This window comes from Paenibacillus auburnensis, from assembly GCF_927798115.1.
GTDB lineage: Bacteria > Bacillota > Bacilli > Paenibacillales > Paenibacillaceae > Paenibacillus_AQ > Paenibacillus_AQ auburnensis.
In genome coordinates, this window is the sequence record NZ_CAKMMG010000001.1 from 1,786,480 (window position 1) to 1,844,150 (window position 57,671).

The 57,671-nt window shown below is 50.4% G+C and carries 52 protein-coding genes and 1 riboswitch (1 of these 53 running past the window's edge); of the genes, 6 read left to right on the plus strand and 46 right to left on the minus strand.

Annotated elements, in window-relative coordinates; all coding sequences use genetic code 11:
• Positions 1–63: 63 nt before the first annotated feature.
• The 9 genes from L6H70_RS08320 to L6H70_RS08360 form a co-directional block, all read right to left on the minus strand.
• Entirely contained in the window at positions 64–489 is a 426-nt protein-coding gene (locus tag L6H70_RS08320) for a stage V sporulation protein AB (protein ID WP_236331771.1), read from the minus strand.
• Complete coding sequence (locus L6H70_RS08325) at positions 486–1,145, minus strand: stage V sporulation protein AA (RefSeq protein ID WP_236331773.1); 660 nt, start codon at positions 1,143–1,145, stop codon at positions 486–488. The genes L6H70_RS08320 and L6H70_RS08325 overlap by 4 nt, the downstream gene beginning before the upstream one ends.
• Positions 1,146–1,344: 199 nt before the next feature.
• Entirely contained in the window at positions 1,345–2,388 is a 1,044-nt protein-coding gene (locus tag L6H70_RS08330; RefSeq protein ID WP_236331775.1) for a glycoside hydrolase family 53 protein, read from the minus strand.
• 6 nt (positions 2,389–2,394) lie between these two features.
• Complete coding sequence (locus L6H70_RS08335) at positions 2,395–3,273, minus strand: carbohydrate ABC transporter permease (protein ID WP_236331777.1); 879 nt, start codon at positions 3,271–3,273, stop codon at positions 2,395–2,397.
• 24 nt (positions 3,274–3,297) lie between these two features.
• On the minus strand, positions 3,298–4,188 hold the full coding sequence (locus L6H70_RS08340) for an ABC transporter permease (protein WP_236331779.1): 891 nt from the start codon (positions 4,186–4,188) through the stop codon (positions 3,298–3,300).
• A 247-nt stretch (positions 4,189–4,435) separates the two neighbouring features.
• The gene (locus L6H70_RS08345; RefSeq protein WP_236331781.1) at positions 4,436–6,130 is read right to left on the minus strand and encodes a type 2 periplasmic-binding domain-containing protein; all 1,695 of its coding nucleotides are present in this window, start codon (positions 6,128–6,130) and stop codon (positions 4,436–4,438) included.
• 112 nt (positions 6,131–6,242) lie between these two features.
• Positions 6,243–7,883: a response regulator transcription factor gene (locus L6H70_RS08350; RefSeq protein ID WP_236331783.1), complete on the minus strand. Its 1,641-nt coding sequence runs from the start codon at positions 7,881–7,883 to the stop codon at positions 6,243–6,245.
• The gene (locus tag L6H70_RS08355) at positions 7,876–9,648 is read right to left on the minus strand and encodes a sensor histidine kinase (protein ID WP_236331785.1); all 1,773 of its coding nucleotides are present in this window, start codon (positions 9,646–9,648) and stop codon (positions 7,876–7,878) included. Before L6H70_RS08355 ends, L6H70_RS08350 begins: the two co-directional genes overlap by 8 nt.
• Before the next feature lie 313 nt (positions 9,649–9,961).
• Positions 9,962–10,921: a DMT family transporter gene (locus L6H70_RS08360; RefSeq protein WP_236331787.1), complete on the minus strand. Its 960-nt coding sequence runs from the start codon at positions 10,919–10,921 to the stop codon at positions 9,962–9,964.
• Positions 10,922–11,052: 131 nt separating this feature from the next.
• Positions 11,053–11,202: riboswitch (FMN riboswitch) on the minus strand.
• Positions 11,203–11,407: 205 nt separating this feature from the next.
• On the opposite strand from L6H70_RS08360, the gene L6H70_RS08365 reads away from it, so the two are divergent.
• Positions 11,408–12,580 carry a PstS family phosphate ABC transporter substrate-binding protein gene (locus L6H70_RS08365; RefSeq protein WP_236331790.1) on the plus strand — a complete coding sequence of 391 codons (1,173 nt, stop codon included), beginning with the start codon at positions 11,408–11,410 and terminating at the stop codon, positions 12,578–12,580.
• 85 nt (positions 12,581–12,665) lie between these two features.
• On the opposite strand, the gene L6H70_RS08370 is transcribed toward L6H70_RS08365, so the two are convergent.
• The 5 genes from L6H70_RS08370 to L6H70_RS08390 form a co-directional block, all read right to left on the minus strand.
• The gene (locus L6H70_RS08370; protein ID WP_236331793.1) at positions 12,666–14,180 is read right to left on the minus strand and encodes a carboxylesterase/lipase family protein; all 1,515 of its coding nucleotides are present in this window, start codon (positions 14,178–14,180) and stop codon (positions 12,666–12,668) included.
• A gap of 6 nt (positions 14,181–14,186) precedes the next feature.
• Positions 14,187–15,362, minus strand: coding sequence for an AI-2E family transporter (locus tag L6H70_RS08375; RefSeq protein WP_236331795.1), 1,176 nt, complete (start codon positions 15,360–15,362; stop codon positions 14,187–14,189).
• Between the two features lie 135 nt (positions 15,363–15,497).
• Positions 15,498–16,316 carry a GNAT family N-acetyltransferase gene (locus tag L6H70_RS08380; RefSeq protein ID WP_236331797.1) on the minus strand — a complete coding sequence of 273 codons (819 nt, stop codon included), beginning with the start codon at positions 16,314–16,316 and terminating at the stop codon, positions 15,498–15,500.
• Between the two features lie 158 nt (positions 16,317–16,474).
• Positions 16,475–17,599 carry a hypothetical protein gene (locus L6H70_RS08385; RefSeq protein WP_236331799.1) on the minus strand — a complete coding sequence of 375 codons (1,125 nt, stop codon included), beginning with the start codon at positions 17,597–17,599 and terminating at the stop codon, positions 16,475–16,477.
• 279 nt (positions 17,600–17,878) lie between these two features.
• A complete protein-coding gene (locus tag L6H70_RS08390; RefSeq protein WP_236331801.1) occupies positions 17,879–18,238 on the minus strand; it encodes a (2Fe-2S) ferredoxin domain-containing protein in 360 nt (119 codons plus the stop codon).
• A 230-nt stretch (positions 18,239–18,468) separates the two neighbouring features.
• Here L6H70_RS08390 and L6H70_RS08395 point away from each other — a divergent pair, with 230 nt between their 5' ends.
• Positions 18,469–18,696: a YczF family membrane protein gene (locus L6H70_RS08395; protein WP_236331804.1), complete on the plus strand. Its 228-nt coding sequence runs from the start codon at positions 18,469–18,471 to the stop codon at positions 18,694–18,696.
• Between the two features lie 2 nt (positions 18,697–18,698).
• Here the strand turns inward: L6H70_RS08395 and L6H70_RS08400 are convergent, their stop codons facing one another.
• The 8 genes from L6H70_RS08400 to L6H70_RS08435 form a co-directional block, all read right to left on the minus strand.
• A complete protein-coding gene (locus L6H70_RS08400; protein WP_236331806.1) occupies positions 18,699–19,796 on the minus strand; it encodes a GerAB/ArcD/ProY family transporter in 1,098 nt (365 codons plus the stop codon).
• A gap of 29 nt (positions 19,797–19,825) precedes the next feature.
• Positions 19,826–21,037 (minus strand): Ger(x)C family spore germination protein, encoded by a 1,212-nt coding sequence (locus L6H70_RS08405; RefSeq protein WP_236331808.1) that lies wholly within the window; start codon positions 21,035–21,037, stop codon positions 19,826–19,828.
• Positions 21,027–22,598, minus strand: a complete 1,572-nt coding sequence (locus tag L6H70_RS08410; protein ID WP_236331810.1) for a spore germination protein — start codon at positions 22,596–22,598, stop codon at positions 21,027–21,029. The genes L6H70_RS08405 and L6H70_RS08410 overlap by 11 nt, the downstream gene beginning before the upstream one ends.
• 176 nt (positions 22,599–22,774) lie before the next feature.
• On the minus strand, positions 22,775–23,815 hold the full coding sequence (locus L6H70_RS08415; RefSeq protein WP_236331813.1) for an NAD(P)/FAD-dependent oxidoreductase: 1,041 nt from the start codon (positions 23,813–23,815) through the stop codon (positions 22,775–22,777).
• 41 nt (positions 23,816–23,856) lie between these two features.
• Positions 23,857–24,840, minus strand: a complete 984-nt coding sequence (locus L6H70_RS08420; protein WP_423802812.1) for a FecCD family ABC transporter permease — start codon at positions 24,838–24,840, stop codon at positions 23,857–23,859.
• Between the two features lie 53 nt (positions 24,841–24,893).
• Positions 24,894–25,952, minus strand: coding sequence for a FecCD family ABC transporter permease (locus L6H70_RS08425; RefSeq protein WP_236331817.1), 1,059 nt, complete (start codon positions 25,950–25,952; stop codon positions 24,894–24,896).
• 201 nt (positions 25,953–26,153) lie between these two features.
• Positions 26,154–26,465 (minus strand): hypothetical protein, encoded by a 312-nt coding sequence (locus L6H70_RS08430; RefSeq protein WP_236331819.1) that lies wholly within the window; start codon positions 26,463–26,465, stop codon positions 26,154–26,156.
• A 108-nt stretch (positions 26,466–26,573) separates the two neighbouring features.
• On the minus strand, positions 26,574–26,795 hold the full coding sequence (locus tag L6H70_RS08435) for a hypothetical protein (protein ID WP_236331821.1): 222 nt from the start codon (positions 26,793–26,795) through the stop codon (positions 26,574–26,576).
• 217 nt (positions 26,796–27,012) lie between these two features.
• Between L6H70_RS08435 and L6H70_RS08440 the strand changes: the two genes are divergently transcribed.
• On the plus strand, positions 27,013–27,570 hold the full coding sequence (locus L6H70_RS08440) for a GNAT family N-acetyltransferase (protein ID WP_236331823.1): 558 nt from the start codon (positions 27,013–27,015) through the stop codon (positions 27,568–27,570).
• 17 nt (positions 27,571–27,587) lie between these two features.
• Positions 27,588–28,523: an aldo/keto reductase gene (locus tag L6H70_RS08445; RefSeq protein ID WP_236331825.1), complete on the plus strand. Its 936-nt coding sequence runs from the start codon at positions 27,588–27,590 to the stop codon at positions 28,521–28,523.
• A gap of 268 nt (positions 28,524–28,791) precedes the next feature.
• Here L6H70_RS08445 and L6H70_RS08450 read toward each other — a convergent pair whose 3' ends face one another.
• The 3 genes from L6H70_RS08450 to L6H70_RS08460 all read right to left on the minus strand — a co-directional run bounded on the left by L6H70_RS08450 (position 28,792) and on the right by L6H70_RS08460 (position 31,460).
• Positions 28,792–29,061: a hypothetical protein gene (locus L6H70_RS08450; RefSeq protein ID WP_236331828.1), complete on the minus strand. Its 270-nt coding sequence runs from the start codon at positions 29,059–29,061 to the stop codon at positions 28,792–28,794.
• Between the two features lie 3 nt (positions 29,062–29,064).
• A complete protein-coding gene (locus tag L6H70_RS08455; protein WP_236331830.1) occupies positions 29,065–29,802 on the minus strand; it encodes a metallophosphoesterase family protein in 738 nt (245 codons plus the stop codon).
• Between the two features lie 74 nt (positions 29,803–29,876).
• Positions 29,877–31,460, minus strand: coding sequence for a sigma-70 family RNA polymerase sigma factor (locus L6H70_RS08460; protein WP_236331832.1), 1,584 nt, complete (start codon positions 31,458–31,460; stop codon positions 29,877–29,879).
• Between the two features lie 305 nt (positions 31,461–31,765).
• Here L6H70_RS08460 and L6H70_RS08465 point away from each other — a divergent pair, with 305 nt between their 5' ends.
• Complete coding sequence (locus L6H70_RS08465; RefSeq protein ID WP_236331835.1) at positions 31,766–33,394, plus strand: methyl-accepting chemotaxis protein; 1,629 nt, start codon at positions 31,766–31,768, stop codon at positions 33,392–33,394.
• Between the two features lie 104 nt (positions 33,395–33,498).
• Here L6H70_RS08465 and L6H70_RS08470 read toward each other — a convergent pair whose 3' ends face one another.
• Positions 33,499–33,912: a VOC family protein gene (locus tag L6H70_RS08470; protein WP_236331837.1), complete on the minus strand. Its 414-nt coding sequence runs from the start codon at positions 33,910–33,912 to the stop codon at positions 33,499–33,501.
• Between the two features lie 142 nt (positions 33,913–34,054).
• On the opposite strand from L6H70_RS08470, the gene L6H70_RS08475 reads away from it, so the two are divergent.
• Complete coding sequence (locus tag L6H70_RS08475) at positions 34,055–36,850, plus strand: O-antigen ligase family protein (RefSeq protein WP_236331839.1); 2,796 nt, start codon at positions 34,055–34,057, stop codon at positions 36,848–36,850.
• A 184-nt stretch (positions 36,851–37,034) separates the two neighbouring features.
• Here the strand turns inward: L6H70_RS08475 and L6H70_RS08480 are convergent, their stop codons facing one another.
• The 20 genes from L6H70_RS08480 to L6H70_RS08575 all read right to left on the minus strand — a co-directional run.
• Positions 37,035–38,630, minus strand: coding sequence for a response regulator (locus tag L6H70_RS08480; RefSeq protein WP_236331841.1), 1,596 nt, complete (start codon positions 38,628–38,630; stop codon positions 37,035–37,037).
• Positions 38,631–38,633: 3 nt separating this feature from the next.
• Positions 38,634–40,373 (minus strand): cache domain-containing sensor histidine kinase, encoded by a 1,740-nt coding sequence (locus L6H70_RS08485; protein WP_236331843.1) that lies wholly within the window; start codon positions 40,371–40,373, stop codon positions 38,634–38,636.
• A gap of 180 nt (positions 40,374–40,553) precedes the next feature.
• Positions 40,554–42,254 carry a type 2 periplasmic-binding domain-containing protein gene (locus tag L6H70_RS08490; RefSeq protein ID WP_236331845.1) on the minus strand — a complete coding sequence of 567 codons (1,701 nt, stop codon included), beginning with the start codon at positions 42,252–42,254 and terminating at the stop codon, positions 40,554–40,556.
• A gap of 59 nt (positions 42,255–42,313) precedes the next feature.
• On the minus strand, positions 42,314–43,207 hold the full coding sequence (locus L6H70_RS08495) for a carbohydrate ABC transporter permease (protein WP_236331847.1): 894 nt from the start codon (positions 43,205–43,207) through the stop codon (positions 42,314–42,316).
• A gap of 3 nt (positions 43,208–43,210) precedes the next feature.
• Positions 43,211–44,104: an ABC transporter permease gene (locus tag L6H70_RS08500; RefSeq protein WP_236331849.1), complete on the minus strand. Its 894-nt coding sequence runs from the start codon at positions 44,102–44,104 to the stop codon at positions 43,211–43,213.
• Between the two features lie 304 nt (positions 44,105–44,408).
• Positions 44,409–45,164, minus strand: a complete 756-nt coding sequence (gene sigF / locus L6H70_RS08505) for an RNA polymerase sporulation sigma factor SigF (protein ID WP_054941451.1) — start codon at positions 45,162–45,164, stop codon at positions 44,409–44,411.
• Positions 45,165–45,175: 11 nt separating this feature from the next.
• On the minus strand, positions 45,176–45,631 hold the full coding sequence (gene spoIIAB, locus L6H70_RS08510; protein ID WP_054941452.1) for an anti-sigma F factor: 456 nt from the start codon (positions 45,629–45,631) through the stop codon (positions 45,176–45,178).
• A complete protein-coding gene (gene spoIIAA / locus L6H70_RS08515; protein WP_054941453.1) occupies positions 45,628–45,981 on the minus strand; it encodes an anti-sigma F factor antagonist in 354 nt (117 codons plus the stop codon). The genes spoIIAB and spoIIAA overlap by 4 nt, the downstream gene beginning before the upstream one ends.
• 174 nt (positions 45,982–46,155) lie before the next feature.
• Complete coding sequence (locus L6H70_RS08520; RefSeq protein ID WP_423802780.1) at positions 46,156–47,373, minus strand: D-alanyl-D-alanine carboxypeptidase family protein; 1,218 nt, start codon at positions 47,371–47,373, stop codon at positions 46,156–46,158.
• Between the two features lie 182 nt (positions 47,374–47,555).
• Complete coding sequence (locus tag L6H70_RS08525) at positions 47,556–48,500, minus strand: aminopeptidase (protein ID WP_236331852.1); 945 nt, start codon at positions 48,498–48,500, stop codon at positions 47,556–47,558.
• A 180-nt stretch (positions 48,501–48,680) separates the two neighbouring features.
• Positions 48,681–50,012 (minus strand): pyrimidine-nucleoside phosphorylase, encoded by a 1,332-nt coding sequence (locus L6H70_RS08530; RefSeq protein WP_236331854.1) that lies wholly within the window; start codon positions 50,010–50,012, stop codon positions 48,681–48,683.
• Positions 50,012–50,872, minus strand: coding sequence for a purine-nucleoside phosphorylase (locus L6H70_RS08535; protein WP_206101210.1), 861 nt, complete (start codon positions 50,870–50,872; stop codon positions 50,012–50,014). Before L6H70_RS08535 ends, L6H70_RS08530 begins: the two co-directional genes overlap by 1 nt.
• 75 nt (positions 50,873–50,947) lie before the next feature.
• Positions 50,948–51,769 (minus strand): purine-nucleoside phosphorylase, encoded by an 822-nt coding sequence (locus L6H70_RS08540; protein WP_236331856.1) that lies wholly within the window; start codon positions 51,767–51,769, stop codon positions 50,948–50,950.
• Between the two features lie 48 nt (positions 51,770–51,817).
• Entirely contained in the window at positions 51,818–52,996 is a 1,179-nt protein-coding gene (gene deoB, locus L6H70_RS08545) for a phosphopentomutase (RefSeq protein WP_236331857.1), read from the minus strand.
• A gap of 277 nt (positions 52,997–53,273) precedes the next feature.
• Positions 53,274–54,167 (minus strand): site-specific tyrosine recombinase XerD, encoded by an 894-nt coding sequence (gene xerD / locus L6H70_RS08550; protein ID WP_236331859.1) that lies wholly within the window; start codon positions 54,165–54,167, stop codon positions 53,274–53,276.
• Between the two features lie 154 nt (positions 54,168–54,321).
• Complete coding sequence (locus L6H70_RS08555) at positions 54,322–54,555, minus strand: DUF4227 family protein (RefSeq protein WP_236331861.1); 234 nt, start codon at positions 54,553–54,555, stop codon at positions 54,322–54,324.
• Between the two features lie 204 nt (positions 54,556–54,759).
• Positions 54,760–55,227 (minus strand): ferric iron uptake transcriptional regulator, encoded by a 468-nt coding sequence (fur, locus tag L6H70_RS08560; protein WP_236331863.1) that lies wholly within the window; start codon positions 55,225–55,227, stop codon positions 54,760–54,762.
• A 249-nt stretch (positions 55,228–55,476) separates the two neighbouring features.
• On the minus strand, positions 55,477–56,100 hold the full coding sequence (gene spoIIM, locus L6H70_RS08565) for a stage II sporulation protein M (protein WP_236331865.1): 624 nt from the start codon (positions 56,098–56,100) through the stop codon (positions 55,477–55,479).
• Between the two features lie 102 nt (positions 56,101–56,202).
• Positions 56,203–57,402, minus strand: coding sequence for an endonuclease Q family protein (locus tag L6H70_RS08570; protein ID WP_236331867.1), 1,200 nt, complete (start codon positions 57,400–57,402; stop codon positions 56,203–56,205).
• Positions 57,393–57,671: the end of an NUDIX hydrolase gene (locus tag L6H70_RS08575; RefSeq protein ID WP_236331869.1), read on the minus strand. It continues 294 nt past the right edge of the window; the window shows 279 of its 573 coding nt (coding positions 295–573); the start codon falls outside the window, past its right edge — the gene reads right to left on this strand; the stop codon is at positions 57,393–57,395. Before L6H70_RS08575 ends, L6H70_RS08570 begins: the two co-directional genes overlap by 10 nt.

Consider the following 57,671-nt stretch of genomic DNA (forward strand, 5'->3'; position numbering starts at 1 on the left):
AGTTCAATGAGCTTTACCTCACAACAATTCACTCCCGGCATGGCCAGCTACGGAAGCCCTGGTTTACCGCTGGTATACAAACCAGTCAAACATAGAGCCCGCAACCTTCCCGCATACCATCGCCATCAAAAGGCCAAACAGATAATGGGTCATATACAGACGTTTAGCCAGAATAGGCAGCACGTTCAGCACTTCCGTCAAGGCGGCCGCCAGCATTCCGACAAAGATTCCGTCAAGCAGCCCTACACCCAGCTCAGCTATAGGACCGGCGTAAATTTTCCAATTCCAGAAATCACTCATGGTTCCAAGCAGCGAGCCGCCTACCATCGCACCTTCATACCAGTGCACCTTGTCATAGGAAGAAGTCAGCTGGGCCAGACGGGGCACCATATCCAGAACAATAAACAGGGCAATAACCCCTCCGCCTACCGCGATTCCTCCCGCAACCCCAAGCAGCAAATGCAGGCCAAGTGAGATTGGCGCTGTCATGATGAATCCTCCTTGGCCCCGGACGGTTCAGTACGGTTATTCATCTTGCTGTATTCTTCATGCACAACATAGTGATCGATATTTTTCTGATACAGGAACATTTCCACTTCCAGCGGGGTCGGCTCCTCATTCCATTTTTTCTTGAACAGATGATTGAAAAAAATCACCATCCCAAACCCGATCCCCAGTGAATAGGCAATCTGGAACATGTAGGGATGCTCATCCCGCCGTCCGGTCAGCATTTCGACTACCCGGATATGCACCTCCTGCATGTTGACGTCGGCATGGAAATTCATAATGGTCAGCGCCGATCCGAAGAACAGCAGAAGCCATACAAGCACAAACAGGGCAACAGATGGCTTGCGTGCTTCGACCGGCCCTTCAATCTGCACAATGGTCCGTCCCTCGCCAATCGGCTGAATATCGGCATCCGGCACAAGCTCTTGAATTCGGGGAATAATGGTCAGCAAATCGATCAGAATCAGATTCCCGTCGCTTTGCTCCGGCTGGAGCAGCAGAATTGAATACAGCGGCTCACGCAACTGCGGCTCCGCAATCAGATAAGCCACATCCCGCAGCATGACCCCCCGCCCCTTAGGCACCGACAAGCGGTTCTTAAGCTGTATGTAAATTACGGGCGCTGATTGGCTATTCATCTCCGTGCACCTCCTGCCAGAATAACGGTAGTATGGGAGAAAAGCCTTATTTTTACTCCCAGGCAGCGGATTTCATCTTGGATGTATATGGACACGGGGTGCTGATTCTCCTCTACGGCAAACCTGCGGAAGCGCAAAAAGACAGACCGGAGCATTTCCGGTCTGCCTTATCTTACGAATCTTTTACTTGTATATTCGTTTAAACATCCAGTGAAGCCAGTGCCCGTCCCTCGTAATCGAACAGGGTGAGGTTGGACCAGTTGTTCGCATGGCCGACGGACCACTCGTGCTGTGAGGGAATCCAGGCAGGTTCCCAGTAATAGCACCCTATGCCCCTATCATGCCGGGTACGGCGGATTACTTCGTGCAGATCCCGCAAGTATGCAGCTTGCCCCTCTACGGTAGCCGGATAACCTGCATGCAGTTGCTCTGCTTCCTTCACGATAAGCGGGAACCCTTCCGGGCCTGCAAGCGTCCACGGATAAGCGGTTTCCACCACAATAATATCTTTGTCATAACGCTGTGCCAGGTCGCCCAGATTCTGCTCCAGATCAGCCAGAGTACCGTGCCACCAAGGGTAGAAGGAGAGGCCGATGACGTCATACTCTACGCCGTGCTCCTCGAAGCGGTCGAAGAACCTACGGCTGGCGTCCTTGTCTCCGCCCCGGTCAATATGGATCATAACCGGCAGCTCCGGCGCAATCTCCTTGGCTCCGGCAATCCCGGCTTTCACCAGTTCGGTAAACCGGGTCCACTGCTCCTGGGTATCATATTGCCCGTCTACCCGGCCCTCTTCCCACAGGAAGCCCGGTGTGATCTCGTTTCCGATCTGCACCATATCCGGCAGTGTTCCCTGATACTGGAGGGCCTCCAGCACTTCCAGTGTATATTCATAGACAGATAAGCGCAGCGCCTCGAAGTCGAGTCCCGTCCAGATTTGCGGTTTCCACTGGTTCGCCGGGTCGGCCCACTTGTCCGAATAATGAAAATCGAGCAGGAAGCCCAGCCCGGCTGCTTTGATCCGTCTAGCCATGAAGAGCGTCCGTTCCAGATTACAGAAGCCGCCGGGCGGATCATTCCAGATCCGCAGCCGGATGGAATTCACACCGCTGTCCCCCAGAATCTCCAGAAGGTCTGCGGCTTGCCCGGCCTGCGGGCCGGAGCCGTACCTGAAGACCCCGCCTCCCTGTTCAATCTCATCCAGAAACGAAACATCCATTCCTTTGATATAAGCTCCTGTCATCACCCACTACTCCTTCACTGAGCCGAGTGTCATTCCTTTAACAAAATATTTCTGCAGGAACGGATAGACCAGCAGGATCGGAGCCGCTCCGATAAAGATCTGCGCTGCACGTACCGTGGTCTGCGAGATCAGTTCCATTTCCTTCGGATTAATACTCATGGAGCTCATATCCCGCTGGATAATGACGGTCTGCAGGAATGTGGCGAGCGGAAACTTATCGGAATTATTCATGTACAGCAGCCCGTCGAACCAGGAGTTCCAGTGGAACACCATACTGAACAGGGCAATCGTAGCAATGGAAGGTAGCGAGATCGGCAGATAAATGCTGAACAAGGTGCGGAAATGATTTGCCCCGTCGATCAGCGCTGCTTCCTCCAGCTCCTTCGGTACACCGCGGAAGAAGTTGAGCATCAGAATGATCAGGAAGGTGTTAACTGCTCCCGGCAGCACCAGGACCCAGAAGGAATTCATCAGGCCAAGCTTCTGAATAACGATATAGAACGGGATCATCCCGCCGTTGAATACCATGGTGAAGACAAACAGCCAGGAGTAAATCGTCCGGCCTTTAAAGGCCGAATTTTCTTTGGACAACGGATAAGCCGCAAGGAACGTAATAAGCAGCGTAAGCGCTGTTCCGAGAACCGTACGTTTCACCGAAATCCAAATGGAATGAAGAAACACAGGATTATCGATAGTCTTTTTATAGGCTTCCACCGAAAACTGCTTCGGCCACAAGCCGACCAGATTGGCATCCGCCGCTGATTTGGCGCTGAACGAAACCGCAAGCACATGAACGAGCGGAATGATACACATGACAGCGAGAATAATTAGAAAACAGGTATTTAGTACGCTGAATACGCGGTAGCCTCTTGTTTTGTAATACATAGGTTTCCCTCTTTCCCGGTTGATTTAGAAGATGCGGTAGCCCGCCCATTTTTTTGCCAGCTGGTACGAGACCAGAATCAGAACCATGCTGATCGCAGACTTGAACAATCCAATGGCTGTCCCGAAGCCCATCTCCCCGTTTTGGATCGCTGTACGGTAGACGAAGGTATCGATAATATCTCCCTTTTGGTAGACCAGCGGGTTGTACAAGTTGAAAATTTGGTCAAAGCCGGCATTGAGCACGTTCCCGAGCGCAAGCGTACCTACTACCACAACCATCGGAATCAGGGAAGGCATCGTGATGAAGCGGGTCTGCTTCCAGCGGTTCGCCCCGTCGATTTCCGCCGCTTCGTACAGTGAAGGGTTAATGCCGGCAAGCGCCGCCAGGAAGACGATGGTATTATATCCGAATTCCTTCCATATATCTGTCAAAATAACCGTAAAGCGGAACCAGTTGTTATCCCCGAGGAAGAAGATTGGCTGCACCCCGAAGCTGCCGAGAATCTGATTCACAAAGCCGTCCGTGGACAGCAGGTCCAGCAGAATCCCGCCGAGAATAACCCAGGACAGGAAATGCGGCAGATAAACCAGTGTCTGAATGGTACGCTGTACGGCCAGCTTGCGGACCTCATTCAGCATAATCGCAAAAATAAACGGTACGAGCAGATTGAAGATCATCTTCAGCACCGCAATGATCAGTGTGTTCCAGATCACCTGCATGCTGTCCTCACGTTCAAAAAGATACCTGAAATTATCAAGGCCCACCCACTCCGAACCGGAGATATGCAGCCATGGTTTGTAATCCTGAAAGGCCATTACAATGCCGCCCATCGGGATAAAGCTGAACAGAATCAGCAGTATCATCGCAGGAATCAGCATTACATGGAATTGCCAGTTTTTTCTTAGTGTTCTCATCCTTTAAGCCCCCAACCTAGTCGATTTCTTCTGTCTTCATAATCAAATTATAGCAACGGTGAAATGGGGCAAGTAGACAGCAAAACCAATATAAATGGTACAAAAGCAATGTCTTTGTCCCATCCGCGGCGGCCTTGCGTACATCCCTCTTTGCCCAGGTAAAAGCAAACAGGACCGCCTCCTGCTGGCGGAAATCTCCGCCGCAGGAAACGGTCCTGTATTTGTCTCAAGCTTGTATGCGCAGCGCTTATTTTACGCTGTCATACCACTCGTTAACTTCTTTGGTGATCTGCTCGCCGCCGCCTGCATTCCAGGTAGTGACGAAGCTGTCGAACGAATCCAGCGGCTGTTTGCCGTAGATGATTTCGTTAAACGTCTGGTTCTCGATCTTGTTCAGGTAATCCAGCTTTGCTTTCATGGTTTCCGTAGTCGGACCGGTGAACATGTTCTTAAACGATTTGTCTTCCTGCTGCAGCAATACTTTGGCAGCTGCAGGTGTTCCTTTACCATAGTTAACCGCAACATCCTTCTCAAGTCTGGTTGTTGGCTGAGCGCCATTAGCCAGGTTAAGCAGGGCCTTCATCTGGGCATCAGGAATACGTGCGCCGTCGCGTACCAGCAGGTAACGGACACTGTTCACATAGCCGCCGCTGATCTGATCATTAGCGACCATTTTGCCGCTTGCATCCAATTCATAGTCATAACCGGCGAAGAGGCCGTTGTCCAGTTCACTGCCCGGCTGCGGGTTGGCGAAATTGTCGTACAGATAGTTCTCATAAGTAAAGAATGCTTCCGGATTCTTCATTTTGGTGCTGATCAGTGTAACGCCGTTGGTGAACTGTGTACCATGGCGCATTACGGTTCCGTCCGGTCCGGCCGGAATGTTGATTGGTGCCCAGACAGCATCCGGCACGTTCTTCACCGTATCCTGCAGCGGCCAGCCGCTCATCCAGTAAGGTCCAGGAATAATACCGGCTGTTCCAGCAACAGCAGGCTCAGAGGTTTTGTTCTCATCCCAAAGCGCTGCTTCCTGTGGTATGTAGCCTTTGGCGAGCCAATCCTTCAGCTTCTCGAGACCTTGCTTCATACCTGCGTTCACGGAGCCGTACTCCAGCTTGCCGTCAGCCGCTACATTCCACTGCTGCGGAAGGGTTCCGTAAGCGCCGAAGATCCAGGAAGGGTCACCCATCCAGGTATTCATGCTTGTCTTGAAGCCGATGCTGAGCGGAATCACTTTGTCCGGAGCCAGACCGTCCGGATTCTGGTTCTTGAAGGCATCCATTACCTTCTCTAGCTCATCGATGGTTGTCGGTGCTTTCATGTTCAGCTTATCCAGCCAGTCCTGGCGGATCCATAGAATGTAATCATGGTTATATGCGTAGTCGAGAACCGGAAGCCCCATTTTTTTGCCGTTGCGGCTGTATTGGTTCCAGACGTTAGGATCTTGGGCCATTGCTTCTTTCCAGGTAGCAGAAGCATATTGGTCGAACAGTGTGCCTACTTCCCGGTACATCCCGGAATCAATCAGGTCCTGAGCGATGGTGGCATCGCCTGTCCCGATGGTAACGACATCGGGCATTTCCTGTCCGGAAGACATCGCCAGACGCAGCTTCGTGCCGAAAGCGCCATTCGTATCCGTAATGGACCAGAGCGATTTAATATTGATACCGAATTTCTCTTTGGCCCATTTGGTGGAAACGTTATTCTCAATGGTTTCGCCGTTCTTGAATTTCAGCTCGGGGTCAACCCCCCAGACGGTGGTGATGGTTACTTCAGGATCATATTTATCTTTGTAGGCGTTTTCAGTTTCTGCCTTTGTATTGGCGGCATTACCGGAAGCGTTATTTCCTCCGGCTGCATTATTATTTCCTGAGCAGCCGGCGATACTGCTTGCCAGCAGTACGCTCATGCCCAGGAGCGGCAGCATTTTTTTTGTCTTCATGCTTCTGTCTTCCCCCTTGAATTCCTTAAGTATTGGTGATGTCTTCATTATAGGGAACAACGGTTTGCACGAATACGACATTAAAACAAGGTTTCTGCACCTTTGCCAACCTCTATCCGTCCCTGAATTCATTTGGTGTCATCCCGTAGTGCTTTTTGAACATTTTGCTGAAATATTGCGGATTCTGGTAACCCAGCTCTGTCGTAATCTCATAAATCTTCTTATTGGTGTTCTTCAGCAGGTAGAGTGCCCGCTCCATCCGCATGCGGATGATATAATCGCCTAACCCTTCACCAGTCTCGGCCTTGTACACTTTCGACAGATAGACCGGGTGGAGATAGACATGATCGGCAATCGTCTTAACCGACAGATCATGGCCGGTATGATTGCCCACCAGTTCATGCACCTGCTTGATTATATAGCTCTTCGTATATTGGTCGCTTTCCGAGAGCTCCTTCTCCAGCTTGCCTAGCATATCGAGTGCCCAGTCCTGCAGCCGGTCAAAGGAGACGATAATGCTCTGCGTAAGTAGCGGATCCAGCGCATACTGGTCGATTTGTGAAATGAATTGGCCGCCCTTATGGGCGATATACATGAAGGCATTGGTGATCGACAGAAACACTTCATACAGATGCTCTCTGGAGAACCGGGCGCTTTTCATATCCCGGAATACATCCGTGATCTTCTCACGGGCAGTATCCCACTGCTTCGATTCCAGCAGATGAATCAGTGTCGGCGGACGGTACAGGCTCTCCAGCGATTTAATAGCCACCAGCTCCTGGATATGTTTGTCTTCCAGGAATAACACCGAGCCCGCTTCGTTGTGTGCTGCCAGAAACATAGAGCTCAGTCCGCTGCGGTATGCGGCCGGCAATCCTTCCGGGAATGCAAACCATTCCGTGACGATCAGCGAAATGTCTCCCTTGAGATAATTGCTCACACTCGCCCTGAAACTGTCTATTAGCGCTTTAAGCGTCCGCTGGCGAAGGGTTTCATATTGCTCCGATAGCCCGATTAGCTGCTGCATTTGCGCATTCGGCTCCACCAGCAGGATCAGGCAGTCATGCGGCGCTTTGCAGAACCAGACACGGAAGCTCTCCTTGAAGAGCTCTTCGGCGATATTGCCGATAGCATATTCCATCAGCGAGATGGAATGATGATCCATGGCCGTATAATGCTTGCCGAGCTGGATCATCAGCATCGCCGCCTGTGTCTCTGTATCGAAAGCAATTTCGTACTCCGCAAGCTTGGCAGCCAGCGCCCGTTCAGACATGACCCTTCCCAGCAGCAGATCATGCATCAGATTGGCGCGAAGCACACTGTAGCTGGCTTTGCGGTTATACATCAGCATATGGTATTTATCATGGGCTTCCCATTCATCCCTGAGCGACTCAATCGCGCCGGATATACTTTTGATGAACTCGTCGTCGTTGACCGGCTTCAGAATATAATCGAAGGCCTGAAGCTGAATGGCTTTCTTGGCATACCCGAAATCGGAATATCCCGTCAGCAGGATGCTGCGGAGATTCGGCCAGCGTTCGCTTGCCGTCTCGATCAGCTGAAGTCCGCTCATGCCCGGCATGGAGATATCCGTTACAAGGATATCGATGTCCTGCTGCTCCATGATCTCCAGCGCTGCCGCACCGGATGCCGCCTGGTGCACCTTGTATACGCCGATCTCTTCCCACGGGATCGTTTGGGCAATACTTTCTGTTACATAAGACTCATCATCAACGAGCAATATTTCAATCATGCTGTTCCCTCCCGGAAATCTTCTCTGTGTCTGTATTGCTCTCCGGCAGCTGCCATTGCAGCGTTGCCTGTAGTCCTCCGAGCGGTGAAAGCGTAAAATGCAGTCCTGCTGCTTCGCCGTAGCGCAGGCGCATCCGCTGATGCACATTCCATACTCCGCAGCCCATTTCCTCGTCCATGGCGCTGCTTAATTTCGCTTCAAGCTCTTCCATCGCTTCCGGAAGCATCCCCTGCCCGTCATCCTCTACGGTTAAGGTCATTGTTCTGCCGCTGCAGGAGCCGGTAATTTGCAGGACGCCTGCGCTAGCCAGCGGCTCAATGCCGTGCAGTACTGCATTCTCCACCAGCGGCTGCAGCACAAGCGGCGGAATCTCTAAGCGGCGCATCTGCGGCGGTATGCTGATGGAATACTGCAGCCGGCTCATCCGCATGTTCTGGATCTCCAGATAATGAGTTACGAATTCGATTTCTTCCGTCAATGAGACAAGATCTCTTTCCTGCCGGGTAGTATACCTGTAATAACGGGACAGGTTATGCGACATGCCGACTACCGCTTCACGGTTACCCAGCTTCGCCATACTCGTTATAAAAGAGAAGCAATTATAGAAGAAATGCGGATTAATCTGGGACTGAAGCTGCTTCAGCCGGGCTTCCCGAACATGGATTTTTTCCATCAGAACATTCTCTATCAGCTCCTGCGTCTGCTCAACCATATTATTGAAGCGGCCTGAGAGGAAACTGAATTCATTTCTCCCTTTAATCCCGATCCTGACAGAATAATCGCCCTGCTTCAGCCGCTGGAATCCGCCAACCAGCTGGCGGACTGGTACCTGTACCTGAACATACAAGATATAGGCGACCAGACAGCTCATCAGCAGCAACGCCCCCATCGAGAAATAGAACAGCCGGTTAGACTTATGGATCGGCTGCAGTATATCCGACAGCGGCATATAGTCAATCAGATACCAACCCATTTTGTCGGAATAAACGATGTTGACGCTATATGATTGTCCATCCATTACAAGCGTCCGGTTCTCGCTACCGTTTAACTGCTCCTGCTCCAGCCGTTCCACCAGCTTATCCGCCAGCGGCTTGTCCGCGCTGCGGTTGAAGATCAGTCCCGTTCCTTGCTTATAGTAGAAGGGATCCCTCCGGCCGTCGCTTTTGAATTTATCGAGCATGTCTTCTATATTCTGGCTGTCAAACTCCACCTTCATAATCGTAGCCGCCCGCTGCGGTAAGAACTCCGATGAATACGGGGTGAACGAGTACCAGGAGAACAGGAAACGGTCTTCATTCTGGTCGGCGATCTTTTCTACATGCCAGCCGGACTTCACGTCCCGCTTCAGCTCCTCGTCCTCATAGGACTTCGCATCACTCTCCGTAACCACCCGGTGGATGGCCGGCGAATAGAGATAGAGCTTGCTTTTCCAATTGGAGGAGCTCTCCTGGATGCTGAGTTTCGTCTGAATTCGCTTTACCAGATTAATAGCGTCCAGGTTCAGGTATTCTGTAGAAAGAACGGTATCCTTAAGGCTGAGAATATCGGGATCATGTATCAGCAGAATCGGCCAGGAGGACAGTAGCTCCATATTCGTCTCCACCTGGTTCTGGAAAAAGCTGAGCTGGTTATTGTTCGAGGTATTGAGCTCACTGCGCAGTACATCGGTGGTAGTCTTATTAGAATAGAAATAGAGAATCGTAATCGGAATTAGCATAATGACCATAATACTCACTATTTTGCTGAACAAGTTATATCTGTACATCATTCTTCACATCCTGCGCAATTGTCGTAGCTCTTATTGTACAAAGTTTATCTGGGGAGACAAGGGCAAATACTGGAACCCCTGCAGGACGGCCCTGCTAGTCAGCATACTTCTCCATTACAATTGTAAACGCTTCACAAAAGGCATCATACAATACTCCCGCAACATTTCAGCAGTTTTTGCAGCTTTTTTCATATGAAATTCATGACACACAAAAAAGAGAATGCCTCCACAGCCGTAACGGCCGCTTAGAGACATCCTCTTCCAGCACAAAGCCCTGGGGTCACTCCCCTCAGGCGTCTATAATAAGCTCTTACTTCAGCACTGCCTGTGCCTGCTTGCTCTGCTGATTCGAAATAAAGAACAAGGCCGTCCAGATCAGGGCAAAGCCGACAAGCTGCGGCAGCGTCACTAGCTGATGGTAGACAATCCAGTTGATCAGAATCCCGGTCATCGGAAAGCTGAGCTCAGCCAGCGTTGCAAAAGAAGCTTTGGTGGTATTTAGTCCTTTATAATACAGCAGCATACTGAGCAATCCGGGCAACAGCGCCTGCAGCAGGAGGTTGATGGCAATCGCAGAAGTACTCCCCCATCCTCCGTTCACCTGCCAAGGAGCACCCTCCAGTGAAGTGATAGTGAACAGCAGCGGCAATGCAAGGATGAAGCGCAGTGAAGTTACTGTCTCATAACTCATCGAGCCAAGCAGGTAACGTCCCATTACGGTAGAGCCGCCCCATAACGCAGCTGCCCCCATCGCCATCAGACTGCCGACGCTGATAAAGCTGTTGACATGACCAAAAGGAACGGTCCAGCCAAAGGTCAGCAGATAAGTGCCCGCCAATGCCAGTACGATAAGCGGTCCGAAGTTTCTCGGCAGACGTTCTTTCAGAATCATTGCAGCCAGCCCGATAGCGAATATCGGCTGAAGCTTCTGCAGCAGCAGTACTGCATTCAAATCTCCGCTGGAAAGAGCCTTGGTGAACAGGATGGTTGCGACAGCAGATCCGCCCCAGGATACAACCATCAGGGCTCCAGCCTGACGCAGCCGGATCTTTTTGAGTTCTGCACGGTGGCGCCATAGTACCGGAGCAGCTGCCAAAAAGAGCACCACATGCTCCAGCAGTACGATCTGCGAAGAGGTTAATGATTTGAGCAGGATAATGCGGAATAGCGGATCGACGCCCCATAACGCCGCTCCCAGCACTACCAGCCAGAAACCGCTGCGGATCGGCGCAGTGCGCATACCTGTTGTTGAAGCCGTAACATTACTCATAATACCATTCTCCTTGTCGATACAAACCCTCGATAAGAGACCAAAAAGCCCCCGATCTGCCCTGTTAAAGGGGCAATTATCGGGGGCCATTTTCAATAAAGACATCAGGAATACACCTGTCGCCCTTATCTTATGATCCTCTCCCATCCGGACTTTACCGTCGGCTCTGGATTGTCACCAGATCAGTCAATTCCGCTGCAGGCAGCAGAATCGAGTCGCGGGCTTAGTTCGCTTTGAACATCACCGCCGGTCAGGAATTTCACCTTACCCCGAGAATCTTGTATTCCGTTATTTTTTTCACAATCTCAGGATAACTCCGTTCTGCAGTTTCGTCCAGCCCTTTTATGAAAAAAATGCATTTTTTTCATTGAATAAAGCATTGTCCTATCATTTTCAGCTCTAAATATGGAAGAAAATATGATTTCATTAAGATATAATAAAAATAGCTTATTTATCCATATTATTGAATCCAGAAAGAGGGCCGCTGTGAAAAGACCATTTTGGTTAAGCTTAGTGCTTTCGATTGTAGCCGTAGTCCCTATTGCTATTGCCGCTTTTATTGCTTATTTCTTCATTGCACTGCTGGGCGGGTTCAGATTCTATGCTCCGCTTGCCGTTATTGTTGCCGCTGTACTTGCCGTCTATAGTGTCTTTTCTATCTTCGACTGGTTCACACCGCGCATCCGAAGGATTGCTTTTGCCTGCTTCGCCGGCTTGTGTCTGCTCGCAACCGGCGGCTATGAGCTGAATAAGGCCTATGTGAACAGCCTCGCCGAAGTGAGCGAGAAGGAGATATCTTTAGAACAATACCAGCCCTTCCATCTGGAATCCAAAATCGCTGTGCTCGGGCAGCCTGCTTCCTATCAGATTAAAGATAAGCTCCCCCGTCTTGACGGAGCAACGGCGCTTTACCCGCTGTATTCCGCATTTGTTCAGGCCGTTTATCCCAAAGGCAGCTATGATCTGCACAATTTCAACAATCCGATAGTGTTATGCTCCTCCACCTCTTATGCATATCAGCGACTGATTTCCGGGGAGACCGACATCATTTTCGCCGCTGCCCCTTCGCTTTCCCAGCAAAAAGAAGCGAAGCTGGCCGGCAAGGAGCTTGTGCTGACCCCCATCGGCCGCGAAGCCTTTGTCTTTTTTGTCAATAAGCGTAATCCGGTGAACGGGCTGACCACAGAGCAGATCAAGGACATCTACTCCGGGGAGCTCACCAACTGGAAGGATGCCGGCGGCAGAAACGACCGGATCAGAGCCTTTCAGCGTGAGGAGAACAGCGGCAGCCAAACGATGCTGCAAAAAATCATGAAAGACCGCACACTGATGACCGCACCGCATGAGGATGTTATGGATCTGATGAGCGGCATTATCAGTCAGACGTCTAGCTACCGTAACTACAAGAACGCCATCGGCTTCAGCTTCCTATACTATGCCTCGGAAATGAACCGGAGCGACGATATCAAGCTGCTGTCCATTGACGGCACCGAGCCGAACAAAGACAGCATTAAGAGCGGCGCATATCCATATACCGTGTCCTTCTATGCCGTAACAGCCGGCACCCCGAATCCTAACGTCCAGCCGTTTCTTGATTGGATTGTATCACCGGAAGGTCAGGAGCTGGTGTCCAAAACTGGTTACGTGCCTGTAAACTGAGGGGGTGCTGTTAATGAAAAAGCAGCAAAATTCCATTCAAGGAATCTGCTGCTTCTGGAGTATAATTTATGCTGAAGGCTCCCTACTATTCAGGCTGCTGCACATTCTTCAGAGCGGCTGCCTGCGGGGTTTTGGCCTGCGCCGATAACAGCCGCTTGCGTTTCTCCCGGTCCGGATCAACCTGTACCCGGGTCTCCTGATCAAAGATCAGGGTAGCGCGTTCGCCCCGCACGTAATTCGGCCAGGTTAAGCCGGGGGCTTCGGGGCTGCCCCTGTGGGCAAAAGCGGTCCATGCCCCGAGCATCCGCTCCGAAAGAGTCGCCATCTCCGGGCTGACGGACAAGCCGTACTGATGCAGCAGCTCTATCGTATTAAAGACATAATAAATTTCAGCGCCATGGATAGCCTTATCCAGAACCGGATGGCCGGGGATCGTCCAGTCGAACCGGTACATCCAGACAGGAGCATGCGGCAATTGCTGCTCGGCGAAGGCAATGGAGTTGTCCCAGAAATATAGATCGGTCAAAAGGGCTGCCTGACCTTCCCAGTTCTTAGGATAATGGCTGGCAAGCTCCGCCAGATTACCCGCCCCCATCAGCATTTCCAGTGCCTGGAGTGACTGATCAAAGCTTGCTCCCTCGCGGTCTCCCCGGAAGAATAGATTGCCTTCATGCAGATTCGTCCCGATCAGCAGCGAAATGCCGCTGGCTGCTCCCGCCGCTACTGCTCGGGACGGTTCTACCGGCAATGTCTCCGGATCGATGGCCGGCTGGAAGAACATGCTGAGCGAATCGCCTGCCAGCTTATAAGCCATTCGGGCAGCGGCGGCCAGAATATCCTCTGCCGGAGCCGTATTTAGCAGCGACAGGTCACCGCCCGGGGTAAGCCCTAGCTCGGACAGAAAAGCCCCGCCAAGCTCCGCACTCTGCTGCGGCTTCAAGGTCTGCGCCGCACCGCTCTGCATAATGGCCCCGGCAAACAGCCCTTTGGCGGAAGGCATCGCCAGCAGGGCGGCAATGCTCATACTGCCTGCCGATTCACCGAAGACGGTAACCCGCCGGGGATCGCCTCCGAAGGAGGCAATGTTGTCCTGCACCCATTTCAGTGCAGCAATCTGATCCAGCAGGCCGAGATTGGAATCATACCGGCCAAACGGGGACAGATGCAGAAATCCGAAAGGCCCCAGCCGGTAATTAAGCGTAACTACTATTACATTGCCGGCTCTGGCCATGTTTGCCCCTTCGAACATCGGCTGGCTGCCGGCCCCTGTGATAAAGGTGCCTCCGTGAATCCAGACCATAACCGGCAAAGCTTCTGTCTCTTCCGCCGGTGCCCAGACATTCAGGTACAGGCAATCCTCCGAATAGACCGGCTGGGTCCCGCCAAAGCGGATGCTGCTAGAGCTGGCAGGCTGATGGGCGACCGGTCCGAATTCCAGCGCTTCCCGGATTGAGTCCCATGGCTCCGGCGGTTGCGGAGCGCGGAAGCGAAGGTTCCCCACAGGTGGAGCTGCAAAAGGAATTCCACGCCAGACGTTCACCCCGCCGCTCTGTGTTCCCTGTAGTTTTCCATATAAAGTATCCGCAACGGGTCTTGTCATTTTGGATCATCCTTTCGTGCTGTTTTCCTTGTCTTCTTCTATCTCTTGATATAGTCCGGAGCGGAACCGGAACCACTGAAAGAGGTGGGTCACAATTACTTTGAACACCGCATAACCCGGAACAGCCAGGATGATGCCGAGCACACCGAACATTTTACCGGCAAAAATAATTACAAAAATAATGGTAATCGGATGAACCTTCAGCGATTTACCCATGATTTGCGGGGAGATGAACTTGCCTTCAATCAGCTGGACAGCGGTCCAGACAAAGACCATCTTCAGCAGCATAAAAGGCGATGTTACCAGCGCCACAATCAACGCAGGCGTGATGGCAATAGCGGGACCCAGATAGGGCACTACCGCCGTACATGCAGCCACAATCGCCAGTACCAGCGAATACTCCAGGCCGATGATCAAATAACCGATATAGAGCAGTGCACCGATACAACAGCTGACGATAATCTGACCGCGGATATACGAAGCCACCTGGCTGTTCATTTCCTTCATCACCATACGGGACTGCGGCTGCAGACTGTTCGGGATGAATCGCATCAGATAATCGGGCAGGCGTTTACCGTCGCGGAGCAGATAGAACAGGATAAATGGTGTAGTCACCACAGCCAGAATAATCTCCGTCAATGCACCTACGAAATTTCCTACCCCGTTCACAGCATTATTGAGAAAAGTTGTGGCCCAGGTCGTCACCTTACTCGTTAAATCGCCCACATCGGTGCCCACGCCTACATTCTCCTGAATCCGCCCGAACAGCTCGCTGCCGGTCAGATCAATGAATTCCTGCTGGATCTGATCGCTGTATTTCGGAAAATTATCAATCAGGCCAATCAGCTGGGTACGGAGGATCGGGATCACCGTCAGCAGAATGAGTGTGATAATTCCCGCAATAATCAGGTAAAGGATTACAATACCATAAGCCCTCTTTACCTTGCTTCGTTTCTCCAGGCGGTCTACCAGCGGATTCAGCAGATAATAGGCGATCCCGGACAGCAGCAGCGGCGCAGCTACCGTATGTAACAGAACCGATAACGGCTTGAAAATAAAAGGCACCTTGGAGAAAACCAGAATATTGATGCCTACCAGCAGAACAATCAACAGCGATACGACGAATTTATTGTTCAAAAAAAACTTCTTAAACCGTTCCGGCCATACCTGCAGCCTCTCCATAGAAATACTCCCCCTGACAACGAACCGTATCCTAAAAGTGTGATAAATTGCACTTGGTAATAGCATAGTCAACGCAAGGGCTGCAAGTCAAATTTTCAGAGGGCCATTTTTCCCGATGAATTCCTGAAAAATCACTCATTCAAACTTGATTTCTGCGATTTTGCCGGCCTGCACAAAACCGATCGACTGGTAGACCTTGTTCGAATCCGGGTTCTTGCCGTCGGCAAACAATACCGGGATTAAACCTTCCGCCAGAACCTGTTCGCACAGTTCAGCTACTAGCCTGCTGGCATATCCATGTTTCCGGAACTCACGGGAGGTGTAAACATCATTAATCCTGCAGATCCTGGCGCTGCGGTGAACGGTCTTTGCCATGGCTACAGGGGCACCGCCCACCATCCAGAGATACAGATTTCCGGTACGGACCGCGGCATCGGCATGTGGCAGATAGTGTTCTACCGGCTGTGACGTTCCAAAAGCATCCCGGGCAAATCCTGCTGTGAACTCTGCGATAACCGGGATATGAACGGTCGCGGCCTGCACCAAAGTTCCTTGTACACTGCTTGGCTTCCTTACCTCTGTACATTGATAAGATTCCAGCAGCATATTGGTATGATAAAGCTTCCCGCGGGCTGCGCAATACGCCCCCGCAAAGATTCTCGCCGTCTGCGGCTCTGCAGTGATTCCCGGAAAATCACTGTCCGGCAGCTCCTCCAGATTCTCTATCAGCTGCTCTATCAGCCTGATACGCTGTGCCGGCTCAAGCTCACCTGAAACCCATAACCAGGGACTGTACCCTTTGGACTGGACGAACAACAAACGCCTGTCGGAAGTTGTCAATCTAAGCGCATCCGGATAGTCAACAATGTTGTGAATCAGACTATGCTGTACCTCGTTTTTCATAAATTCCGCGCTGTGCAGCACTGCATCCCCGGCTGCAAAACTCTGAAGCATTAGAACCCCTCCCTATATCCTTTTCTTTCTATCATAATCTTCATTCTGGTAAAAATAAACAGCTCCTCCTGGGATTATTCACAGGAGGAGCTGTTTATTTTTCGGTCATTAAATTGGAGAGCAAGCTCCGAATGCAGGACATCACTTCTGTAATCGTGTCATAGAAGATGCTGCACATCAGGCAGGTACTGGCTCAATGTTGCCCATTCCTGCAGCTCTTCTTCCGCCCGCCGCCAGACCAGATTGCGCAGTGCCGGAGCCCAGTAGCTGAAGTGATCATTGGTGTAGCGTGTTGTAGATAGTACCGCAGGGGCTTCCAAATCGGGATACTCTGTAGCCAGATAATGACTTAGCCCTAGAAACACATCCCCTGTTTGTTGCGGACCGGAGAAATGAGCTGTACTCTTCCCGCCAAGCATACATTCTTGCTGCAACTTAGCCATACTGCTTACCTTCTTTAGCTGAAACCAATCCAGCATCCCCCTGCTCCGCCGCCGGAGCAGATCCGCATAATAGACAAAATAACTAAAGTCATCATTCCAGTAATCCAGTCCCACGAGGCAAGCTCCGTCATCGCCAAAGCCCTGCAAGTAACGTTCCAGGCCGGACTCCACTTTCATAAGAATATCCGTTAGCGTTTCCTTATCTTTCACAAGCAGCAATGCTGCAGCGCCGATTGAGCCTGCACAGACTGCGGACCCGTGTTGCGCTACAATCTCCCAGTGATAGGGGCCGGAGGTAAGGTATGGAGCGAGCAGCCTCATATATACTTCATCTTTAACTCTTCCCTGCAACAGCGAAGGCAGGCGGTCTCCCAGCAGGCAACGGATCTCACTAAGCGCAAACCCGGTCTCCGCCGAGAATAGGTCTATCGTTTCCATTAGACCCGTTTCGCTCAAATGTGCCGGCAGACACCAGGTATATTCTCCGCAGACCGACCAGAGAATTTCACATACAAGCTTGAGATGCTCCTCCTGTTCAGGCTCCAGCAAAGACAATAAAACAGCCGTGTTCAATATTTGCCGCCGCTGAAAATAGACCCGCTCATATTCCAGCCTTGATCCGGTCTTAGCAAAACTGGTGAACAGCGAATACGTCAGCTCCGGAATGGGAGTATCCCTATGAGCCTGCCCTGCTGCGCGCAGCTCTGCAATCTCGTCCCCATACATGGGGGATTCGCGGACTTTCCTCCAGAATGCTGCTTCGTCTCCATCTGGAAAGTATAGCCGTTCATCCGCTTTTTTCATCGAAGCAATGATCTTGAGCAGTTCAGACTTTTGCATCTTACGCCGCCTTTCCTGACATGCCGTGATTTACATCTTCGGTGAGCACCCGGAGCATTTAGTGAGTACAGCTTTAATAGCAAACACCTGTTTTAACATTTTCATCCATTTAAAATTTATTAAAAGTTGTGTATATTATATCAGCCGTTTTTCCGATGCTGCAATAGTTTTAATTGGACGTTTTATGACATTGAATGCATTAGGATCATCCGCTAAAATTAAATAAGATACCGCCAGAATAGTTGACGGTATCTGCTGAAGTCTCTGCAGGTAAAAAACCTATTTTTTCTTCTTGCCTTTTGTGCCTCTCTCGGCAGCTGCAAGGAATTGGCCCTCATAAGTATAAACGACGTTGTCCTCGAGCCGCTCCCCTTCGAGCAGCCTGCGCACCAGTGCCTTGCCCAATTTCGGAGTGATCTCTTTATACCACACACCCTCCGGATAGGAGATCACCACGCAGGAATCCGAGCATCTTCCGTTGCATCGGGTTACCGTCGTATGAATCAGTCTCCCTGCCCCCTGTTTCTCAATTTCATCCTCTATCGCTTCAGCTACCTCTTCGCCTTTATGCTTTTTGCAGCTGCTGCCGCCGCAGATAAGCAGATGATTTACCGTTCCTTGCAAATTCCAGGTCGTCACGGACTGCCCCTCCTCTCTACTCAAACCTTTATACCCTGTTCATGAATCATTATAAACTCTACGCATCTGCCGGATTGTCGTCAATAACCCTACAGCAGATTCGCAAGGGTAGTGGGCGCCGCTTTTTTATCTACAGCTTAGGATTTATGATTACCCTCCCTATTGACTGGAGATAATACCTTTAGCTTGTCCCTGAAGGCTCATATCTGATTAATGAGGAGGACTTTTCTATGAAAATGACCGGGATCTATCTTATACTCGCCTGCTTAACCCTGGGGATGATTGTCACTGTTGACGTTCTATCCGGAACCAGTCTGGTTAGTTCGTTACATTCGCTCCGTGTCGTGTTTGATACTACCACCTTTCCGGAGTCCTGCATCATGATTCTTTTCGCGGCCCTGCCCATTATCTTTACCGTTGCCGACAAATTCCAACAAAGCAAATCCCCCCGGAAGTGACCTTATTTGTACAATCCGAACCTGCGCCGGAAGCGGTGCACCAGAAATAATAGAATGGGAATAACAGCACACATAAAAGGCAGGATATACTTTAGAAAAGCTATCCCGTCTTTCAAATGCATCGGGTAATTCTCCGCACTGACAAATGAGCTGAACAACACTACAACTCCAACTGGGATCACCAGCCTGCGTGGTTCTTTGACGTTGAACAAATCCGCTGCAATCGACACCGCCGCATAACAGTAGATTGACATTTTAAAAAAGACACCAATAATCAGCGTCAGGATAACAATCGCATCGAGCCGCTGAATAAAGTTAGCCACATTGACCAGTGTGATGGTGGTAAACATCGGGAAGGTAGTTCGGCTATATATATCCGTTCCAAGCACAGACATTTCAACCGCATGGGTAAAGCTGAGCAGAAAAGCGCTTAAGGCTATGGCGCCTATGCCTGTTTTCTTAACCTTGTTTCTGGTACTGAAGTGAGGCAGGATGGCAGTGAAGCAGACAAGTTCACCATACGGGAAAATCCAGATGCTGGGATAGGCGGAGCCGAGTGCCTCTAGCCACTCCCCCGGATGTATGGGAAAGAGATTCTTTAAATGGACTAGCCCGGAAATAATCACAACAAAGTTGGATACCAGCCCCATAATGACAATCAGCCAAAAGTAGATTTCTGCTGTTCTGGAGAAGACTTCAATCCCCTTATACAGGATATACATTACGGCAATGACCATTATGGAGTTAATTATAAAGATCGGTGTTCTATCATAAGTAGAAGAGATCAGCAAATCACCTGCCTCCCGCAAATTTCGGGAACCGTTATACATTAGGACCGGCAAGTATAGCAGGCTAAGCGGCCAACCGATCCATCTCCCCAGAATCTTTCGGGTATAGCCGCTAATCACCAGATCAGGGAATTGCCGGTACAAATCAGCAAAAACCAAATATAACAGGATGCCGCCCGGCAGAGCCAGCAGAATCGAGATCCATACCGCATGTCCGCTCTCCAGACCAATTGGAACCACAACCGCCGTTCCCAGCTCGAACAGAACAATCATGGCAAACAGTTGAAATGGACCAATGACTTCTTTTCGCATGAAACGGCACCCCCTATTCCTCTAGACGTTTATTCTCTTTTTTCCACAGGGAAGTAAGGCTTGAGTCTCATTCCTGTACCGCGGATGTAAGCATCCACTTGGAGATCAAGCTCTCCTTCAGCAAATACGGAATTCCAGTCTTTTTTCACAGTCTTCCATAATTCCGGATGTGTGCGCTTCAGTTCGTTCCCAAAGTTAAAAATATCCGATCTCTTCTCTTGAGCGGCTTTCAAAGCCATCTTCACCTCGGAAGCGGTTTGCTCCGCAAGCTCTTTTTTAAGCTTCTCCAGCTCCTCTTCCTTACTTAAATCCACGAAACTACCGGCTTCATTGATGCTTCCTTCTTCACGGATATGGATATGAAAGACCGGCTTCCCCTCCTGTAGATCAACCTTTACTGAGGTCTTGGAATAAAATACATTGACAGAAATATCCTTATTTCTATCCAATGAATCGATGTTTACACTGGTTTCTTCAAGTTTATCCAGCAGCCACTGAGTACCTCTGGACTCCGGACCGTTCAGCCAGCTGATCAGCTTGCCATTCTTAAAAACACCAAGCCCGCTCATAATTGATCCGGCTGGCGCCTCCGTTTGTTCAAGGCTGCTTTTTTTCTTGCCCTCTTCTGCGCTGCCAATAATCTGAATCCCGTTGATCGTAAAATCACCTTCACCGGTAATACCGTTAATGACCTCAAAAACGCCTATCCTCCGGTTTTCTCCCCACACCCTGGACGTATTCTGCGTTTTCTTGACCAAACCTGTAGAAGGCTGGGTCTCCAAGGCAGTTAAAAGTTTAAGTACTGAAGCAGCATCAGAATTTTTGGCAATCAGCACTGTGGTATTCAACCGCAATTCATGGGAGCGTTCAAAAATGTCAAATAAATTGTTTATCCCGCTACGCGCAAGCGGTTCCCCGACAATCATAAGCTGGGTATGGGCAAAAAACAGCTGCCGGGTCATCCGTCTTGAGGCTTTGCGCAAAGCTCCAAAAATCGTCCGGTCTGTTGATGAAATGACCATAACAGGTGGCTGACTGCTGGATGCACCGGTAGATGGAGCCGAGGATGTCGGGTTAATAATTTGAAAAGTTACACGGTACCCATCTTCATCATCCAGTTTATCCATTCCGATCCCGCTCACGATCGCCAGATCATTCAGTTCTCTGCTATTCCAGCAGCCGGTCAGCAGGACTGAAACGCCTAAATAAAGGGTAAGCAGCCCAATCAGCTTAGTTCTCATGAGGGTTATCCTTGCGGAGCTGGGCAGATGTTCCTGGAACAGAGCTCTTTAGGTTCACCAGCCGCCGGCGGATTTTCATGAAATGCAGTGGGGTCCGTAAAAAGATATCCTTCTGGTCCCCTGCTGCAAAAGGGGCTACCGGAGACATATAGGGTACCCCTAAAGAACGCAGGCTGCACAGATGGGCAATCAGGATCAGCCCGGTAATCGCAATGCCGTACAGTCCCATATATGCTGACACAAAGGTGATGACGAACCGGAGCAAGCGCACGGACAGCGCCATATTGAAAGCCGGAGTAGCGAAGCTTGAGATCCCTGTCAGCGAAACGACAATTACCATCGCAGGAGATACAATACCAGCCTGGACCGCAGCCTGTCCCAAGACAAGCCCGCCGATAATCGAAACGGTCTGACCGATCGGAGAAGGCATGCGGATCCCGGCTTCGCGTATAATTTCAAATGTGACCTCCAGCAAAAGCACCTCGATCACCACCGGAAACGGGACCCCTTCCCGCTGTGAGGCTAAGTTGATCAGCAGCGGGGTAGGTATCATCTCCTGGTGGAAATTCAGCGCTGCGACAAAGATGGCCGGACCAAAGAGGGAAATAAGCAGGCACATAAATCTGAGAATTCTGATCAGTGATGATACGTCATACCGCTGATAATAGTCTTCCACTGTATGAAAAAACATAAAAAAGGTGGCCGGTGCGATTAGGACAAATGGAGTTCCGTCGACAAAAAGTGCGATTCTCCCCTCCAGCAGATTTCCGGCTACACTGTCCGGCCGCTCCGTGTTAAAGATCGTCGGGAATGGTGAGTACTTGTTCTCTTCAATCAGCTGCTCAATGTACCCCGATTCCAAAATAGAGTCCACATGAATCTCTGACAGCTTCTTTCTGAATTCCTGAAGCATTGCTTCATTGGCTAAACCATGAATATGCACAATCGACACATCCGTTTTAGTTACGGCTCCAATCGTTAACGTTTCGATCCACAGATTAGGGTTTTTAATCCGTTTCCGCACCAGGGACAGATTCGTACCCAGCGATTCCGTAAAGCTGTCCTTGGGGCCGCGGATATTTACTTGAGTTGTCGCTTCGGTAACCGCTCTTCCTTCACCACCGCTGGTACTGACACTGATGGCTTTGGTGAGACCTTGGAAAAGAATCATTGTATCACCGGACAAAAGCCCCTCAAGGAGACTATTCTGGTCTTCAACTATCTTTTCTTTGCCTATACTTAATGCCTTCCCCTTCGCAAAAGAAAACCGTTCCAGCACAGTTGCTACGGATTCTGCCTTTTCCTGCAAGGAGTCCAATGATAGGGCATGTGTAATATAGTCCTCTACCCGCTCCATATCGATTAGACCGTTAATATAAACAGCAGCCGCATGGTTTACGTGATCAAGTGATTCATAATTACGTATGATCAGATCAGGACTGTTTCCAAGTTTACTCTGGATTTGCTTGAGGTTCTCCTCGAGATTCTCAAGGATCGGCGGACTTTGCTCTTTGTCACTGGCCATCTCTGCTGTTTTGGATTCTTTAGTCTGTTTAGGCATCCTCAGCACCTCCCCTCTTACTATTCGCCCCTGAAACTTTTTTTATGCAGCTTATGGAATATGGGATACGTGCGGAGGCAAGAAAAAAAGACTGTCCGTTTGTAGAGTAATCTACAAGCGGCAGCCCTTAAATGTCCTGCGGGTAATTGAGCGCTATAGTGCGGAAGAATAACTAGTTAGTGCTCGTCGGTTACACCGAGAGCCTTATTCTTCTCTTTGAACCGGTCATTATGCGAGGACACATACGCCGCCTTGGGCGCATCAGGGTCCATGTACAGTTTGGCGCTGTTGAGTGCCAGAACCGCATCAGTGAACGTGCCGGCGATCAGCCTGACCTTACTGCTGTAATCAACGAAATCACCGGCGGCAAAAATGCCCGGCAGATTCGTTTCCAGTCTTTCGCTGACATTGGCACACCAGTCACCCATATCAAGTCCCCATTCGCGCAGCGGACCGAAGTCGCTTTTCAGGCCGTGGTTTACAATCACTGCATCGACTGCAAATTGCTCCGTTTCACCAGATTCGACATGGCTGATGGTCACCCGGTCAATGGTCTCACCGTTATTGCTGTGCAGCTGGCTCACCGCATACGGCACACGCACTTCAACCGATGAGGCCTTCATGCGGGCAATATTCTTCTCATGTCCGCCGAACTGCTCTCTCCGGTGGACAATAGTGACACTGGCGGCAACCCCCTCCAGCTCATTCGCCCAGTCCACTGCCGAATCGCCTCCGCCTGAGATCAATACATGCTTGCCGCGGAACGGCTCCAGCTCCTGCACGGTATAGTGCAGGTTAGTCACCTCGTAACGGTCCGCTCCCTCGATCTCCAGTTTGGCCATCTGCAGGATGCCATAGCCAATCGCCAGAATGACGGTCCGGGTCCAGTGTAGTTCCCCGGTTGAAGATGTCAAAATATACGTCCCGTCCTCCTGGCGCTCCTGACGGGTAATCTGCTGCCCAAGCACAATCGTCGGATCAAAGGTTCGGGCCTGCTGCTCAAGCTGCTTGATTAATTGACCGCAGAGGGTCGGTGTGATTCCTCCCACGTCCCAGATCATCTTCTCAGGATAAATCAGCATTCTTCCGCCCAGCTCATCCTTCGCTTCAATCAGCTTCGTTTTCAAATCTCTCATGCCGCTATAAAAAGCTGTATACATGCCTGCGGGACCCCCGCCAATAATCGTCACATCGTATAATTCCAGTTGATCACTCATTTTGTCCCCTCCGGTTTGGTAATTTAAGCATTCTTATTGTGTCAAGACTTCGTACGCGCCAGCAGATAGAGAAAATACGGTGCTCCAATCACTGCTACTACAATTCCTGTAGGAATCTCAGACGGCTGAAGTATCCAGCGGCCGATGGTATCGGCCGTAATGACAAGCAGTGCACCAAGCAGCGCTGAAGCGGGAAGCATCAGCTGATGTTTAGGTCCGACCAGACGCCTGGCCAAATGTGGCCCGACCAGGCCCACGAAACCGATTCCGCCGCTGACCGCTACACTCGCCGCTGCCAGGCCAACCGCTGCCGCGAGCAGCCGGAACTGCTCCTTGTTCACGGCAGCTCCAAGGCCCGTCGCCGTCTGCCCGCCTAAGCTAAGCACGTTCATTACCCGTGCCTTATATATGACATATGGCAACAGAACTATAATCCAGGGCAGCAGGGACAGCACAAATTTCCAGCTGGTCCCCCAGATGCTGCCCGCCAGCCAAGTTGCGACAAACTGATATTTCTCGGGATCGAGGCGGAGTGTCAATACGATCATCGCTGCGCTAATTCCGGCGGCGACCGCGACACCCGTCAAGAGCAGGCGGATCGGAGGTATCCCCTCATGCCGCTTATAGGAGAGCAGATAGATCATCGCTGCGGTAAATCCGGCACCGGCAAAGGCAACAACCGGCAGTAAAAATACAGGAGCCGCGCTGGTCGAGGGATAAAACGAAACCATCAGCATCACCATCAGGCCCGCTCCCGCGTTGATGCCGAGAATGCCTGGATCAGCCAGATCGTTGCGGAACACACTTTGCATCACGGCGCCTGAAACAGCTAAGGCCGCCCCAATGAGCAGAGAGATAACGATGCGCGGCAGCCGGAAGTCGAACAGAATTAATTCCTGTTTGGCCGTCCCCTTACCGAGCATTGTATTCAGCAGCTCCTGCGGGGTCAGGAGTATGTAACCTGTATTCATGCTTATAATGAAGGCGGTGATAATCAGTACGGCAATCACAGCCAGGAGGGTCATTCCCCGTCTGCGTCTGGCTGATTCGTAGGACTGTACAGTTGTTCTAGACATTACTACAGCTCCCTTCTTTCCTTACGGGCCAGATACAGAAAGAAAGGCACGCCGATCAGTGCGATAATGGCACCAAACGGGGTCTCCTGCCCAGGAACAATCATTCTGGCTGTAAGGTCAGCGGAGACCGCAAGCAGGCTGCCGAGAACCGCCGAGCAGGGAATAATCCACTTGTAATCCACACCGACAAGATAGCGTGTCAGATGGGGGATGATCAATCCTATGAACCCTACCGCACCTACTACAGACACAGACGAGCCGGCAAGAATCAGTACAATGAGGGCTCCGGCCAGTTTAACCAACCCCGTACGCTGCCCGAGACCTTTGGCAATGTCCTCGCCCAGGCTGAGCATTGTAATGGAGCGGGATAAGATGAACGCGCAGATGAGTGCTCCGGCAAACCACGGAAACATGATCTGGAGCTGGAACCATTTCGTCCCGGCTACACCCCCCGCATACCAGAAGGCCAAATCTTGTCCAATGTTAAAATATAGTGCCACACCTTCGCTGAGCGCGGAGAGCAGCGCACTGAATGCCGCGCCGGCCAGTACCAGACGGGCAGGTGTAAGTCCGCCTGTGGACAAGGAGCCTATGCCGTAGACAATCCCCGCTCCCATGCCAGCTCCAATAAATGAATATAGAATCAGATACATAAATGACAGATGCGGAAAAAAGGCAAAACAGACCGCCAGAGCAAAGCCTGCCCCGGAGTTAATCCCCATAAGGCCCGAATCCGCAAGGGGGTTGCGGGTCATCCCTTGCATAATGGCCCCTGCGACCGCAAAGCTTGCACCAACCATCACGGCGCCAAGTACCCGCGGCAGCCGTAGCTCGCGGATAATCTGATGATCCGTCAGATCCGGATTAAAATGGAATACAGCGGTCCATACCACAGACAGCTTAATATCCGCTGCTCCAAACGACACGGAGACCGCAACGCCAAATGCTAAAGCAATCAAACCGCCGACCAGGATCAGCGTTGCCGCCCACGGGCGTGAACGAAACTTCACCGGATCCGCAGCCCGGAACTGGCCATTGCTGGCCGTTGCCTGGTGATTCATGAATCCCACCCATTCCTTTGAAATTGATTCTCATTATCATTGTAATATTGTAAAGGAGAATGGCATGGTTTGGCAATGGACAAATCTGCTTGGGAAGCACACGAACTCTATTGCCCCCTCATTGCTGAAACTGTATACACAAAAAAAACGGTACTCTCTAGTAAAATAGAGAAGTACCGGGGATGTTTTAGGTCATCTGATTTAAATATTTTGCAGGGTGGCGCCGAATATTTTGCGGATCATTCCCTGCATTTTGCCGATGTGCGGGACAAAGGGACTTTTATCATATACATAATTAGACTGGGTCACCAGCTGTGAATAGACCAGAAACAATAGCGCCGCCAGTTCTCTGTCGATCTGCTCTTCATGCTCAATCAGCACAAAAGCATCATCAAGCACTGTATACAGCTGGACAAAAGCAGGTTCGTTAATGATTTTCCGGCGCAGAGATTCGATGATTTCGGTTGCAAGTGTATCTATGATGATTGTGATTGCATGGATCTTCTCATTCATCCGCAAATCCTCCTGCTGCGATAAAGTAGATGAAGACTACTACAATCTTATGTTCGCTGTGGCATTAACAGACCAGCCGGTAATTCCGCTGCATTCTCAGGCTATGATTTATCTTGTATATTCATCATATTCTTCCCGGCCGTTCAGCTTGTTGTACATATACTCGTCATTCTTCAATTTATAGATTTGCCCCATGCCGCCAAACACGAACAATAATACAATGATTAAAGAATACGCGTAGGTAAACTTACCGAAATAAAAGCAGCCCACGATAGAAACAATCAGCAGCAGCAGCAGTCCGATTCCGATTCTGGACAGTATTTTTCTCATCGCTCAATCTCCCCATCTATTATTTTTTATAACAATACCATTATCCGATGAAGAAGAATGTCGAATATTGAAAGAGATAGCTAAGCGAATAATAGCCGTTTCTGCCGCTGTACACTGCTTCTAATGATGATAGACTACCTAGATCCTTTAGGTTCTTGCAATATCCAAGTTATGTAATATACTCTACTGAAAAGACAATAAAAGCGGAGGACTTAACATGCAGCCTGTATTCGAAACTGAAAGATTACGATTACGACCGTTTGAATTAACTGATGCCCGCACTGTGCAGGAATTAGCCGGTGATCTTGCGGTGGCGAGAACAACCCTATCTATCCCCCATCCTTACACGCTCGAAGCGGCAGAGCAATGGCTGACAGCATGCATTGGCAGAAAAGATGAGGGCGACGGTTATCCTTGGGCGATGGTAATTAAGGACAGCAACCAGTTGATCGGCTGCATGAGCCTGAATATTACCCGGCCGCATAATCACGGCGAGCTTGGCTACTGGATCGGACCACCTTATTGGAGAAATGGGTATGCTTCTGAAGCGGCACAGCGCCTGGTCCGGTACGGATTTGAGGACCTGCATTTAAATAAAATCTGGGCAGCGGCCTTGTCCAATAACCAGGCTTCCTGGAACGTGATGAGAAAAACCGGCATGGCGCTCGAAGGGGAATTTAAACAGCACATCCTTAAATGGGGCCAATACGAGGATGTTGTCTTTTACGGAATGACCAAAGGAGATTATGAGCAGTTGACCAAGCAAACAATCTAACGGGGAGCGGATTATTAATGAATAGAAGACAGTATGGCAATACAGGGAAATCCGTATCCGAGATCGGCTTCGGTGCATGGCAGCTCGGCAACAGTCAAGATTGGGAGACTATGTCTGAGACTGCAGCCATTGAGCTGATCCATGAGGCGTTGGAGCGTGGAATGAACTTTTTTGACACCGCTCCCAATTATGGCCTGGGCACAAGCGAAGAGCTGCTTGGCAAAGCCCTGGCCGGCAAACGCAGCAGCGCTGTCCTTAACACGAAATTCGGCCATGCGGCAGACGGCCAGACTAATTATAGTACAGATCAGATTATACGGTCCGTTGAAGGCAGCCTGAAGCGTCTGCAGACCGACTATGTGGATTCCGTGCTGATTCATAATCCGCCGTTCGAGATGCTGGACGGGAAATACGGGCACTATGAAGTACTGGAAAAGCTCAAGGTTGCGGGCAAAATTCTTACTTACGGCGTTTCGGTCGATACTGTCCCGGAGATGCTGGAGGTCATCAAACATACAAATATCGGCGTAATGGAAGTAATGTTCAATATTTTTTATCAGGACACGGCCGAAGCCTTCAAGCTCGCCCAAGAGAATAATATCGCCCTTATAATCAAAGTCCCGCTGGACTCCGGCTGGCTCTCCGGTAAATACAACAGTCAGAGCACTTTTTCGGGAGTCCGCAGCCGATGGTCACCGGAAATTATCCGCAAGCGTGCAGCCCTGCTGGAACAAATCAGGTTCATTACCAATGAAGAGACAACGATGACGATGGCGGCGCTGAGATTCATTCTTGCCTACCCGGAAGTGACCACCGTAATCCCAGGGGTCAGAAACAGCACTCAACTGGCTGAGAATATCGCAGCAAGTGATGGAGCGATGCCGTGGGAGCAGGTGAAGAAGCTGCAAGAGCTGTGGGAGCAGGAGATCCGGGGGCTGGAGCTGGGCTGGTGAAGAGAGCATAAATAATGAGGCTCATTGTTCAAACTCTGCAAAGTTTTCTACCTACTCTCCTATTGCTTACACCCGTAAGATGGACTTTGAAAACAAATGACCCTCCTACGGGTCATTTGTTTTTTATCAAAATAACAGTGGAAGCGTTCATGAATAACAAGACAAGAGAACGTGCAAGGAGTTCAAGTACTGAGACTCTTTTCGAGTTATGAAAAAGCATCGGGCATTAATAAACCTCGAAGGAGCATCCCCTCAAGGTCTTTGTAGATTACTTACTGGCGCTGTAGTGCTTCAACAACTTCGAGGCAATTTCTTCTGCCATAATGGCAAACGAATCACCAGACATGCCAATCAATTTTTCTAGTTCGCTCCAAAAATGACGACTCAATGCATGATCGAAATCAAGTACAACAGTCTTTACGAAGGGAACTTTATAAACTTGGTTGGGCAGTCGTTGTTCATAGTTGAACATCATTGTTACCAAATGTAGTGCCTCTTCAAAATGCTTTTTATCCTTTATAAATTTGTTCTGAATCACTCATCAGCCTCCCAATCCACTCTCACCCAGCCGCACACTATAGGTCTTATATCCTTCATCGCCGATCTCCAGGCAGTTCATCTGCTCGCCGTAGGCGCAGCCGCCATCAATGCCGATTTTGTCTCCTAGCGGGCTAAACCAGATGCCGGGATTGTCCTGGAATTCAAAGGTTGAGGTGTGGCCAAACACAATCGTTTTGGTGGTGTTCGTCACCGGATGATTGTAGAACGGTTCTCTGATCCAGATAAAATCATAATCCTTCTGCGTCTTCCAGTCTGCAAGCGCCGGGTCGATTCCCGCGTGTACAAACAAATGGTCCTCCGTCTCATAATAGAGCGGCAATGAGCTGAGGAAATCCAAGTGGTGCCTGTAAGCCTGCCTGATCCAATGCTTAATCCTGATGTACTCTTCCCAGCCCAGATCCTGCTGCACAAAGTCGGCGTCCGCTCCAGCGTAGCTCATCAAGGTATGGAATCCGCCGTTGTTCAGCCAGTGAATATCCAGTTTGTCTTCATCATCGCTGAGCAGTGCGTCACAGGCCATTTTGTCATGATTACCTTTCAGCACCACAGCGCCCCATTCTGCCTGGAGGGACATGACCTGCTCTACGATTGCTTTGCTGTTTGGCCCCCGGTCCACATAATCGCCGATGAGTATGAGTTTGTCCTGATCCGGAATATAGTTCACTTTACGCAACAGCGCGTTGAATTCCCGGTAACATCCGTGAATGTCACTGATCACTAGGGTTCTGATGGTTTTCCCCTCCCTGCCCGTTGATGACTGCGAATCAGAACCTATATTATACCATTAAAAAACTACATTCTTACCGGCATCTGTGCTGAGCTGTCCCAGCGCCACGGTACAGAGTGTCCCTCCAGATGCAGACCGCCGTACCACACATCAAGGCCTTGAACCGCCACCCGGTCCGCTGCTCCATCCAATATCTGCTCGCCAAGTGCAGTCATTGTCACCTTTCGGTTCAGAAAATCCGGGACCCGGCGAAAATCAAAATTGTCTGCAGCTGCAGTACCGTCGATCATCAACAGCGGCTGTGCCCCCTGCACCAATCCCCGGAGATACAGCCAATATTCGAGATCACCCATGCCAAGCACATGCAGCGAGTCGGTTACTTGCCGGAACAGCTTCATTGGAGTATCCGCTCCCCCGCGCACAACCTCAAGCGTCGTTTGTTCTACGAGTCCAAGGCCATTGACTACAGAAGGCAGACGCGACAAATGGGCCTGAAATGCAGCATAGGCAAAAGGCAGTGCTGATGCCTCCAGTTCTTGTCTTCTAAGTGCAAGCAGGTCAGACATCTGTAACGGATCGGGATGGGCGTAGGCCTGCCACAGTTCACTGCCCAGCTCCAGCTCCTTCTGCTCGATGCTCCGCCAGGTCCCGGACAAGGTCTTTAGCTGCGCCGGAGTCAGCTGGCCTAGACCATGAAACAGGTCGATGCCGGGAAACTCACCGATGCAGAGCAGACTAAGCTTGGTTCCGCCCAGCTTTTGCCCCTTGAAATAGTGCAGCAGATAAGCCAGCATGCTCTGATCAAACAAATCATGCTCGAACCACAGCACCACTTCGTCATAGCGGTTAATCCCCCGCAGCTTCTCTTCCTGCTCCGCACAGGCTGCCCGATATTCCGCTGCCGGAATACCCATCGACTGTTCGAGCGATTGTGCGCGTAGCATACGTTCTGCTTCACCGGCAGGGTTCACAAAATTCGGACCTGCTGAGTACACCTCTCTCCACACCAGCACATCCCCGGAAACGATTCCCTTTTTCAGCATATTCCCTACAGAATCCCCATTTACGATATGCAGCATATTCCCGCCTCCTTCATATAGGTTGTTGAACATGGAAGCAAGGTCGATGACGGGGAGTGCACCTCTCAGCTTGCGCCGTCCGTCAAACAGCCGTTTTTTCAGCGCTGATACCGGAATGTCCAGATAATCGGAGATTTCCTGCAGCGAATAGCCGTAGAAATAAAACAATTGCAGCGGTACCCGCAGCTTGTCGCTCAAGCTTGACACCGACTGCTGCAGCACCTGTGCACCTTCCCTCCGCTCAGCGATTTCTGCTACACCCGGCGATTCCTGAGAAATCTGCATGGCATCTTCCAAGGGAAGAATTGCCTGCCGCTTACGCCGCAGCAACCGCTGGCATTGTCTCACGACAATCGTCTTGAACCAGCCCGGAAAAGCAGACGGCTGCTGCAGCTTGCCAATATTGGTGTAAGCTTCGATGAACGCCTCCTGCACAGCATCTTCCGCCAGATGGACATCCCTCAGCATATCGTAGGAGACCGCAAACGCCATCCCCCGGAAATGCGCCATCAGCTGCCCAAACGCCTCCGTATCCCCTTTTTGCACTTCTTCAACCAGCCGCGTTACCATACGGAACCTCTTTTCACATGTTCTTAATCTTAAGTGCCATATCGGAGGTGAAAGGTTACAACCTGTTCGGCCTGTCATATTATTTCAGCTATGCTGTCTCTTGTATATATAATTTCCGCGACATATTAACATTTTATTTAATTTTTTGTAAGTGATCATTGTGTGAATTTCGATATAAACGGGTATTTTGCGACAATTATTTGTCAGACAAGTATTTTTATTTATCTTTCACTTCATCATGATATAGTGAATTTCGGACAATAAGTTTAACTTATTTCTAATAATTGTTTTATTGAGGTGCTGTCATGAAATTTGCCAACAAGATTATCAGTACGGTCATTTTTTCACTACTACTCGTTTCTGTAATATCCTGCTTCTATTTTTATGCCGAGAGTAAAAATGCTTCGCAAACAGCAGGTGAAGAAAAAGCCGCCATTATTATTGAAACCTTTGATTTGATGCTCACCGGAAGCGAGAATGCACAGGATTTACAGACACAACTGAACAAAATAAAAGAATCGGAGATGGAGATCGTTTCTTTTAATATTAGTGATCTGGAGAGTTCACCCAAAATTATCGCGTCGCTAAATCCCGAGGAAGTAGGGAAAGCAGCAGATTCCATAGAAATTAATGCGGTGAAAGAGAATGAGATCATATCCTCGAAGAGTGGTCACATCGTTGAGGTTGCTTCACCCTTACATAAGAACGGCAAGGTTAGCTACTCTGCTAAATTACAATTTGACATAACCGACGAACTTGAGGACTCCAACCAATTGTTAGTTTCCATTATCATTATCACCTCAAGTATTATTGTCTTGGTATCGCTGGGCTTCTGGTTACTTTTAAGCCGCTTTTTCACCAGACCCTTAAATATGCTCGTCGGCTTCTCACGAAATCTAGCTGAAGGTAATCTAAAAGTAGACATCAAAGCCCTAAATAATAACCGGAAAGATGAAATCGGACAGCTGTCAGCTGCCTTTTACCAAATGTTCGGAAATCTAAGATTATCTCTTCAGCACATTTCCCATTCTTCTAGCCAGCTGTCTTCACAGTCAGAGATGTTTACCAACATCGCTACGACTACTAAAGAAAACGAGCAGGCGAATTCGAAAGCCGTTACAGAGATTGCGCTTAGTTCCAAAACACAGGTATCGGCGATTAATGAGAGCTCGCTGGCTATGGAAGAGGTGGCCAAGGGCACCGTACAAATCTCAGAAAGCATAGAGGAAGTAGCTGAAGCCTCATCGTCTACGCTGAAACAAGCTGAACAAGGCCGTCAAATTATTGCTGAAACCGAAACTATCATTGAGCAGTTAGCCCTGGATTCAAAGGAATCCGTCCAAACCATTCAGGCTTTAGGTCAAAAAACGAAAGACATCGATGGAATAATCGTTCTGATTGCGCAAATCGCCACTCAAACCAATCTGCTGTCGCTGAATGCATCGATTGAAGCAGCCCGGGCTGGAGAACATGGGAGAGGATTTGCCGTTGTGGCTAATGAAGTTAAAAAGCTGGCCGAAAGATCCAAAGAAGCCACTACCATTGTATCTGATATGATTCAAGCTATTCATACGGATACCGAATCGGTCGTCCAGCAAATCAATACCAATTGGGTAAACACCGAAGAAGGCTTAGCAGCCGTACGTGAAGCCGGAGTATCTTTCCAGACGATTACCGAACAAATTGATACCGTGAACAGTCAGATTATCAATGTGTCCTCCATTGTCGAAGAAATCTCCTCGAGTAGCGAACAAGTCGCAGCTACCATTCAATCCCTGGCGGGTAATGTAGAGCTTTCCAGTAAAAACGCCGAACAGGTTGAGGTGTCTATCATAGAATCATTAAATTCCATGGAACAATTACTGTCTTCTACCACTGAAATGAACCAGCTCTCTTCTAGTCTGGCTCAGTTAGCAAGCCGGTTTAAGTTCTAGTCAGAATGAATATATAGAATAAGCCAGTAGATCCAAAGATTTCTTTGGATCTACTGGCTTTATTAATATCAACTGCAACTCTTGAAAACAAAGTAGTACCTGAATTATCCGTGCTGCGCCGTCACCGGATTAACCGCAAAGATAGAATGAATGTTGCCTTCCGGATCTGCGAAGAAACCTGTAGTGTGCCCCCAGGACATTGACTTTGGAGCTGTAATTTCAGTTGCCCCTTTTGAAACCACCTCTTGATACATCATGTGGACAGCGTCTGGAGAGTCACATTCGAAATTAAGTTCAAAGGCTTGTCCTTTACGCTCTTCTAAATAAGTATGGTGGTCATTCGTGTTTTCCGCCATTAAGGATGTTGAACAAATCGCAAGACGAATTCCACTATTCACAAATTCAGCATAATGGTTCTCCTCAATGACCGTCTCAAATCCCAAAACATCACGATAAAAACTAGCCAATTTAGCTACATCCTGCGCCAAAACCGTAAGTCCCTCTAATTTCAATTTCACGGGCTAAGCTCCACCTTTCGTAATTCGGTTTATCTGGATAAAATTCGAAACACTAGAAGGACACTTTCACAATCCATCTTTGCCAAAATGAGGCAATCAACTTATACTAATGACTAGAATAAATTGTAAAGGAGAATAAAAATTGGCGCAACCGGTTTATGGTAAAAAGTCGACTCCATTAAGATATGATGAAGCACTCCCCTTCTCGCTCTGGGTGCTGATTATCGGTTTCATACTTTTTCTAGTATGGGCTCCGTTTCAAGTAGGGCTATTTAATGGTCAACAGGCTGATTTTGAAAAACCAATCTATATTTCTACGGTAATCGGCAGCCTTATGCTCATTGTCTGGGCAGTGTTCTACTACAAAAAATTCAGATTTGAGGATCAGCGTGATCTTGTTGCTCTATGTGTGCTCCTGCTTCCGCTGACGTACTTTTTATCCCTTTTTACCGCTGTCTCACACTATATGGCGGTCAATATGCTGCTTATTCAAAGTATGTATGCTGCACTTTTTATTGTATTCCTCTATCTTCTACGTCAAAAACTAGCGAACCAGATCATCCAATCCGCTATACTAACATTGGCTTACCTAATCGTCTGGTTCGGTCTGCTAAACTGGCTGGGAGCTTGGAATGTAGCCGGAGGGGCCGTTGGCTGGTTCTCTAATACTGTCCGTGCCGGTAAGTATCTTGACGCAGTGATGACCGATTCGAACGGTCTACGTCTGACCTCCATATTTCAATACGCAAATACGTATGCCGCCTTTCTGATGGCCTTTCTATTTGTAGCTGTGTACGCTTTGGTTCGGGCCAAAAAGTGGTACGGCATCGTAATTCACAGTTTTATGCTGGTACCGATCATGATTTCACTGCTTCTGACGCTATCACGGGGCGGTCTGGTCATGTTGCCGGTAGTTTTTGTCCTGCTGCTTCTCTTTCAAAAGCCTTCGCGGCAAATCCTCTGGATCATCCACCTAATCATCGCTGCTGCTGCGTCATTGGCTATAATCAGCAAAATAACCTCCACCGGCAAACATGTGGCGGCCGTTTCTGATCCTTCTGCTGCTGTAGAGGGCTGGAGCTGGCTAATTATTGCTTGTATTGTGACCTCAGCAACCTGCTGGTCCGCACAACGCTTCGTTGCTGCAGGTCTGGAGAAGCGCTTGGAAAAAGGGTCTCCCCGAAAGTCTGCTAATCTGTGGCTTCCCGTTGGAGCAACGGTCTTGGTGGCTGCTGCTGCCTGGCTGCTTATCGGAACAAGCGCACGAAGTATTTTGCCTGCCAATATTGAAACCCGACTGGAAAATATCAACTTCAAACAGCACAGTGTGCTGGAGCGTATGACTTTTTACCGGGACGCTTTTAAAGTAGCTAAGGATTATCCTGTTCTTGGTGCAGGGGGCGGCGGATGGGCTGCCTTGTATGAGAAGTACCAGAATAACCCGTATGTAAGCCGTCAGGCGCACAATTTCTTTTTGCAATACTTAATAGAAGTCGGCATTCTGGGATTTATCGTGTTCATGGGCTTTATCCTGTATGTGTTCTACAAATATATCAGGGGATATATACGGCAGACGGGGACGAATGACTTCGAGAACGGATTCTTCTATTTTATTATTGCATTATCCATTCTATTACATAGTATCCTGGACTTTAACCTAAGTTATGTGTTCATGGGAATGCTTGTGTTTATCGGTCTTGCCGGGATGACAGCTGCCATGGAACCTAAACCACTCGAAGGCAAATGGAAATCAGCCGGACTGCGCTACGGTTACCTGGGTGTGACCACTGTGGCAGCGCTAGCCATACTCATCGTATCGATAAGCAATATCACTTCCACTAACGATCTAGCTGATGCAAAGGCTATTGCACAGTATAGTAAATCCTACGAAGAGATTAAAGCCCCGCTTGTGAGGGCATTAAAGAACCGTCCGGCTCATCCTGAGACAATTATGATGTTAGCATCACTAGATTATCAGGTATATAAACAAACCAAAGACGAGCAATATGCCGACGAATTCTTTTCCTTGCTACAGCGCGCCCTCAAAGAGGAGCCCTACAATAAGCAACTGTTGAAGCTACAGACTGTTCTCTATGATGTATTAGATAAACATGAGGAGGCTTATGCCGTATACCTCGATAATCAGGACAAGTATATATGGGATATTGAGTGGTATGAGCAGCTCATTACCCGGGCATCCCGTCTCGGTATCCAAGCCTATCTTCAGCAGAACGAGACTAAGAAGCAGGAGTACTTCTATACCAGCCTTGCCGCTTACCAGCACGTTGTGGATGGGATCGAATATTTACAAACACTGCCTTCGGGACAGCTACAGGGCCGGCCTTTCTCGGTCACACCGTTGATTGCCCTAAGTGCAGGTAAAGTAAATCAGGTTACAGGACAGACAGAGACCGCCGCGTCCATCATCCAAACAGGATTCACAGGTAGCTACACCGCTCTGGCAGGGCGCAATGATCTGTGGAGTACAAAATGGTATAGTGATGTCATAGTTCTCGCTTACGAGTCGGGTCAACCCTCTTACTCGGAATGGTTAAATATCTTAAGCACTCAAGGATTGGACAATCCACAGGCTGCAGCTAACGCAAAGGCAAACTTCAGCATGGGACTTGAAGCTTATTATCAGGTTATGAGCAATATAGACAATCAGGCCATTCCTCTTTCTTCCGCTGCAACTTTAGCCGTTGGTAAAATGAAGATACTCACTGGAGATGTTGTGTCTGCAGTTACCCTATTAAAAGGTGAGCTAAGCGAAGATTATTCGGATCCCGTGAATCGCGAAATCGCGCGCTGGTATTTAGCCGGTTTGAAAAAGGTAAATAGCCCGCTGGATCAGGATGTGTATAACAAGCTAATAGCCGCCGATGCACAGGAAGCAGGCATGATCGATCAAGTTGCTGGAATGACACCATTATCGTAAGTAGTATTATTTGAGCCTTAAGAGCCCGGTGCAGAGTCATTTTGCACTGGGCTCTTTTTGATTAGGAATAACCTGCTATTAGTTAGTCATTCTGGCAGTATCCTTATTCTCACTCGCATAGGCTGGCAAGAGAAAACCCCGAGGGAATCCCCCTCAGGGTTTAAGACAGTTAAAGCTTATTAGATCAGCGGTAATACCGGTCCCGGTACTCCTGCGGCGTGCAGCCCTCGTTTTTCTTAAATTGATAGGTGAAATAAGCGGGGGTCTGGAAGCCGATCCGCTCAGAAACCTCATAGATTTTGATGGTGGGGTCCTGGAGCAAGTCCTTGGCTTTTTTCATCCGCAGGCTCTTGACGAAGTCGGAGATGGTCTGCCCGGTTTCTTTTTTGAAGAGGACACTTAAATGTCCTGCACTGATATGAAACATATCCGCTAGCTGCTTGACCGTCATACTATCCGGCAATTGTTCTGCGATATAGGAAGCAATTCGATTAATCAGATGATGCTGCTGCAGGTTCCGTTCTTTACGCGCAAGTCCGAAGGCAGAGTCGATATATTCTAGTATGATGGCTTTCATCACAGGCATGGTTTTGCATTCCAATATCCGGTGCAATGCACGGTTGCTGAGATAGGTGACAGCTTCCACATCGTTCCATAATTTGCGTGTAAGCTCGCCGATCAGGCTGATGCTGAAAGACTGTATATAGGCGAAGGAATGGCCCTTAACCTCCATCTGCTCAAACGCCGTGCCGACTTCCCTGGTCAGCAGTACCGGATCATCGCCCTCCGCCAGGGAGAGCAGGCTAGGCAGCAGGATTTCCCGTTCTCTTAAATCTTCATACGCCTTCCGCTCCATTCTCCCCACATGCAGCAGCAGGCCGTTATCGCTCTGGCGGGCATCGGCGATCGTATATTTGATCTCCCGGTAGAGCTGCCCGATCTCCTCCCATTTCCGGCCTTCCCTGCTGATTCCTACCGTAACGGAAACCTGATACGTATTTCGCATGTAGTCTTTAACGAAGGTCATTTGTTTGTCGAGCAGCATCCTTTTGTCAGAAGTCGGATTGACCAGTATGGCTGCCACCCCTTCGGGTTTGACCGCTGCCACCAGCATGACCCCCATATCCTGCAAAGATATAGCAAGAGATTGCTGAAGCGCTGAATTCAACATTAGCCGGCTTCTGGCCTCCCGTACGGAAGCGTTAAAATCATCGAACACAGCTACAACCAGCAGAATTCCATGCGTTAGGCCCGGAAGATTAAGCAAATGCGCCCAGGATGACAGCTCCCCCGCCTCCATCGGCTCATCTTCCAGCAGCTCATAAACAAACGACTCCTTCAGCAGCTCCCTGCTGTCTGATACCATGGTCTGCAGATGCACTGTCTGCTCGTTGATTTGCTTGATATTCTCGATGGTTTGCCGGAAGGAGGTCAGTTTACGCTCAATCTCACTCAGCTTTAGGGGCTTGAGCACATAACCCTGCGCCCCAACTTCGATAGCATCTTGAGCAAACTCGAACTCATTGTAACCGCTGATAATTAGAATCTGTATTTCCGGATGAATGATTTTCGCTTCAGATGCCAGTTCAATCCCGTTTATACCCGGCATGGTAATATCGGTGATCAGCACATCTACCCGGTTATCTTGCAGCAGCGGAATAGCCTCTTCACCTGTTTCTGCGGTTAGCGGGATGGCATAGCCAAGTTTTGTCCAGGGGATATGCCGGATTAATCCCTGGATATGAGACGGCTCGTCGTCCACAATAAGTGCTTGCAGCACATTTTATCCCTCCCGGAAAAGCTCTGGTTTGTCCGTACAGGCAGGCAGCTCAATGGTGACCAGCGTACCTTGTTCAGGTGTGCTTTCGATCCAAAGCTTACCGGCTTGGCCGAAGTATAATGAAAGGCGTTCACTAATGTTCAGTAATCCGAAGCCGTTACCCTTTCCGGCCTTCTCACCTTTTTGGATAAGCGTCAATGTGTCCGGAGCAATGCCGGTGCCGTTGTCTTTCACCTGAAAACGGATCTTCTGATCAACCCGCTGAATAGAGATGACTATACAAGCACCAGGCCGGGTAAAAATCCGTCCGTGAATATAAGTATTCTCCACGATCGGCTGCAGGATCATTTTGATAGAATAAAGCTCCATAACGGACTCATCCAGCTCCCATTCCACCTGGACACGACCCGGATAACGAAGCTGCTGAATGTCAAGATAGGCCCGCACATGCTCAAGCTCATTCCTGATTAGCGTAACATTGGATTTGTTATCGAGCGCGAACCGGTAAAAGGTAGTCAGCGCTTCAATAGCCTCCACCTGTACCTGATCACCCTGATCCAGCGCCCGCCACTGAAGCAGACTTAGTGAATTATAGATGAAATGAGGATTGATCTGCGCTTGAAGCGCCTGGAATGATGACTCTTTCTCCTTTAATTTGGCACTGCTTAACAGTTCAAGCAGACTACCTAGCCGTCCCGCCATCTGATTGAACATGACCTCCAGATCCCCGACCTCGTCCCTGCTCCGGCTCTGAAGCCACACGTTAAAGTCACCATCGGCGATATCGCTCATCCGGTTGCTTAATTTACGGATTCGCAGCACGACGTTCTTGAGTACGATCATGACCAGGAACATGGACAGAAACAGGAAAAATAGGGTTATGCCAACAATGCTGTATACCGTTGTGGAGGACTGCTGCTCCATTTTACGCATTTGGACAAGAGCAGCGATTTTCCAGGCTCCGTTTAATTGCCGGACTGCAAAATATTCACCATTGTCCGTAATCACTTCGGCGTTCTCATCTCCCGGCCATAGGCTGGAGAGCCCGGTTGATGCAAGCGGCTTGCCAATCATGGTCCGGTCAGAGGCTGCAACCACCCGGTCATGCTCATCCAGGAGGAACAGGCTTCCTTCCCCGCTAAAGGGTCGGTCCATCAGTTCGCCGAATACGCTGTTATAATCCAGCAGCATATAGATGGCACCAAATACATACCCGCTGGCATTTGTTATTTTTCTGGACACGATCAGCTTGGGATTCTCCCCGGGGATGTCAGACCATTGCAACGCAACTGGCGACGCCATTACCCCTTCGTACCACGACTGCTCATCTCCCCCAGGGAACGGACGGACGGACGGCTTCCAGAGAAGTCCCCCATCTTCGATCAGTGTAGGATTAACATGATAAATCCGGAAATTCTCGATTCCAGTCAAATAACGGCTCATCACCTGGAATGACCGGTCCACATAATTCACCGAAGCAAGCTGGTCCTCCCAGTTCTCATAGGTCCAGGATAGCCTGGAGATCAGTTCCCCGTCCGTTCCGGTCCGGTTGACGAGCAGATCATAGCTTTGTTTTCTGAAATCAATGCTTTGTGCCGTTTGCCGGACAGCTTCATTAATGGTGAGCATGTAATTGGATCTGACATTTTGCAGCGCCAGGTAACCTGCTCCGATGCCCAGAATAACCGTAGGGATAAACACAACCAGTCCATAAAAAACGACAATTTTCCGGCGTAGATTCATAGTGCGGGTCATACGGAGGATACGTCTCTCAAGCCAGCGTCGCACTGCACATTCTCCCATCTGCTTCCTGAATATCACACGGTTTAAACCGAAAGGGAGCCCCCCTGCTTACAGGACTGCTCCGCTTCATGTGTTGAATTCAGTTTACCTTGTTCCGTCCGGACCGGACAAGCCTCAGCTCTATTTGCCCAATGCCTGGTACAGCTCGTTCCACTCCTGCTTCAGCTCGCTCCAGTGTCCGCGTTTTTCCAGGGCGGAGGTGAAATCACTCCATACCTTTTCGAATTTGTCATCACTATTTGCCATCAGCAGCTTGGCGCGGTATTCCTTATAAACGGTGTCCAATTCAGGAGCATACTTCTCCCAGACACCTCCGGCTTTGGCTTTTACCATATCATAGTTTTCGGCTACGCGGGTTGCGCCCATTTGTCCGATCTGCTTGGAGAATTCACCGGTCTTCGCTCCCCCTGCATGAACATTCTCCGAGGTCCACCAGGCGTACCACTTATTGCTGTAAGTCGAAGTCATATACAGTTCTGGCGTCAGCTGTGCTTTCTTGGCGGCATCGCCGGAGTTGCGCAGCTCTTTGTATTCAGGATCAATGAACGTCCATTTTCCATATGGCTGATCCACCCAATCCCAGTACTTCCCTGCCGGCCCTTCGTTGACGACCATGCCCTGCTCCGGTTTTGGGGATAAGGTATAGTCATAAAACTTCAGGATGGCGTCCAGATTCTTCGTTTTTTTGCTGATGTACGTATCATCACCGGGATAAGGATTGATCACTTGCGTCGTGCCCAGTTGGGCCACACCATCCACTTTAGGGAAGGGAATCGGCTTATAATACCATCCGGGTCCAGTCGGACCGTCAAGAACCTCCCATACGGACTGGTTGAAGTTCCAAAAGCTCCCGATGTTCATCGCATAGCGGCCGCTTTTATTTTTCTCCACATATCTTTCACCTTTATCAGTAAGCGCTTCGGGATCAATCAGCTTCTTTTGATACAGGCTGTTCATCCACTTGTAGGCGGCCTTGAAGCCCGGATCGTCATACATGAAAATAAAGTTGTCGCCGTCTTTGCGGACCGGGGTCACACCGCCGGCAGAAGCAATGGTCACACCGAAGGCAGACAGCACTGTATACTCGTCGTTCTTATCTGTAAGAATCCCCAGCGGCAGAAGTGCCTTACCGGATTCATCCTTCAGCTGAGCGGCCTTCTCCAAGTAGCTCTCTACCCCGGCAAGTGTGGTGAGATCCGCTTCCGTCATACCAGTCTTCTCCAGAATATCCGTACGGATAAACCAAGCATTGGAGGACCAGCCCGGCCAAGGATCAGCAGGATCTATATCGAAGTAGGAAGGAATGGACCAGATATGTCCGTCTGCATCCTTCATCTGATCAAGGTAGACCTTGGGAATCGCAGCCAGACCCGGATATTGTTCAGGCATGTCAAAATACTGCTCGAGCGGCATAATCAGATTGGATCGTTTCATGGCATCATCAACAACCTGGCTTCTCTGGAAAATCGCCGCATCGTCAAACCCGCCTGTATTCAGCTTAAGATTTAGCGCGGTAGCAGCATCCCCTTGTGTTGCTTCCAGCTTCACATCGATTCCCGGTTCCTCTGTTTTCCAGTATTGTTGAATAGAACTGTCATTATTAACGGTTGCGGTCCAGCCCAGCCATAGCTTGAAGCTGTTAGAACCCTTCGTATCTGTCTTAGTATCCGCAGCTGCCGAGCTTGTTGCTGCAGCGTTATCCGCTCCTGTGCTGTTCTGCCCTGCTGAATTACTGTTGCCGGAGCAGCCTGCCATGAGGCCAAGTGCAGCCGCCAAGGTTAGTGCCAGCGCACTTTTCATCCCATTTTTTCTAATATACATTTGGTTCATCCCCTTTTCATCAAGTCACTTGGTATATGAAAGATTGCTTATACCCGCGGTTATCCTTTGACCGAGCCAATCATCACGCCTTTGACAAAATATTTCTGCAGGAACGGATAGACCAGCAGAATCGGCAGCGCGCTGATCATAACGGTAGCCATTTTGACGGACATCAGCGTAATATTACTCATTGAACTGCGTGCGAGCGCCTCCTGATTCTGATTGGAGCTTAGCACCGAAGATAAATCCTGTGCAGTCAGCAGCTGCTGCAGAAAGGTCTGGACCGGGATTAAATTCTGGTCGTTGACATAAAAGGCACCTGAGAACCAGTCATTCCAATGACCTACAGCCGTGAACAGCCCCAGCGCGGCAAGCATCGGCTTCGAGAGCGGCACGATGATCTGCAGCAGAATCCGGAAAGGTCCGGCTCCGTCCAGTTCCGCACATTCGATCATAACCTCCGGAATCCCTTGGATGAATTTCTGCATGACGAACATGTTCCAGACGGAGAACAGACCGGGGATCACATACACCCAAAAGGTATTGGTCAGCCCGAGCTTGAACAGCTGGATATAGAAAGGAATCAGTCCGCCGTTAAACAGCATGGTAATAAGAATATACGTTAGAATGCCGTTACGGAAAGGCAGATGTTTGTAAGAAAGGCCGTAAGCAGCCATTATAGTAACCGCTAACCCGCCGAAGGTTCCGAGCACCGTTCTTCCGATGGTAATGAGATAAGCGTGGCGTATCACCGGATTGCCCAGCACAATTTCATAATTGATCCAGGTGAACGAACGCGGCCAGAGATAGACTCCGCCTTTTGCCGCATCCGCCCCGGTATTAAGCGAAATCGCCAGCATATATAGGAAAGGATAAATAACGCTGACGCACAGCAGTATCAGCAGGAGCACGATAATCCATTGCGCCGTACGTTCAAGCAAAGTCGCTTTCATCGGTTACCATAGCCCCTCTCCATTGATTTTTCGGGATACTGAGTTCGTCGTCAGGACAAGAATGAGGCTAATGACCGATGAGATCAGCCCCACAGCAGTCGCCACACCGAAGTAACCCTGCTGCAGCCCGTTACGGAGCACATACGTATCAAGCACATCAGCAACCTCCTGATTCGCAGAGTTCATCATCGGATAGATCTGGTCCATCCCTACGGTAATCAGACTCGGAATGCTGAGGATCAGAACGATCGAGATCGTCGGCAGAATGCCTGGCAGGGTAATGTGCCGGATCTGGGCCAGTTTCCCCGCCCCTTCGACCTTCGCCGCTTCATACAGCTGCGGGTCAATCGTTGAGATGGCCGCAAGATAAAGAATCGTGTTCCAGCCGACCTCTTTCCACAGACCGCTGGACACAATCATGGGCCGGAACCATTCCGTGGAGCCAAGAAAGAAGATTGGATCTCCGCCCATCTTCGTAATCAGATCGTTGGCGAGCCCCCCATCCAGGGTAAGGAACGATTGCAGTATATATGCCACGACAATCCAGGAGAAAAAATGCGGCAAATAACTGACCGACTGCACAAAACGTTTAAACGTCGAGTTTTTAATTTCGTTGATCATCAGCGCGAGCAGAATCGGCAGCGGAAAGCCAAAAATAAATTTCAGCACAGAGATATAGAGGGTGTTCTTAACCACCTTCCAGAACTGTTCCTCATGGACAAAAGCGAAATTCTCCAGCCCGGTCCAGTGGCTTCCCCAAATCGTCGAGCCGATCGCAAAGTCTTTGAAGGCAATTTGAATCCCCGCCATAGGGATGTAGTTAAACAAAAAAAGCAGGACAACGGCCGGCAAAATCATGACATACTGCCAGCGGTATTTGAGCATCCTTGCGACCATATGATCCCTCCTTATCTATACACTCATTCTACTTTTGATCCCGGGGCAGGAGTATGCAACAACGATTAGATTTTGATCGTTTTGATTCGATGTTGGCTGTAAGCGGTTTCAGGAAAAGGCAGATAAATACTTCGGGCAGCATTTCCCGCACTCCTATAAAGTTTAATATCAAATTCTTAGTGAGTAAAATACCTAAAACAAAAAACCACCCCTCAGGAGGTGGTTTTTTGTTGCGTCCCGATAACTTAATTACTGCACCCGTCACTTTACATCATCACACTTAACTAACACTCTTTCAATATAGCTACTGCGCAATCTGCTCACGAATGTTCGCGAGGATCTTCTTCTCTAGCCTCGACACCTGGACCTGCGAGATGCCGAGGCGGGTGGCGACTTCCGACTGGGTCTGGTCGCGGTAGTACCGCAGGTAGACAATCAGGCGCTCGCGTTCGGTGAGTGCGCCAATGGCCTCGCTCAGCGCTAGCTTGTCAAACCAGCGTTCCTGCGACTCGTCAGCGATCTGGTCGATCAGGGTGATCGGATCGCCGTCGTTCTCGAACACGGTCTCGTGGATCGAGGTCGGCGGCTTGTTGGCTTCCTGCGCAAACACGATTTCTTCCGGAGTTACACCAAGTGCCTCCGCAACTTCGCCGATGGTCGGCAGGCGGTCCAGCGTCTTGGACATTTCGTCCTTCATTTTGCGCACCTTATTGGCCATCTCCTTGAGCGAGCGGCTGACCTTGAGGGTTCCGTCATCGCGCAGGAAACGCTGGATCTCGCCGATGATCATCGGCACAGCATAGGTGGAGAATTTGACCTCATAGCTGAGGTCGAATTTATCAACGGACTTGAGCAGTCCGATACAACCGATTTGGAACAAATCATCAGGCTCATACCCGCGGTTCATAAACCGCTGCACCACCGACCAGACGAGGCGGATGTTGCAGCTTACGAGCGTGTCGCGGGCCAGATTATCTCCGGCCTGACTGAGCGCAATAAGACGTTTGACCTCCGCATCGTCCAAATAGGTCGGCGGAGCTTTTTTTGATTCTGCTTCCATGGCTCCAACCCCTAATTGTATAAAGCTTTTTTCGAAACGATCGTTTTCTTCATTGAAATGGAGGTACCGCGCCCCGGTTCACTGGTCACTTCGAATTCATCCATGAAATTCTCCATAATCGTAAAGCCCATGCCCGACCGCTCCAGCTCCGGCTTGGATGTGTACAGCGGCTGCTGCGCCAGCTCCAGATCCTCAATGCCGTTCCCCTGATCCTCAATGGTCAGGTGCACGGTCTCATTGTCAATCGACGCCGAGATGCTGACAATCCCTTCCGGATTACTGTCATAGCCGTGGATAATACAGTTAGTGACAGCCTCCGAGACGACAGTCTTCAGATCATTCAGTTCTTCCATGGTAGGATCGAGCCGGGAGACGAAGGCCGCTACCACCACACGCGCGAACGATTCGTTCTCCGAGAGGGCGGCAAACTGGACACTCATGAAGTTACCAGCTTCACTCTTTGTCATAACGCAACCTCCAAATCCGAGAGCGCAGAACTCTCGTCGTCATATAGGGACATGATTTTGAACAGGCCCGACATTTCCAGCAGCCGCTTCACAGGGGCGGTTGCATCACAGACTGCCATTTTCCCGCCCTTGCTGCGAATCAGCTTGTACCTCCCAAGAATAACACCAAGGCCCGAGCTATCCATGAACTGCAGCTCTTTCAGGCTGAGAATCAGATGCTCCACCTGGCCCCGCATAATCGCTTCATCCATCTCCATACGAACATAATCGGCTGCGTGATGATCCAGCTCTCCCGATAAACGGACAACCAGCACACCCCGGTGATGCTCCATCTCCACATGAGAATTCATACTTGCCACTCTCCTCTTCGTTGCTTTCACAAACCGTCCTGTAACTTGGTGCTTTCCCCTACAAGGACAAGGTTTTCTACAAGGCAATTGAGGATTCCTGCTCCCCGACAAAACTAGAAGAAAACCCCTATGAATCTACAGAGGACGCAAGGGGAATCTACAAAATGCAAGAAATTAATCAACCGTGAACAGCGATCCCGTCGTGCGCTTGAACAGCTTCCACCAGCCTGCCTTCGGCACAGCTTCCCCCGCCTTGAGCTCATATTCTTTAATTACACTCGTGCCCTGGTAGACTACCAGCTTGCCGATAGTCTGATCTGCGGTGATTGGCGCTTTTACACTGTCCGGCAGCACCACCTCATTGCGGATGCCTTCCTGGGTAACTCCCTTTTTAAGCAGTACGCTGTAGGTTTCCTTGGCGGTAATCGGCAGCACCTTTTTCACACCTTTTTCAATGTTCAGCGTACCGATGGTGTCTCCGGATTTGTAGATCGTGTGCATCTTATATTGTGAAAAGAGATAATCGAACATGCCCGACACTTCACTGTTGCGTGTCTTCGTGTTCGGTTCGCCCAGTACTACGGCAACGGCACGCAGTCCGTCTCTGGCTGCTGTTGCCGAGAGGCAGAACTTGGCTTCCGACGTATAGCCGGTCTTCAGACCGTCGGCTCCCGTATAAAAGCGCACCAGCTTGTTCGTGTTGACCAGCCAGAACGGTTTGGCCGAATCCTTGCGCAGATAGTCCTGATAGGAACCGGTATATTTAATAATCCGTTCATGCTTGAGCAGCTCCCTGCTGATGACGGCAATGTCATGGGCCGAGGAATAATGATTCGCAGCCGGCAGGCCGTTACAGTTGGCAAAATGCGTATCCTTCAGACCAAGCGCCTCTGCTTTACTGTTCATCATATCGACAAAAGCACTCTCTGAGCCGGCGATTTTCTCCGCCATTGCAACAGAGGCATCATTGCCGGAAGCCATAGCGATGCCTTTCAGCATCTCGTCCACCGTCATTTCTTCACCGGGCTCCAGAAAAATCTGTGAACCGCCCATCGATGCAGCATATTCACTCGTCCGCACTTTGTCGGTCAATTGCAGTCTGCCTTCATCCAGAGCTTCAACGGTCAGCAGCATCGTCATAATTTTGGTAATACTGGCCGGCGGGAGCTTGTCATGGCTGTTCTTCTCATAAATAACCGTGCCGGTGCCAGCATCCATTAGAATGGCTGAACGCGCCCCCGGCGCGAGATCAACAGCAGCAGCGTTGTTACCGGTACTTTTAGCCTTTTCCTCCGCAAATGCACCAGATGCCGCTCCCAGAACCGAGATAGCCATACATAACACAAGCATCATATAACGAAATTTTCTCAAAGTGGTTCCCCTCCTGAACATTAACCTTCATTTCACAGGTACTGTATTCCAGTTTGGTCAGAAAGGCAGGAAATTATTCCAATTCACGCAAGAAAAAAGGCCTTCTCCGGTATCCTTACGGATACGCAGCGAAAGCCCCTCACTTTAACCATCCGGAGTCATTATCCGGCACTCCTAAACTTCTAAACTCCTAAACTCCTAACTTAGAGCAATTCTCCCGCAAGCATAATTAGCTTATCGTCTATATACACATCAGGCTTCATTACCACAGCATCGATATGTACTCCTGCAGCTACTATACCTCCAAAGGTATTATTGCTGCCAAATGCCACATGAATGGTTCCGTACACTTTCTCGTCTTCCAGCACTACACCTGTAATTCTCGCCTTGTTGTTCGTTCCGATACCAAATTCGCCTAGGAACCGCCCGTCGCCTGCTCCAAGCATCTGCAGCAGCTTGTCCCCGTTTTCACCTTCGGCTCCAGTTAGACGGCCCTGCTCCACGGTAAGCACCAGCGGACTATGCAGCGCACCGATTCCGGCGATGGAGCCATCCACCTTAATCTGTCCTGACGCAGTACCTTCCATGGGCGCGATGTATGCCTCGCCGGAAGGCAGATTGCCCGATTCTCCAGGATTGAGATATAAACCAGTGCTCAGCACGCCGTCTCTGCTGTCAATCGAGAAGCTCAGACTCAGCCCGTCCTTCTCCACACGCACCTCACGGCCTGCGGACAGCAGGGCGGCAACCTGTTCAGTCAGCTCTTTGACCTGCGCATAATCCGCAGTTATTGCTCCATTGCTGAACATATCCTCCGTCATGCCCGGCATGGTGGCCACACGGGTTCCGGCTGCTGCTGCCTGTTTGCGGGCAGACGTATGTGTCATGGAATGTGTCGTAATACAGACGGCCACATCCGCTTTAGCCATCGCTTCGGCGACCGGAGCCGGCGGCTCCTCGCCTGATTTGCTCCGCGGCTGCATGACCAGCAGCATCGATTCCGCCCCTAGTCTCTTGCCTGCTTCATAGACGGATTCCGCGAGCTCGCGCTTGTCATCGTCAGCCACAACAGCCAGCAGTTCACCGCGGCTAAGCCCCAGACAATCCTTCAGTACATTCATGCTGATTAGTATCCTTGATTCACTCATGTTAACTTCCCTCCGATTACACCATTTCCGCTCCATTCTCTATGCTGCTCCACTTCGCTATAACAGTCAAGTATTATCACTTCCTCTTTGCGGCGATCCCTGGCCGCACAAAAAGCCGTACGGAGCAGGAATTGCTCCGTACGGCTTTCACTTTATAGAAACGTAGACGTCAAATTATACTTAGTACCGGGTTACGCCATCCTTTGTTACAAGCGCGAATACCAGCGGCTGCGGTGGAACCGGCTGAGCGGAAATACGGTAAGCTTCCAGCACCTTCGCTTCCGCCTCCTGCACCTTGCTCTCGCTGGCGTCGTTCACATGCAGTACGGCAAGCGTGTCGCCTGCGGCAACAGCATCGCCGACCTTAAGCGATAACTGAATGCCGACACCGAGATCAATCAGCGATTCCTTGGTTTCACGGCCTGCACCAAGCAGCATGGCAGCCACGCCGATTTCCTCGGCCTGGATGCTCTCGACATAACCAGCAGACGCTGCCTTGACCTCAATGAAGCGACTGGCTGACGGCAGGGTATCCGGTGCCTCGACCTGTGAAACATCGCCGCCCTGTGCGGATACCATCTGCTTGAACTTATCAAATGCGCTGCCGTCCTCAATATGGGACATCAGGATCGTCCGCGCTTCGGCTTCGTCCTTCGCTTTGCCGCCGAGGACCAGCATCTGGCTACCCAGAATGAGGCAGACCTCCTGCAGATCCTTTGGCCCGTGGCCTTTTAAGGTCTCGATGCCTTCCTTGATTTCCAGCGCATTGCCGATGCCGAAGCCCAGCGGCTGGTCCATATCACTGATGACCGCAACCGTGTTGCGGCCCAGATGCGTACCGATATCGACCATGGCCTGGGCCAGGGCAATCGAATCGTCGAGCGTCTTCATGAACGCACCGCTGCCGGTTTTGACGTCAAGCACGATGGCGTCTGCGCCGGCGGCGATTTTTTTGCTCATGACGGAGCTGGCAATCAGCGGAATGGATTCCACGGTTGCAGTCACGTCACGCAGCGCATACAGCTTCTTGTCGGCAGGAGTAATATTACCGGATTGCCCGATAACAGCCGCGCCGATATCGCCGACCTGGGCGAAGAACTGCTCACGGCCCATCTCCACCGAGAAACCGCTGATCGACTCAAGCTTATCGAGTGTGCCTCCTGTATGTCCCAGCCCGCGACCGGACATTTTGGCGACTGGAACTCCGGCGGAAGCAACCAGCGGTGCAAGCACCACCGTAGTTTTATCACCTACGCCGCCGGTGGAATGCTTGTCCACCTTAATGCCGGCGATAGGACTCAAGTCCACCTGGTCGCCGGACATCGCCATTTCCAGTGTCAGATCGCCGGTTTCCCGAGCGTTCATTCCCCGGAAGTATACCGCCATTGCCCAGGCGGAAATCTGGTAATCCGGAATTTCGCCTTTGCTGTAACCCTGGATCAGGTAGGCGATTTCCTCACGGCTTAGCTCGCCGCCGTCTCTTTTCTTCTGAATCAGATCAACCGCACGCATTATACCTGTACCTCACGCACAAACGCACGGACAAGTCCGATGAATTTCGGCTTGGTCAGGTTAGCTACTTTCACTACCTGCTCATGTGTCAGCGGCTCCAGCTCATCGCCAATCGCCATATCGGTGATACAAGTGATACCAAGCACGCGCAGCTTGCTGTGGCTGGCAACAATCACTTCCGGCACAGTGGACATGCCGACCGCGTCTCCGCCCAGGTAAGCGAGCATTTTCAGCTCAGCCGGTGTCTCATACGTCGGGCCGCTGATGCCGGCATAGACGCCTTCCTGCAGCACAAGCGCTTCACCGTCAACACCTTTGACGTCAACCGCCAGCTTTTTGGCCAGCTCAATGTATTCAGGGTCATAGGCACGGGACATATCCGGGAAACGTACACCCAGCTCCGGATCATTCGGTCCGATCAGCGGGTTGTCACCGGTCATATTGAGATGGTCTGTGATCAGCATCAAGTCACCGGCTTTGAACGCCCGGTTCATGCCGCCCCCGGCATTGGTAATGACCAGCGTTCCTACGCCCAGCTTAGCCATTACATATACAGGCAGCACAACTTTGCGCATTTCATAGCCTTCATAATAGTGGAAACGGCCCTGCATGATGATTACATCCTTGCCTTCCAGCTTACCGATAACGAACCGGCCGGCATGACCTTCCACTGTGGAACGCGGGAAATGGGGAATTTCTTCGTAAGGCAGATAGACTGCGTCTTCAATCTGGTCGCCCAGATCACCAAGACCCGAACCTAGAATCAGTCCGATGCTTGGGCTGTACTGTCCGAATTTGGACTTGATATATGCAGCCGCTTCTTTTACTTGGGTACCGTAAGCGATAGTTGTCTGTGTCATGAGATGAGCCTCCCGGAATGAATAGTTTTGCGTACAATATAATTTTTCAACAGATGCCGGTTTGAACAGCGTAGCCTACATCTTCGGAATAAAAGCCAGAACCAGCTTCAAAAAGTGCTCGCGCACACGTTCTGCCGTCTCCATCACCTCGGCATGATTCAAAGGCTGTTCCAGAATACCTGCAGCCATATTGGTAATGCAGGAGATTCCCAGCACTTCAATACCGGCATGGCGGGCCACGATTGTCTCCGATACAGTGGACATTCCTACGGCATCTGCACCCTGGCGGCGCAGCATGACGATTTCAGCCGGTGTTTCATAGTTCGGGCCAAGCAGCCCGGCATAAACGCCTTCCTTGAATTCAAAATTTTGCGCTGCCGCAGCTTCTTTCGCTACTGCAATCAGACGCGGGCTGTAGGCGGTCGACATATCCGGGAAACGTACGCCAAGCGCATTATCATTCGGTCCAGTCAGCGGATTGCGGCCGGTCAGATTCAAGTGATCCGTGATCAGCATCAGGTCACCTGGAGTGAAGTCAGTGTTCACACCGCCTGCAGCATTGGTAACGAGCAGGCTGTTTACGCCCAGCTCTTTCATGACACGCACCGGAAATGCAGTTGTCTCAGGGCCATAGCCTTCATACATATGGAAGCGGCCTTTCATCATGACAACCCGGCGGCCTTCGATCATGCCGATCAGCAGTTCGCCTTCATGCCCTTCTACTGTGGAGACAGGGAAATGTGGGATAGCATTGTAGGGAATTACGACTTCATCTGTAATCAGATCGGCCAGAATGCCCAGACCGGAGCCGAGAATCAAGCCGATTTCCGGAGCTACCGTACATTGATCTTTAATATATGCTACTGCTTCTTGAATGTGGTCTTGAGTCACTGCCATGGTTGTTGCCTCCTTGAGGTTATGCCCGTATCATCCAGGGCTTCTTTATTATTTGAGTTCTGCCAAAAAGCTTGTCCCGTACTGCGGCGCTTTCGCCCCGAAATTATCTGCAATCGTTGCAGCAACATCAGAGAAGGTCTGGCGGATGCCGAGGCTGCCCGGCGTTTTGAATCTTGGGCTGTAAATGAGCAGCGGCACATACTCACGCGTATGATCCGTTCCGCTATGGATCGGGTCATTCCCGTGGTCGGCCGAAATAATCAGCAGATCATCTTCGCTAAGTGTTGACAGCAGTTCCGGCAGGGCTTCGTCAAAAACCTCCAGTGCACGCCCGTACCCTTCCGGATCACGGCGGTGGCCGTACAAGGAATCAAAGTCTACCAGATTGGTGAACAGGAAGCCGTCAAACGGCTTGCGCAGCTCGTCAATCGTGATCTGAATGCCATGCTCATTGCTCTTGGTCGGGTAAGAGGCTGTAACACCTTCTCCGGTAAAGATATCATTGATCTTACCGACAGCGATAACATCTTTGCCGATGTCTTCCAAAGCGTTCATAATCGTCGGTTCCGGAGGCTTCACGGCATAGTCATGACGGTTAGGGGTACGTTTGAAGTCTCCCGGCTGGCCGACATAAGGACGGGCAATGACGCGGCCTACGGAGAATTCAGGTGCCATCGTCAGCTCACGGGCGATTTTGCAGGCACTGTACAGCTCTTCCAGCGGAATAATCTCCTCATGGGCTGCAAGCTGGAACACGCTGTCTGCCGAAGTGTAGACTATCCAGGCTCCGGTCTTCATCTGCTCTTCACCGTATTCTACCAGAATCTCTGTGCCGGAAGCCGGTTTGTTCCCGATGACTTTGCGTCCAGTTGCCGCCTCGAACTTCTCAATCAGTTCAGCGGGGAAGCCGTCCGGATACACATTGAACGGTACCTCAATCTTCAGCCCCATCAGTTCCCAGTGGCCGGTCATCGTATCTTTACCTACAGAGACCTCCTGCATTTTGCCGTAATATCCGGTTGGCGCCTCTACAGGTTCAAGCGGCGGCAGCGGCGCAATATTCGCCAGGCCTAATCTTTGCAGGTTCGGCAGCTTGAGGCCCGGCACCCGCTCCAGAATATGTCCCAGTGTATGGGAACCTTTATCTCCGAAACTTTCGGCATCCGGCGCTTCACCGATACCCACACTATCCAGCACAATAAATCCGATCCGTTTAAATGAGGACATTCATTCATTCACTCCTTAGAAGTTTGCATTCTCTGCGGTCTTAATTCAAACAAGAAGAAACGGCTCTACCTTCTTCCGCAGGGGTGACTCCCCTGGAAAGCCAGCGGGAAATAGCCCGCATGTTAGGTACCCGTTTTCTTGCGAAAGAACCTTCCGGCTTTACCGATGCTCCGGCCATTCTTTCAGTATGATTCCATCATAACTATCTTACTCACAAAAAGCATCTTTTTAGCACGTTAATGTACCGGGTAACGACTAGCCAGCCTCTAAAGACTGTTTACTTGGCCCGCGGATGATGGCTCTCGTAGACTTCCTTCATATTTTTGCGGGCGATTCCGCTATACACCTGTGTAGTAGAGATATCGGCATGGCCGAGCATCTGCTGAACCGAGCGGAGATCCGCACCACCTTCCAGTAAATGAGCGGCAAAGGAATGCCTCAAGGTATGCGGTGTAATATCCTGTTCAATATGGGCTTCACGCGCGTATTTTTTAATGATTTTCCAGAATCCCTGACGGGTTAGCCGTCCGCCGAGACTATTCAGAAACAAAGCAGGCTCATCCTGATTCCCCCGCAGCAGCTTGTCCCGCAACCCGGCTGTGTAGGCAGCAACGCTGTCTGCAGCAATGGTACCGATCGGTACCACCCGCTCTTTGCCGGATGCTGCACTGCAGCGGGCGAATTTCAGCTCCGTCTGCACGTCCTCTACATTCAGGGAGATCAGTTCAGAGACGCGGATACCGGTTGCGTACAGCAGCTCCAGCATTGCCTTATCCCGCATGCCCTGCGGACTGCTCTCATCAGGTGCAGCCAGCAGCCGCTCAATTTCCCCAATACTCAGTATCATCGGCGGCTTCTTGTTGGGTTTGATCATTTCCATATCAAGCGTAGGGTCCTGCTCAATCAGCCTTGCCTTAAGCAAATAGTGAAAAAACGCGCGCAGCGATACCGTGTTCCGGTTCACCGTGGCGGTTGCCCGCCCGGCACCGCGGAGTCCGGCGAGATACTGAATGAGATGCGATCTTCTAATCTCCTCCGGTGATACGATCCCCCGCTCCCCGGCGAATTCCAAAAACTGCGAGATATCGCGTCCATAAGATTCCAGCGTACTCGAAGACAGACCTTTATCAACGGACAGATATTGCATAAAAGGCTGCAAATGTGACTTCATTCTACTCACTCTCCCGTCTGCTCAGGCTGCTCTTCGCGGCTATGCAGCATTTAGGCATGTGAGCCTGGCAACCGGCCTGTAATAACAAACCGGGCAAACTCACCTTTGCTACATTCGACAGACTTCTAGCTTTTTCCTGCTTTTGGCCGCAGCTTCACTCGCCGTACCAGTAGTACAGCCGCAGGCGCTGCCCGGCATTCAGCCCTTCTTCGGGATACGGGGACTCCTGAAACGCCCGGACAGCCGAGCCTTCCGGAATTTCATAATGATCTACCGGACTGATCCAGGCGCCGATCCAGTTCAGCGCATAATAAAAAAGGCAGCTCAGGGCAACCAGCAAAGTCATAAAATACAACCGGCGCACCGTTTTGGGCACAGAGATAATCATTTAAGATACCTCCTAAAAGTTTAGTAACGATGAAGCGCTTTGTACAAAATAGTCTGCGAAAATATAGTTACCACTCACGTTAACTCGTCCTAAACTGTATGCGCCGGATACTGATAGTATGTATTTCTTCTGGAAAAATCATTTAAAAAGCCCCCTCCGGCAGATACCGGGGAGAGCTTGTGCGGTAATTCCTCATCTATAAGCTTATTCGGGAGCGTTGCCGTCCGCAGCATTCTTATCATTACAACGATGGCAAATCCCGTGAAAATCAAGTCTATGATCAAGCACCGTAAAATTATAATCCTTCTCAAGCCGCTCTTCCAGCGGTCCCAGCCAGTCCTCGCGAATCTCGTCCATCGAGCCGCATTGTACACAGATCAGATGATGATGATGATGTTTAGCTGTATCCGTCCGCAGATCATAGCGGGCAACACCGTCTCCGAAATTAATCTTCTCCACGACATGAAGTTCGCTGAGCAGTTCCAGGGTACGATATACGGTGGCGAGACCGATCTCGGGAGCCTTCTCTTTTACAAGCATAAACACATCTTCAGCGCTTAGATGATCATCTTCATTCTCCAGCAGCACTCTTAAGGTCGCTTCCCGTTGGGGCGTAAGCTTATATCCTTGGGATTGTAGCTGTTGTTTTATCTTGTCTATCCGGGCTTCCACCTATCTCCCTCCCCCTTGGAAAATTACCGCACCGGGCACAAAACCACTTCTTACATTATAGGGGGAGTCGCTTTGAGAAGTCAAACGCTTTTAGAATAGGTTCAAGAGCAGGTTCACCCGGCATATATGCAAAAAAAAGGGACCCCGCCGGCGTCCGGCAGGGCCAAGTTCTATTATAAGGGGGTCATGGGACTACTATAAGCCCCGAAGCTTAAAATAGAATGAATGAAAGATAAAGGTTTGATGAAATTAAACCAGCATCGGTGTCACCCATCTCATCATCTCCGGCGTCACCCAAGCCTCGAAACAGGAAATACCCAGTACGAGCACGGCCATCCCGAGGGAGAGCAGCGTATACATGGCAAAAGGTCTGGTCACCGGCGTACGCCGCTGGCCCAGCACGCGGCTGCGGATCATCAGCAGGGAAAAGGCGATAGCCGCTGCACTGCTGACCAGCAGTACCGGAATCAGCACAAGATTGTGCGGAGCCACTGAGACAAGCGCGAACAACATCCCATGCCAAGAATATTCGCTGACCAGGCAGCCGACCGTAAAGCCGATCAGCACCCCTTTGAGAAAATCAAGGATCAGAATCCCCGGCAGTCCGATCACCGACAAGCCCAGAATCCAGATCAGTCCGACCCACTTCAGATTGAGCGCGGCAATGCTCCAGTAGGAATCAGGAGCGGCGGGCAGTCCCTGCTGATCCACAGTGACAAAGAAATTACCCAGGTAATCACCCAGCTCCTGCTGCTGATCAAGTGTCAGCGCACTTACAATAAGTGCTCCAAAAACGACCCCAACCAGGAATAATACCGCAACAAAAATATAAAGAGGCGTCTGTTCCTTAATCATCAGCCGCAAACTGCGCATAGGGACGTTCTCCTTTCAGGTCACATGTTACACCATATGAGGAAACGTCCCGCTGTATGACTTGTCCTTTGGATATGAGAGTGGATCAGGCGCAAGAGCCCGCTATCTCTCGGTGTTCTTCACTTTACCGTAAGTCCCGCCGCCTCCGGATGTCAGTGCAAGCTGGCCGGTACGCGCCAGAACGATCTGTGCCGCTAATTGGGATCCCGCGATTTGAGCAAGCTCCGCCTCGCCGGCACGGTGCAGGATATTCATCTCCGTGCCAAAAGCCGCCAGCAACGCATTCATTTTGGCCTTGCCCAGCCCTGGGATAAACTCGAGCGGAACCTGGTAGTGATAAGGCGGGCGATGTGCCGGAACAAGCGGCTGCTCCCTGTCAGCGATATGCAATATCCGGTCAAACACCCCTTGCACCAGCTTAGGGCTGCCGCAATAGGGGCAGCGTTCCGAGGTGGCATACGCCTCGTCGATAATGCTGCCGCATCCCGCGCAGTAGCTCCGGTGATACTTGCCTAGCCGCGGATTCAGGCCGAAATTGGCACTCACCCTCCGGCCCTCACGGCGCTCCAGCGCAAGGCGCAGCTCGCTGAACGAAGGTTTCGCCATCTCAATTACATTGTACTCGCGGCCGATTTTGCCGAGGGAATGCGCGTCGGAATTGGTCAGGAAGGTATAGCTGTCCAGCTCGGAGATATACCCCGCCATTTCCGAATCCGCGCTGAGGCCAAGCTCAACCGCCGCAATCCGCTCCAGATCAAACAGCTCCGCCATCCGCTCCGCCGCACAACCATATAGCCCTTTATGCGGTGTAAAGATATGCGCGGGAATCAGTATGCCTCCCCGTCCGCAGATCTCATCCTGCAGGTCTCTGGAGGAGGCATACAGGCGCTGCGAGCTGAGGTTGATATTGCGCATATACCGGCTCATCCAGCCGCTGAAATCCTCCATGGCTGCAAGGTCCGGCATGAAAGCCAGCACATGACATTCCTTACGCCCGGGCTCGCGGATTTCGATTTCGCTCCCGAGCAGGAGAGTTGTCCCCCGGTAAGCAATCCCCCCGCCTTCCGCCGTGGTCATTTCACCTGATTCCAGAGAATCCCGGATATCCTGCAGCACGCCCGGCGAATGGCTGTCAATGATGCCGATCAGCTCTATCCCCTTGCGCTCCGCCGCTTCTATGGCGATATTGGCGAAGGTGAGGTTCCGGCTCCCGCTGATTTTGACTGCCTGTCCCGCCGAGGTCCGCCCGATATGCACATGCAGATCGCAGTATAAGCTGCGCAGCTTCGGTTCTAGTGCCATTGACCTGTCAGCGTATAGAGATGCCATGCGTACACTGCCATCATCGTTTTGGCGTCGGCAATCCGCCCGTCTGCAATGTACTGGTACGCTTCCTCCAATGTCAGCTCGGAGACCTCTAAAAATTCATCCTCATCCAGCGCCATATCCCCCGGCTGGGCATTGTCGGTCACATACAGATGAATGATTTCATCCGCGAAGCCGGGTGAAGTATAGAAGGATTTCAGCAGCTTCAGCTCTCCGCTGTGAAAGCCGGTTTCTTCCTGCAGCTC

What these genes read in the sequence shown, in the direction of transcription:
- L6H70_RS08445 (WP_236331825.1), top strand. Translation starts at nt 27,588, where the DNA reads ATGAATAGAAGACAGTATGGCAATACAGGGAAATCCGTATCCGAGATC.
- L6H70_RS08410 (WP_236331810.1), bottom strand. Translation starts at nt 22,598, where the DNA reads ATGCCTAAACAGACTAAAGAATCCAAAACAGCAGAGATGGCCAGTGAC.
- L6H70_RS08355 (WP_236331785.1), bottom strand. Translation starts at nt 9,648, where the DNA reads ATGTACAGATATAACTTGTTCAGCAAAATAGTGAGTATTATGGTCATT.
- L6H70_RS08535 (WP_206101210.1), bottom strand. Translation starts at nt 50,872, where the DNA reads ATGACACAGACAACTATCGCTTACGGTACCCAAGTAAAAGAAGCGGCT.
- L6H70_RS08340 (WP_236331779.1), bottom strand. Translation starts at nt 4,188, where the DNA reads ATGAGAACACTAAGAAAAAACTGGCAATTCCATGTAATGCTGATTCCT.
- L6H70_RS08335 (WP_236331777.1), bottom strand. Translation starts at nt 3,273, where the DNA reads ATGTATTACAAAACAAGAGGCTACCGCGTATTCAGCGTACTAAATACC.
- spoIIAB (WP_054941452.1), bottom strand. Translation starts at nt 45,631, where the DNA reads ATGACAAAGAGTGAAGCTGGTAACTTCATGAGTGTCCAGTTTGCCGCC.
- L6H70_RS08420 (WP_423802812.1), bottom strand. Translation starts at nt 24,840, where the DNA reads ATGACCCTCCTGGCTGTGATTGCCGTACTGATTATCACCGCCTTCATT.
- L6H70_RS08425 (WP_236331817.1), bottom strand. Translation starts at nt 25,952, where the DNA reads ATGAATCACCAGGCAACGGCCAGCAATGGCCAGTTCCGGGCTGCGGAT.
- L6H70_RS08530 (WP_236331854.1), bottom strand. Translation starts at nt 50,012, where the DNA reads ATGCGTGCGGTTGATCTGATTCAGAAGAAAAGAGACGGCGGCGAGCTA.
- L6H70_RS08465 (WP_236331835.1), top strand. Translation starts at nt 31,766, where the DNA reads ATGAAATTTGCCAACAAGATTATCAGTACGGTCATTTTTTCACTACTA.
- L6H70_RS08460 (WP_236331832.1), bottom strand. Translation starts at nt 31,460, where the DNA reads ATGGTAACGCGGCTGGTTGAAGAAGTGCAAAAAGGGGATACGGAGGCG.
- L6H70_RS08325 (WP_236331773.1), bottom strand. Translation starts at nt 1,145, where the DNA reads ATGAATAGCCAATCAGCGCCCGTAATTTACATACAGCTTAAGAACCGC.
- sigF (WP_054941451.1), bottom strand. Translation starts at nt 45,164, where the DNA reads ATGGAAGCAGAATCAAAAAAAGCTCCGCCGACCTATTTGGACGATGCG.
- L6H70_RS08520 (WP_423802780.1), bottom strand. Translation starts at nt 47,373, where the DNA reads ATGTTCAGGAGGGGAACCACTTTGAGAAAATTTCGTTATATGATGCTT.
- L6H70_RS08500 (WP_236331849.1), bottom strand. Translation starts at nt 44,104, where the DNA reads ATGGTCGCAAGGATGCTCAAATACCGCTGGCAGTATGTCATGATTTTG.
- L6H70_RS08360 (WP_236331787.1), bottom strand. Translation starts at nt 10,921, where the DNA reads ATGAGTAATGTTACGGCTTCAACAACAGGTATGCGCACTGCGCCGATC.
- L6H70_RS08485 (WP_236331843.1), bottom strand. Translation starts at nt 40,373, where the DNA reads ATGAATCTACGCCGGAAAATTGTCGTTTTTTATGGACTGGTTGTGTTT.
- L6H70_RS08555 (WP_236331861.1), bottom strand. Translation starts at nt 54,555, where the DNA reads ATGATTATCTCTGTGCCCAAAACGGTGCGCCGGTTGTATTTTATGACT.
- L6H70_RS08375 (WP_236331795.1), bottom strand. Translation starts at nt 15,362, where the DNA reads ATGGAGAGGCTGCAGGTATGGCCGGAACGGTTTAAGAAGTTTTTTTTG.
- L6H70_RS08415 (WP_236331813.1), bottom strand. Translation starts at nt 23,815, where the DNA reads ATGAGTGATCAACTGGAATTATACGATGTGACGATTATTGGCGGGGGT.
- L6H70_RS08330 (WP_236331775.1), bottom strand. Translation starts at nt 2,388, where the DNA reads ATGACAGGAGCTTATATCAAAGGAATGGATGTTTCGTTTCTGGATGAG.
- L6H70_RS08380 (WP_236331797.1), bottom strand. Translation starts at nt 16,316, where the DNA reads ATGCTTCAGAGTTTTGCAGCCGGGGATGCAGTGCTGCACAGCGCGGAA.
- xerD (WP_236331859.1), bottom strand. Translation starts at nt 54,167, where the DNA reads ATGAAGTCACATTTGCAGCCTTTTATGCAATATCTGTCCGTTGATAAA.
- L6H70_RS08540 (WP_236331856.1), bottom strand. Translation starts at nt 51,769, where the DNA reads ATGGCAGTGACTCAAGACCACATTCAAGAAGCAGTAGCATATATTAAA.
- L6H70_RS08495 (WP_236331847.1), bottom strand. Translation starts at nt 43,207, where the DNA reads ATGAAAGCGACTTTGCTTGAACGTACGGCGCAATGGATTATCGTGCTC.
- deoB (WP_236331857.1), bottom strand. Translation starts at nt 52,996, where the DNA reads ATGTCCTCATTTAAACGGATCGGATTTATTGTGCTGGATAGTGTGGGT.
- L6H70_RS08320 (WP_236331771.1), bottom strand. Translation starts at nt 489, where the DNA reads ATGACAGCGCCAATCTCACTTGGCCTGCATTTGCTGCTTGGGGTTGCG.
- L6H70_RS08430 (WP_236331819.1), bottom strand. Translation starts at nt 26,465, where the DNA reads ATGAATGAGAAGATCCATGCAATCACAATCATCATAGATACACTTGCA.
- L6H70_RS08490 (WP_236331845.1), bottom strand. Translation starts at nt 42,254, where the DNA reads ATGTATATTAGAAAAAATGGGATGAAAAGTGCGCTGGCACTAACCTTG.
- L6H70_RS08400 (WP_236331806.1), bottom strand. Translation starts at nt 19,796, where the DNA reads ATGCGAAAAGAAGTCATTGGTCCATTTCAACTGTTTGCCATGATTGTT.
- L6H70_RS08395 (WP_236331804.1), top strand. Translation starts at nt 18,469, where the DNA reads ATGAAAATGACCGGGATCTATCTTATACTCGCCTGCTTAACCCTGGGG.
- L6H70_RS08570 (WP_236331867.1), bottom strand. Translation starts at nt 57,402, where the DNA reads ATGGCACTAGAACCGAAGCTGCGCAGCTTATACTGCGATCTGCATGTG.
- L6H70_RS08405 (WP_236331808.1), bottom strand. Translation starts at nt 21,037, where the DNA reads ATGAGAACTAAGCTGATTGGGCTGCTTACCCTTTATTTAGGCGTTTCA.
- L6H70_RS08525 (WP_236331852.1), bottom strand. Translation starts at nt 48,500, where the DNA reads ATGAGTGAATCAAGGATACTAATCAGCATGAATGTACTGAAGGATTGT.
- L6H70_RS08440 (WP_236331823.1), top strand. Translation starts at nt 27,013, where the DNA reads ATGCAGCCTGTATTCGAAACTGAAAGATTACGATTACGACCGTTTGAA.
- L6H70_RS08370 (WP_236331793.1), bottom strand. Translation starts at nt 14,180, where the DNA reads ATGACAAGACCCGTTGCGGATACTTTATATGGAAAACTACAGGGAACA.
- spoIIM (WP_236331865.1), bottom strand. Translation starts at nt 56,100, where the DNA reads ATGCGCAGTTTGCGGCTGATGATTAAGGAACAGACGCCTCTTTATATT.
- spoIIAA (WP_054941453.1), bottom strand. Translation starts at nt 45,981, where the DNA reads ATGAATTCTCATGTGGAGATGGAGCATCACCGGGGTGTGCTGGTTGTC.
- L6H70_RS08350 (WP_236331783.1), bottom strand. Translation starts at nt 7,883, where the DNA reads ATGATTGAAATATTGCTCGTTGATGATGAGTCTTATGTAACAGAAAGT.
- L6H70_RS08435 (WP_236331821.1), bottom strand. Translation starts at nt 26,795, where the DNA reads ATGAGAAAAATACTGTCCAGAATCGGAATCGGACTGCTGCTGCTGCTG.
- L6H70_RS08385 (WP_236331799.1), bottom strand. Translation starts at nt 17,599, where the DNA reads ATGCAAAAGTCTGAACTGCTCAAGATCATTGCTTCGATGAAAAAAGCG.
- L6H70_RS08345 (WP_236331781.1), bottom strand. Translation starts at nt 6,130, where the DNA reads ATGAAGACAAAAAAAATGCTGCCGCTCCTGGGCATGAGCGTACTGCTG.